Origin of the sequence: Aquimonas sp. (assembly GCF_044377145.1) — a bacterium.
GTDB lineage: Bacteria > Pseudomonadota > Gammaproteobacteria > Xanthomonadales > Xanthomonadaceae > Aquimonas.
This window is the reverse complement of record NZ_JBILJQ010000012.1, coordinates 1-57671: the sequence shown is the minus strand read 5'-3', so window position 1 is coordinate 57671 and position 57671 is coordinate 1. Positions and strand designations below refer to the sequence as shown.

General features: G+C 66.9%; 46 protein-coding genes and 1 pseudogene (1 of these 47 running past the window's edge). 33 read left to right on the top strand and 14 right to left on the bottom strand.

Annotated elements, in window-relative coordinates; genetic code table 11:
• A protein-coding gene (locus tag ACIQ7H_RS05905; RefSeq protein WP_395789366.1) for a DUF294 nucleotidyltransferase-like domain-containing protein crosses the window boundary here: on the bottom strand, positions 1-1293 show its 5' portion. Its footprint begins 555 nt before the window's first position; only the first 1293 of its 1848 coding nucleotides appear in the window; the start codon lies at positions 1291-1293; its stop codon lies beyond the left edge, outside the window.
• A 127-nt stretch (positions 1294-1420) separates the two neighbouring features.
• On the opposite strand from ACIQ7H_RS05905, the gene leuS reads away from it, so the two are divergent.
• From leuS to holA, 3 genes are read left to right on the top strand one after another with little or no spacing between them, the layout of a single operon-like run.
• A complete protein-coding gene (leuS, locus tag ACIQ7H_RS05900) occupies positions 1421-4138 on the top strand; it encodes a leucine--tRNA ligase (RefSeq protein WP_395789364.1) in 2718 nt (905 codons plus the stop codon).
• A gap of 24 nt (positions 4139-4162) precedes the next feature.
• Positions 4163-4663 (top strand): LPS assembly lipoprotein LptE, encoded by a 501-nt coding sequence (lptE, locus tag ACIQ7H_RS05895; RefSeq protein WP_395789362.1) that lies wholly within the window; start codon positions 4163-4165, stop codon positions 4661-4663.
• The gene (holA, locus tag ACIQ7H_RS05890) at positions 4663-5694 is read left to right on the top strand and encodes a DNA polymerase III subunit delta (protein ID WP_395789360.1); all 1032 of its coding nucleotides are present in this window, start codon (positions 4663-4665) and stop codon (positions 5692-5694) included. The genes lptE and holA overlap by 1 nt, the downstream gene beginning before the upstream one ends.
• Positions 5695-5966: 272 nt before the next feature.
• Here holA and ACIQ7H_RS05885 read toward each other — a convergent pair whose 3' ends face one another.
• Positions 5967-7457 (bottom strand): IS4 family transposase, encoded by a 1491-nt coding sequence (locus ACIQ7H_RS05885; protein WP_395789358.1) that lies wholly within the window; start codon positions 7455-7457, stop codon positions 5967-5969.
• On the opposite strand from ACIQ7H_RS05885, the gene ACIQ7H_RS05880 reads away from it, so the two are divergent.
• Positions 7398-8909 (top strand): hypothetical protein, encoded by a 1512-nt coding sequence (locus tag ACIQ7H_RS05880; RefSeq protein WP_395789356.1) that lies wholly within the window; start codon positions 7398-7400, stop codon positions 8907-8909. The two genes, ACIQ7H_RS05885 and ACIQ7H_RS05880, sit on opposite strands and share 60 nt — an antisense overlap.
• Positions 8910-9056: 147 nt before the next feature.
• The gene (locus ACIQ7H_RS05875) at positions 9057-9620 is read left to right on the top strand and encodes a DUF924 family protein (protein ID WP_395789354.1); all 564 of its coding nucleotides are present in this window, start codon (positions 9057-9059) and stop codon (positions 9618-9620) included.
• Between the two features lie 39 nt (positions 9621-9659).
• Here the strand turns inward: ACIQ7H_RS05875 and ACIQ7H_RS05870 are convergent, their stop codons facing one another.
• The 7 genes and pseudogenes from ACIQ7H_RS05870 to ACIQ7H_RS05840 all read right to left on the bottom strand — a co-directional run bounded on the left by ACIQ7H_RS05870 (position 9660) and on the right by ACIQ7H_RS05840 (position 17273).
• Positions 9660-11636 (bottom strand): methyl-accepting chemotaxis protein, encoded by a 1977-nt coding sequence (locus ACIQ7H_RS05870; RefSeq protein WP_395789352.1) that lies wholly within the window; start codon positions 11634-11636, stop codon positions 9660-9662.
• 67 nt (positions 11637-11703) lie between these two features.
• Positions 11704-11937: a hypothetical protein gene (locus ACIQ7H_RS05865; RefSeq protein ID WP_395789350.1), complete on the bottom strand. Its 234-nt coding sequence runs from the start codon at positions 11935-11937 to the stop codon at positions 11704-11706.
• A gap of 42 nt (positions 11938-11979) precedes the next feature.
• The gene (locus ACIQ7H_RS05860; protein WP_395789348.1) at positions 11980-12285 is read right to left on the bottom strand and encodes a hypothetical protein; all 306 of its coding nucleotides are present in this window, start codon (positions 12283-12285) and stop codon (positions 11980-11982) included.
• A 274-nt stretch (positions 12286-12559) separates the two neighbouring features.
• Positions 12560-14278, bottom strand: a complete 1719-nt coding sequence (gene rluB, locus ACIQ7H_RS05855; protein ID WP_395789346.1) for a 23S rRNA pseudouridine(2605) synthase RluB — start codon at positions 14276-14278, stop codon at positions 12560-12562.
• Entirely contained in the window at positions 14275-15297 is a 1023-nt protein-coding gene (gene scpB, locus ACIQ7H_RS05850) for an SMC-Scp complex subunit ScpB (protein ID WP_395789344.1), read from the bottom strand. The genes rluB and scpB overlap by 4 nt, the downstream gene beginning before the upstream one ends.
• 126 nt (positions 15298-15423) lie before the next feature.
• Positions 15424-16323, bottom strand: a pseudogene (locus tag ACIQ7H_RS05845) (segregation and condensation protein A); the annotation flags it as partial.
• Positions 16324-16658: 335 nt separating this feature from the next.
• Entirely contained in the window at positions 16659-17273 is a 615-nt protein-coding gene (locus ACIQ7H_RS05840) for an L-threonylcarbamoyladenylate synthase (RefSeq protein ID WP_395789342.1), read from the bottom strand.
• Between the two features lie 182 nt (positions 17274-17455).
• On the opposite strand from ACIQ7H_RS05840, the gene ACIQ7H_RS05835 reads away from it, so the two are divergent.
• The 9 genes from ACIQ7H_RS05835 (at position 17456) to recO (ending at position 27723) form a co-directional block, all read left to right on the top strand.
• Complete coding sequence (locus ACIQ7H_RS05835; protein WP_395789340.1) at positions 17456-17755, top strand: YciI family protein; 300 nt, start codon at positions 17456-17458, stop codon at positions 17753-17755.
• Positions 17756-17763: 8 nt separating this feature from the next.
• A complete protein-coding gene (locus ACIQ7H_RS05830; RefSeq protein ID WP_395789338.1) occupies positions 17764-18024 on the top strand; it encodes a BolA family protein in 261 nt (86 codons plus the stop codon).
• Entirely contained in the window at positions 18021-18941 is a 921-nt protein-coding gene (locus tag ACIQ7H_RS05825; RefSeq protein ID WP_395789336.1) for a peptidyl-prolyl cis-trans isomerase, read from the top strand. The genes ACIQ7H_RS05830 and ACIQ7H_RS05825 overlap by 4 nt, the downstream gene beginning before the upstream one ends.
• A 24-nt stretch (positions 18942-18965) precedes the next feature.
• The gene (smc, locus tag ACIQ7H_RS05820; protein ID WP_395789334.1) at positions 18966-22469 is read left to right on the top strand and encodes a chromosome segregation protein SMC; all 3504 of its coding nucleotides are present in this window, start codon (positions 18966-18968) and stop codon (positions 22467-22469) included.
• A 10-nt stretch (positions 22470-22479) separates the two neighbouring features.
• Entirely contained in the window at positions 22480-24867 is a 2388-nt protein-coding gene (gene ligA / locus ACIQ7H_RS05815) for an NAD-dependent DNA ligase LigA (RefSeq protein WP_395789332.1), read from the top strand.
• Positions 24868-24987: 120 nt separating this feature from the next.
• A complete protein-coding gene (locus ACIQ7H_RS05810) occupies positions 24988-25377 on the top strand; it encodes a DUF4845 domain-containing protein (protein WP_395789330.1) in 390 nt (129 codons plus the stop codon).
• A 19-nt stretch (positions 25378-25396) separates the two neighbouring features.
• Positions 25397-26074 (top strand): ribonuclease III, encoded by a 678-nt coding sequence (rnc, locus tag ACIQ7H_RS05805; RefSeq protein WP_395789328.1) that lies wholly within the window; start codon positions 25397-25399, stop codon positions 26072-26074.
• On the top strand, positions 26071-26985 hold the full coding sequence (era, locus tag ACIQ7H_RS05800) for a GTPase Era (protein ID WP_395789326.1): 915 nt from the start codon (positions 26071-26073) through the stop codon (positions 26983-26985). The genes rnc and era overlap by 4 nt, the downstream gene beginning before the upstream one ends.
• Before the next feature lie 3 nt (positions 26986-26988).
• On the top strand, positions 26989-27723 hold the full coding sequence (gene recO / locus ACIQ7H_RS05795; RefSeq protein ID WP_395789324.1) for a DNA repair protein RecO: 735 nt from the start codon (positions 26989-26991) through the stop codon (positions 27721-27723).
• 185 nt (positions 27724-27908) lie between these two features.
• Here recO and ACIQ7H_RS05790 read toward each other — a convergent pair whose 3' ends face one another.
• Complete coding sequence (locus ACIQ7H_RS05790) at positions 27909-28637, bottom strand: response regulator (RefSeq protein WP_395789322.1); 729 nt, start codon at positions 28635-28637, stop codon at positions 27909-27911.
• A 26-nt stretch (positions 28638-28663) separates the two neighbouring features.
• Here ACIQ7H_RS05790 and ACIQ7H_RS05785 point away from each other — a divergent pair, with 26 nt between their 5' ends.
• The 13 genes from ACIQ7H_RS05785 to recJ all read left to right on the top strand — a co-directional run bounded on the left by ACIQ7H_RS05785 (position 28664) and on the right by recJ (position 45322).
• Entirely contained in the window at positions 28664-30727 is a 2064-nt protein-coding gene (locus ACIQ7H_RS05785) for a hypothetical protein (protein WP_395789320.1), read from the top strand.
• Between the two features lie 50 nt (positions 30728-30777).
• On the top strand, positions 30778-31530 hold the full coding sequence (locus tag ACIQ7H_RS05780; protein ID WP_395789318.1) for an SDR family NAD(P)-dependent oxidoreductase: 753 nt from the start codon (positions 30778-30780) through the stop codon (positions 31528-31530).
• Positions 31531-31695: 165 nt separating this feature from the next.
• Complete coding sequence (rlmD, locus tag ACIQ7H_RS05775; protein ID WP_395789316.1) at positions 31696-33018, top strand: 23S rRNA (uracil(1939)-C(5))-methyltransferase RlmD; 1323 nt, start codon at positions 31696-31698, stop codon at positions 33016-33018.
• A gap of 3 nt (positions 33019-33021) precedes the next feature.
• Entirely contained in the window at positions 33022-34011 is a 990-nt protein-coding gene (gene nagZ / locus ACIQ7H_RS05770) for a beta-N-acetylhexosaminidase (protein WP_395789314.1), read from the top strand.
• A 14-nt stretch (positions 34012-34025) separates the two neighbouring features.
• Positions 34026-34574 carry a hypoxanthine-guanine phosphoribosyltransferase gene (locus ACIQ7H_RS05765; RefSeq protein ID WP_395789312.1) on the top strand — a complete coding sequence of 183 codons (549 nt, stop codon included), beginning with the start codon at positions 34026-34028 and terminating at the stop codon, positions 34572-34574.
• Positions 34575-34593: 19 nt separating this feature from the next.
• Positions 34594-35343, top strand: coding sequence for an S-methyl-5'-thioinosine phosphorylase (locus tag ACIQ7H_RS05760; protein ID WP_395789310.1), 750 nt, complete (start codon positions 34594-34596; stop codon positions 35341-35343).
• A 5-nt stretch (positions 35344-35348) separates the two neighbouring features.
• Positions 35349-36134: a 4-hydroxy-tetrahydrodipicolinate reductase gene (gene dapB / locus ACIQ7H_RS05755; protein WP_395789308.1), complete on the top strand. Its 786-nt coding sequence runs from the start codon at positions 35349-35351 to the stop codon at positions 36132-36134.
• A 237-nt stretch (positions 36135-36371) separates the two neighbouring features.
• A complete protein-coding gene (gene carA / locus ACIQ7H_RS05750) occupies positions 36372-37499 on the top strand; it encodes a glutamine-hydrolyzing carbamoyl-phosphate synthase small subunit (RefSeq protein ID WP_395789307.1) in 1128 nt (375 codons plus the stop codon).
• Positions 37500-37517: 18 nt separating this feature from the next.
• Positions 37518-38957, top strand: coding sequence for a hypothetical protein (locus ACIQ7H_RS05745; RefSeq protein ID WP_395789305.1), 1440 nt, complete (start codon positions 37518-37520; stop codon positions 38955-38957).
• The gene (gene carB, locus ACIQ7H_RS05740; protein WP_395789303.1) at positions 38941-42183 is read left to right on the top strand and encodes a carbamoyl-phosphate synthase large subunit; all 3243 of its coding nucleotides are present in this window, start codon (positions 38941-38943) and stop codon (positions 42181-42183) included. Before ACIQ7H_RS05745 ends, carB begins: the two co-directional genes overlap by 17 nt.
• Complete coding sequence (gene greA, locus ACIQ7H_RS05735) at positions 42180-42656, top strand: transcription elongation factor GreA (RefSeq protein ID WP_395789300.1); 477 nt, start codon at positions 42180-42182, stop codon at positions 42654-42656. The genes carB and greA overlap by 4 nt, the downstream gene beginning before the upstream one ends.
• The gene (locus ACIQ7H_RS05730) at positions 42653-43600 is read left to right on the top strand and encodes a phosphoglycerate mutase (protein WP_395789298.1); all 948 of its coding nucleotides are present in this window, start codon (positions 42653-42655) and stop codon (positions 43598-43600) included. Before greA ends, ACIQ7H_RS05730 begins: the two co-directional genes overlap by 4 nt.
• Positions 43601-43630: 30 nt before the next feature.
• The gene (gene recJ / locus ACIQ7H_RS05725; protein ID WP_395789296.1) at positions 43631-45322 is read left to right on the top strand and encodes a single-stranded-DNA-specific exonuclease RecJ; all 1692 of its coding nucleotides are present in this window, start codon (positions 43631-43633) and stop codon (positions 45320-45322) included.
• Between the two features lie 6 nt (positions 45323-45328).
• Here the strand turns inward: recJ and ACIQ7H_RS05720 are convergent, their stop codons facing one another.
• On the bottom strand, positions 45329-45544 hold the full coding sequence (locus tag ACIQ7H_RS05720; protein ID WP_395789294.1) for a hypothetical protein: 216 nt from the start codon (positions 45542-45544) through the stop codon (positions 45329-45331).
• 305 nt (positions 45545-45849) lie between these two features.
• On the opposite strand from ACIQ7H_RS05720, the gene katG reads away from it, so the two are divergent.
• A complete protein-coding gene (katG, locus tag ACIQ7H_RS05715; RefSeq protein WP_395789292.1) occupies positions 45850-48045 on the top strand; it encodes a catalase/peroxidase HPI in 2196 nt (731 codons plus the stop codon).
• 260 nt (positions 48046-48305) lie between these two features.
• Here the strand turns inward: katG and ACIQ7H_RS05710 are convergent, their stop codons facing one another.
• A complete protein-coding gene (locus ACIQ7H_RS05710; protein WP_395789290.1) occupies positions 48306-49379 on the bottom strand; it encodes a DUF11 domain-containing protein in 1074 nt (357 codons plus the stop codon).
• A 903-nt stretch (positions 49380-50282) separates the two neighbouring features.
• Between ACIQ7H_RS05710 and ACIQ7H_RS05705 the strand changes: the two genes are divergently transcribed.
• Complete coding sequence (locus tag ACIQ7H_RS05705) at positions 50283-52382, top strand: sulfatase-like hydrolase/transferase (protein ID WP_395789288.1); 2100 nt, start codon at positions 50283-50285, stop codon at positions 52380-52382.
• A 140-nt stretch (positions 52383-52522) separates the two neighbouring features.
• On the opposite strand, the gene ACIQ7H_RS05700 is transcribed toward ACIQ7H_RS05705, so the two are convergent.
• Both ACIQ7H_RS05700 and ACIQ7H_RS05695 read right to left on the bottom strand, forming a co-directional pair.
• Positions 52523-53593 (bottom strand): lipase secretion chaperone, encoded by a 1071-nt coding sequence (locus ACIQ7H_RS05700; RefSeq protein WP_395789286.1) that lies wholly within the window; start codon positions 53591-53593, stop codon positions 52523-52525.
• A 4-nt stretch (positions 53594-53597) separates the two neighbouring features.
• Positions 53598-54530 (bottom strand): lipase family alpha/beta hydrolase, encoded by a 933-nt coding sequence (locus ACIQ7H_RS05695; protein ID WP_395789284.1) that lies wholly within the window; start codon positions 54528-54530, stop codon positions 53598-53600.
• A 254-nt stretch (positions 54531-54784) separates the two neighbouring features.
• Between ACIQ7H_RS05695 and ACIQ7H_RS05690 the strand changes: the two genes are divergently transcribed.
• From ACIQ7H_RS05690 to ACIQ7H_RS05675, 4 genes are all read left to right on the top strand, one after another.
• A complete protein-coding gene (locus tag ACIQ7H_RS05690) occupies positions 54785-55516 on the top strand; it encodes a L,D-transpeptidase family protein (RefSeq protein ID WP_395789282.1) in 732 nt (243 codons plus the stop codon).
• Between the two features lie 272 nt (positions 55517-55788).
• Entirely contained in the window at positions 55789-56145 is a 357-nt protein-coding gene (locus tag ACIQ7H_RS05685; protein ID WP_395789281.1) for a hypothetical protein, read from the top strand.
• A 34-nt stretch (positions 56146-56179) separates the two neighbouring features.
• Positions 56180-57046 (top strand): DMT family transporter, encoded by an 867-nt coding sequence (locus tag ACIQ7H_RS05680; protein ID WP_395789279.1) that lies wholly within the window; start codon positions 56180-56182, stop codon positions 57044-57046.
• A complete protein-coding gene (locus ACIQ7H_RS05675) occupies positions 57039-57602 on the top strand; it encodes a hypothetical protein (protein WP_395789277.1) in 564 nt (187 codons plus the stop codon). Before ACIQ7H_RS05680 ends, ACIQ7H_RS05675 begins: the two co-directional genes overlap by 8 nt.
• Positions 57603-57671 lie beyond the last annotated feature (69 nt).

Genomic DNA, 57671 nt, shown 5'->3' with positions numbered 1-57671 from the left:
GGGATCGGGCTCATGCATCCAGCTGCGGAAATAGCCCTGCCACACATCCAGCGGCTGCCGCCAGCGCGGGTTCTGCGCCATCACGTCGCCGTTGCAGTAGACGTAGCCGCAGGCATCGAGCCCCGCGCACACGAACTTCGCCAGCGCCTCGAAGTAGTCGGCACCGGCTTCGTCGGGCGTGTGCGCGAGCAGCAGGCCGTTGTCCTGATCGGTGTGCGGACCTTGCTCGCTGCGGGCCTGCGAGCCGAACGCGAGCCAGGCATAAGGCATCGGCGGCGGGCCAAGCTTTTGTTCAGCCATGCGCAGCAGGTGGCGCGTCACTGCATCGGTGAGCGCGGTCAGCATCCGCATCACGTCCTCGGGGCGGGCGCCGTTGCCGAGCAGCAGGGCGAACATCTTCGGCATGCGCCGGCAGACATCGACCAGGCCTTCGATACTGTCCTGCTTCTGCACCTGTCGCACCAGGTACAGCGGGTGCTGGGTCTGCAGGCTGACCAGATCGCGGGTGGTGATCATGCCGGCCGGGCGGCCGTCGCGCGTCAGCGGCAGGTGATGGATACCGCGGTTGACCATCACCAGGAAGGCTTCGAACACCGGGCGGTCGGCATCAAGGCTGGTCGGCTGCGGGGTCATGATCCGGGTGACCGGTTCGGCGGGGTCGAGCCCGGCGGCGAGCACCCGATTGCGCAGGTCGCGGTCGGTGATGATGCCCGCCATGTGCTCGGCATCGCCGACCAGGATCGACGATACCCCCCGGCTCGACATCAGCTGTGCGGCCTCGCGGATGCTGGCTCCGGTGCCGATCATCACCGGCTCGCGGCTGCCCAGCCGGCTGACCGGCGTGGTCATCAGCTCGTTGGCACCGCCAGCCTCGTTGGCGGCGCGCATGCGCTCTTCAAGGGTGCAGACGAAGTGCTGCTCGAAGGCCGAGTTGGCCGCGCGCAGAGCGTTGAACTGCGCCACCGGCAACAGGTAGATCAGGCCGTCCTCGATCAGGCTGACCGTGTTGCGCACCGGTTTGCCGGTCAGCAGCGAGGGCAGGCCATAGCTTTCACCCTCGGCCAGGCGATTGATCAGTCGGCCGGTGGCGTCGTGCACCTCCACTGCACCCCGCCGCAAGACGGCCAGCGCGGTGTTGTCCTGGCCGATCTCGAGCAGGACCTCTCCACTGCGGCGGTAGATGATCTCGATGTGGCGCGCGGCCGTGGCGAGCTGCTCGGGTTCCAGCCGGTCGAAGGGCGCATGGCCGCGCAGGAACTCGATGATCTCGGACAGCTCGGGGCTGATGCTCATGGCGAAATCCGGCGGGGGAGTTCACTCACGATAGCGCTGGCGCTTGCTTGCGGCGATGCGCCTTTCGGCTAAGTGGCTGTGGGCTTTGGGGTAAACTGCACGATCGCTTTCAGCCTGCTTGAGCCCCATGCAAGAGTTTTTCGATCCGCAGTCCGTCGAGGCCGCCGCCCAGACCTTCTGGGACCGCACCCGCGCTTTCGAAGTGGTCGAAGACGCCAGCCGCCCGAAGTTCTACTGCCTTTCGATGCTTCCGTATCCCTCGGGCGCGCTGCACATGGGGCATGTGCGCAATTACACCATCGGCGACGTGATCAGCCGCTTCAAGCGCATGCAGGGCTTCAACGTGCTGCAGCCGATGGGCTGGGACGCGTTCGGCCTGCCGGCTGAGAACGCTGCGATCAAGCACCAGACCGCGCCGGCCAAGTGGACCTACGCCAACATCGGCCACATGCGTGGGCAGCTGAAGCGATTGGGCTTCGCCTATGACTGGTCGCGCGAGCTGACCACCTGCACACCCGAGTACTACCGCTGGGAGCAGCAGTTCTTCACCCGCCTGTTCAAGAAGGGGCTGGTGTACCGCAGGAACAGCGTCGTCAACTGGGATCCGATCGATCAGACCGTGCTGGCCAATGAGCAGGTCATCGACGGCCGCGGCTGGCGCTCCGGCGCGATCGTCGAGAAGCGCGAAATCCCGCAGTGGTTCCTGAAGATCACCGCCTACGCCGAAGAACTGCTGGCTGGGCTGGACACGCTTGAAGGCTGGCCGGATGCGGTCAAGACCATGCAGCGCAACTGGATCGGCCGCTCCGAAGGCATGGAGATCCAGTTCGCTGTCGAGGGTTCGGACACGCCGCTGACCGTGTTCACCACCCGCTCCGACACCCTGATGGGCGTGACCTTCGTCACCGTCGCTGCCGAGCATCCGCTGGCGACCGAAGCAGCCCAGAACGATCCGGCCCTGGCTGAGTTCATCGAGCGCTGCAAGCAGGGCGCGGTCAATGAGGCCGAGCTTGAGACCCTGGAAAAACTGGGCGCGCCGACCGGGCGCTATGTGCTGCATCCGATCAGCGGCGAGCGCCTGCCGATCTGGATCGGCAACTTCGTTCTGATGGGCTACGGCACCGGTGCGGTGATGGCGGTGCCCGGCCACGACGAGCGCGACGGCGAGTTCGCGCGCAAGTACGGCCTGCCGATCCGCATGGTCATCATCAATGCCGATGTGCGCGAGGCGCTGGCCGAGCTGGGCCGCGATGCGCAGACCGGTGGCGATGCGCTGACCACCGCACTCGGCGGCGGCGCCATCCGCGATGTGTTCGAGCCCTCGGCCGCGGTCACCATGATCGAGCAGTTCGAGGCCGCGATTCACGAACAGGCGGCGTGGACCGAGCGCGGCTGGCTGGTCAACTCGGGTGAGTTCGATGGCCTCGACTTCCAGCAGGCGTTCGATGCGATCGCGGCCAAGCTCGAAGCGATCGGCAAGGGAAAGCGCACGATCAATCACCGCCTGCGTGACTGGGGCGTTTCGCGCCAGCGCTACTGGGGCTGCCCGATTCCGATGCTGTACGACGCCGATGGCAACGCACGGCCGGTGCCGGAAGACCAGCTGCCGGTGCTGCTGCCGGAGGATGTGAGCTTCTTGGGCGTGGCTTCACCGATCAAATCCGACCCACAGTGGCGCAAGTTCACCGACCCGGTGAGCGGCGAGCAGCTGGAGCGCGAGACCGACACCTTCGACACCTTCATGGAATCGAGCTGGTACTACGCGCGCTATTGCTGCCCGGGCACGCAGGATCTGCTCGACGGCCGCGCCAGGTACTGGCTGCCGGTCGACCAGTACATCGGTGGTATCGAGCACGCGGTGATGCACCTGATGTACTTCCGCTTCTTCCACAAGCTGCTGCGCGATGCAGGCTATGTGGACAGCGATGAACCGGCGACCAATCTCCTGTGCCAGGGCATGGTGATCGCTGACACGTTCTATCGCTCGAATGCCGATGGCGGCAAGCACTGGATCAATCCGTCCGAAGTCGATCCGCAGAAGGACGAACGCGGTCGCGTCACCGGCGCGACCCTGCGCGCCGACGGGCTGCCGGTCGAGATCGGCGGCAGCGAGAAGATGTCGAAGTCGAAGAACAATGGCGTCGACCCGCAGTCGATGGTCGACAAGTTCGGCGCCGATACGGTGCGCCTGTTCTCGATGTTCGCCGCGCCGCCGGACCAGAGCCTGGAGTGGAACGAGGCCGGCGTCGAAGGCATGGCGCGCTTCCTGCGGCGTCTGTGGAACGCGGTGCACCGGCATGTGGCCAGCGGCCCGGCGCCTGCGCTGGAGGCGGCTGCGCTTAGCGCCGAGCAGAAAGCGGTGCGGCGCAAGCTGCACGAGACGATCGAAAAGGTCGGCGACGACATCGGCCGCCGCCACGCCTTCAACACCGCGATCGCCGCGGTGATGGAGCTGCTCAACACCCTGACCAAATTTGATGACGCCAGCGAACAGGGCAGGGCGGTGCTGCAGGAAGCCTACAGCGCCGTCACCCTGATGCTGAACCCGATCACCCCGCACACCGCACACGTGCTGTGGCAGGCGCTGGGCCATGCGGAGACGCTGATCGAAGACCAGCCCTTCCCGCAGGCCGACAAGGCTGCCCTGGTGCGCGATGCGCTGACGCTCGCTCTGCAGATGAACGGCAAGCTGCGCGGCACGCTTGAGGTCGCAGTGGATGCCAGCCGCGAGGCGACAGAGCAACTGGCCTTGGCCGATGCCGGCGTGCAGCGTGCGCTGGAGGGCTTGAGCGTGCGCAAGGTAATCGTGGTGCCGGGCAAGATCGTCAACATCGTCGCCGGCTGAGTGCGGGCACAGGGAGTGGCTTCAATGCAGTTCAAGCAAGTGACGCGCGTACTGATGATGCTGGCCTGCCTGGGTCTGGCCGCCTGTGGTTTCCGCCTGCGCGAAGACGTCAAGCTGCCGGAGCGGCTGAGCACGATCCGGCTCGGTCAGGTCGACCCGCTCAGCTCGCTCGGCCGCGAGCTTGAAGTCGCACTGACTCGCGGCGGCGCCACCGTGATCACCGACCCGGCGTTGCCGGCGGCGATTCTGCGTGTCGACAAGCTGGAAGAGCGGCGCTCGCCGCTGACGGTCGATGCTGCCGGCCGGGCGCAGGAGTACGAGATCGTGCTGTCGTCCGAGGTGTCCCTGCTCGACCCCGACGGCCAGATCGTGATGCCGCCGCAGCGCATCGAGCTGCGCCGCGATTATCTGTTCGACACCGCGCAGGCGCAGGGTACCTCGAACGAGGAAGACCTGATGCGCGAGGAACTGCAGCGCGAGATGGTGCTGGCGATTCTGCGCCGGATCGACTCTGCCCTGCGCTGATGCCGGCAAATCCCGCCCAGTTCGAGCGCGCGCTCGCCAGTGGGCAGATTCCGCCGCTGGTGCTGATCGCCAGCAGCGAGCCGTTGCTGCGGATTGAAGCCGCCGATCGGGTCCGTGCCGCCGCCCGCGCGGCCGGCTACAGCGAGCGCGAGGTGTTCGATGTCGATGCGCGCTTCGACTGGTCGCAGGTCGGCGCCAGCTGCGGTGCGCTGTCACTGTTCGCCAGTAGACGCATCGTCGAGCTGCGCCTGCCCGCCGGCAAACCCGGCAAGGAAGGCGGCGACTATCTGCAGAAGTACAGCAAGAATTCGCCACCCGACTTGCTGCTTCTGATCGTCTGCGAGGACTGGAGCAAGAAGCACGAGGGCGCCTGGGTGAATGCGGTCGACGCTGCCGGGCTGTTCCTGCCGATCTGGCCGCTCAAGCCCGCCGACATGCCGGCCTGGCTGGCCCAGCGCCTGCGCGCGCAGGGGCTTGAGGCCAGCCGCGACGCGCTGGAGCTGCTGGTCGAGCGGGTTGAAGGCAACTTGCTGGCGGCGGCGCAGGAGGTCGACAAGTTGGCCCTGCTCAAACCCGCCGGGCGGATCGACGCCGACTACATGGCGAACGTGGTCGCTGACAGCGCGCGCTACGACATCTTCGGCCTGACCGACGCGGCGATTGCCGGTGAATCCGGCCGCGCCCTGCAAATGCTGGCCGGCCTGCGCGCCGAGGGCGAGGCGGTGCCGCCGTTGCTCAGTTGGCTGGCGACCCAGGTCCAACAGCTGCTTCGCGCTGCGGAGACCAAGGCCAAGGGCGGCAATGTGGACGGCGCCCTGCAGGCCGCCGGGGTGTGGTCGAGCCGGGTCTGGCCGTTCAAGAAAGCGCTGGCGCGTGGCGGTGTCGAGCACTTCGAGGCGCTGCTGGCACAGTGCGCCAAGGTCGAGCGGATGGCCAAGGGCCGCGAGCAGGGCGATGCCTGGCGCGAGCTGGAGCGCCTGCTGGTGTCGATTGCCGATGGCCGCGCGCGGCCGGTGCTGCTGAAGGGCTGAGTTCCCTGCGGATCCGGCGGGATGAGGGTTCAACGTCCTTGGCTGTGTATGGGCGCTACCAAGCACGCCGGGTTGGAGCTGGCATTTCAAGCGCCAGCGGCCCGATCAACCATAGGGTGGGTCTTGACCCACCTGAGCTGAACCTCCAACGCAGTCATCGGGCCCGAACCGGTGTGGCCGCGCGAAGCCGCCCACCACGCGTGGGCACGGGTTACGTCGGTCGCGGTGCACGGCGCGTATCGGTGGGTCAAGACCTGAGCTCTCCCCACTTTTCATAGCATCGCGACGGGCAGATTGCGTTCCAGCAGGGCATCCAGGGCGGCCTCGATGCCGTCGCGTATGTCTTGCGGCAAGCGCTTGATCCGTAACCATTCCAAGCCTCTTCGCCACGCTGAGTAGCGTTTCATGTGCGACTTCTGGCGGGCAAGTGGATCCACGCTGCGGGTGCTTCGCGCGGCGATGGTCATCAGCCAGGCGGCGAAGCTGGCCAGGCGGTTCAGCAGCAGCAAGACACCGGCGCGCTCCGGCTTGCGGGTCAGGCTGTCCGTGAAGCCCACGCCATAGCGGTGGCTCTTGAGGTCGCGGAAGGCTTCTTCGATCTGCATGCGCGTGCGATACGCCGCGACGATCCGCTCGGAGCAGTGCGTGTCCGCACTCAGCGAGGTCACCAACAGCCACGGCTCGCGCGCGGCGCTGCGAGCCTTCTTCGAGAGATGACTCTGTTCGGGCTGACCCGTGCGGGTGAGCTTGTCGCGCCCCGCACGCGGCCCACGAAAGAGAATCATCCGGCAGATCCAGGGCTGACCTTTGACGATCCGACGGCGGCCGAGATCGGTGGGCTGCGCCGTCGCCTTGGCGTGCAGGGTGCCACAAGGTGTCCAGTCATCGACCTCAAGCGCGCTGACGTGGGTGTTGTTACGCAGTCGTCCGACGTAGTCCCAGCCCTGCGCCTGCACTGCACGAAACCAGTCACTGCGAAAACCCGCATCCGTGACGAGAATCGGGCGGCCGTCGGAAGGCAGCAACTCAGCCAATTGCTGCAGGAACCGCTGCTGCGCTTCGGGCTGGTTCGTATGCTCGATCGGGAACACCTGCTCGTGCACCGGCATGGCGCGGCCGCCCATCGCCACCGAGGCGCGCAACAGCGCCCAGCGCCCGTCCCGCTTGAGCGAAGACCAATCCACCTGCAGCGTGGGTTGCCGCATGCCTTGCAGCAGCCGCGCCACCATCGCGCGCTGCAGATCCGCGGACTCGGCGTGCAGGTGCTTGTTGCTGAGCAGGCGGTCGAGGGCCTTGAGCGGCGCGTGCACTCGGTCGGCACCCGGCCACTGGCGAGCCAACTCCGTCAGGCTCAGCCGACGCCCTGCCACCAGCGCCTCGACCGCACCCAGCAAGCGGCGGCAACGGGACGCGTGCAGGCCGTCCAGCGCCTCCCCGATACAGCAACGTAAAATCGTCGAAGCGTGCATGGCGCGGTCCTCAGGCTTAGGTACCCCGAGGATAAAACCGCGTCCTGCACGCACTGCTTTGGCCGAACGATCACCGCATTCGCCGAAGAACCGAGGGAATTCGTGGGGAGAGCTCAGGTCAAGACCCACCCTATGGATCGGGCACTGGCCGACGTTTCGCGGCCCGCGTCTTGCTTGCCCCAATCCAGGCAGCGGGAGTCTGCGATGGCGGATCGGGCGGGGCGAAGCGTTGTCGTGACCTTGGCGCATGCGCTGCTGTTCGCGCTGTGCAGCGCTACAACGGCGCTCGCGCAACAGCTGCCCAGCTTCCCCGGCGCCGACGGCTTTGGTGCGGTCGCCAGCGGCGGCCGCGGCGGTGCGGTTTTCGAAGTCACCCGGCTCGATCCCGACCCCGCCGGGCTGATCCCCGGTTCACTCAACCATGCGCTGCGCCAGCCGGGGCCACGCACCGTGGTGTTTCGCGTCAGCGGGGTGATCCACGGGGTGGCGCGCATCGTCCACGGTAATCTGACTCTCGCTGGACACACCTCGCCGGGCGGCATCACCGTGCGCGGCATCGTCTGCGATGGCCACTACGAGCGCGACGACTGCAGCAACCTGATCATCCGCCATCTGCGCTCGCGCCCGGCCTGGCAGCTGCCGCTGCCCGCGGGCGGAGAGCGGCTGGATGACGGCCTACGCCTCGATGGCACGTCAAGAGTGATGCTCGACCATCTGTCGATCGCGCATGCGCTGGACGAGGCCGTGCAGATCAGCTGGGTCAATCAGCTCAGCCTGCAGGATTCGGTCATTGCAGAAACGGTGGGTGAGCACGCCTCGCTCGGCGGCATGCTGATCAACTACAGCCATCCGGATTTTCCGCAGGACGCGCTCAGCATCCAGCGCAATCTTTGGTACCGGATCGGCGGGCGTCTGCCTGAGATCAGCTGCGAATCCAGTGGCTACCCGGACCAGCCTGCGACCCGCACCCAGTGTCAGCAGACGCCGCTGCGAATCGAGCTGGCCAACAATCTGTACGCCGACCCGGGCTTTCCGCTGTGGTACACGCGTTTCGTTGACGATGAACCCGCGCACGGCCCTTACCGACTGCAGATCAACATGATCGGCAACCGCTACCTGCTGCGGCCCGCGCATCCCTACGGCATCGCGGTCAGCGCGCTGTTGGCTGAGCCCGCGAATGCACTGCATCTGGCCGACAACCGCGCCAGCCTGTATTCCGACTGGCTGGACGCGCAGTTGTTCTGGTGCTGCAACGATTTTCCGGACTCAGCCCCGAATGCCGATCCCGGGCTGGCCCAGCAGCTGACGCAGCGGCATCCGTTTCCGGCGCTGTCGCAGTACCGGCCATCGAGTGTGCTGCAGGCCGAGTTGCCCGGTCGGGTCGGCGCCTTGCCGTCCGACCCGATGGACCGACGAATCGCCGCCAGCGCGCGCAGCGGCGTGTTCCCGTCGCTCGACTACGGCACACCAGTCGCCGATGACGCTTTCGCCCTCGATTTCGATCCCGCTCGGCCACCGCCGCCACCGATCGACAGCGATGCCGACGGCATGCCCGACAGCTTCGAGAGCCAGCACGCCGGGCTGGGTTTGAATCCGCTGCAGCAGGACCACACCGGCTCGCAGCTCTCGCTGCCCCTCCTCGGCACCGGTGGCTACGACAACCTGGAGGTCTACCTGCATCTGCTGGCGATGGCGCGGGTTGATGCTGCCCAGTCACGCGTATTCGGCGATGGCTTCGAGGGTTGATCCGCGTGGCGATTCGGCAGCGACCACGGAGTGAGCGCTCGGGATTCTCCACCGACGACTTGAACAGCACGGGCGTCAGCGGGCTCGGGCCGGTAACCTGCACGGCCTGACGCCTCGCGCGTCGATCGCTATCGAGAGTCCCGTTACATGAGCAAACGCAGCAGCGAACCTGCAGGCCCCACACCCGCCGCCGTCGTCAGCTTCTGGCGCGATGCCGGACCGCAGCGCTGGTTCACCAAGGATCTGAACTTCGACCGCGCGCTAGGCGCGCGTTTTCATGCAGCGCATCTGCTCGCCGCCGAGCGCAAGCTCGATGCCTGGAACCTCAGCGCCGAAGGCGCACTGGCGCTGCAGATCCTGCTCGATCAGGTGCCGCGCAATCTGTTCCGCGGCAGCGCGCACAGCTGGGCCACGGATCCACTGGCGCGACGCTTCGCTGTGGCGGCGATTGAGGCCGGCCTCGATGCCTCGATCGAGCCTGGCCTGCGACCGTTCTGCTACATGGCGCTGATGCACGCTGAAGACCTGGCCCTGCAGGAGCGCTGCGTGGCGCTGTTCGAGGCGCTGGGCGGGCCCTCGCTGCCGCACGCGATCGAGCACCGCGACATCATCCGCCGCTTTGGCCGGTTTCCGCACCGCAATGCGGCGCTGGGCCGCGACAGCACCGAGGTCGAGGTCGCTTTCCTGAAAGCCGGCGGTTTCGCCGGCTGATCGGAGACACCGCGGCAGCCGGACAGTGGTCGCCTAGACTCAGAATCTGAACTTGGCCACCGCCTCAGCCAGCGTGTTGGCCTGCGCTTCCATGGTGCGCGCAGCGGCGGTGGCTTCTTCGACCAGGGCGGCGTTCTGCTGGGTGGCCTCGTCCATATGGGTGACGGTTGCGCTGACCTGTTCAATGCCTGAACTCTGCTCGGCCGAGGCCGCGCTGATCTCGCTCATGATGTCGGTGACGCGCTTCACCGAGGCCAGAATTTCCGCCATGGTGGTGCCGGCGGAGTCGACCAGTTTGCTGCCGCTGTCGACGCGTTCGACGGTGTCGGAGATCAGGCTCTTGATTTCCTTGGCCGCGCCGGCTGAACGTTGCGCCAGTGAACGGACCTCGCTGGCGACCACCGCGAAGCCGCGGCCCTGTTCGCCAGCGCGCGCGGCCTCCACCGCGGCGTTCAGGGCGAGGATATTGGTCTGGAAGGCGATGCCGTCGATCACGCTGATGATGTCTTCGATCTTGCGCGACTGCGCGTGGATCTGGCCCATCGTGGTGACCACCTGGCTGACCACCGCGCCGCCGCGCTCTGCGACATCGGCGGCGCCGATCGCCAGCTGATTGGCCGAGCGCGCGTTCTCGGCATTGCCGCGCACGGTCGAGGTGAGTTCTTCCATGCTGGCCGCAGTCTCTTCCAGCGCCGCCGCCTGCTGCTCGGTGCGCTCGGACAAGTCCGCATTGCCGGACGCGATCTCGGCGGCGGCCGCGCGGATGGTGCGGCTGGCCCCATCAATGCCACCGATCGCCTCAGAGATCGCTTTCGCCGCGGCGTTTGCATTGCTGGCGAGCTGAGCATAGCTGCCGTCGTAGTCGGTCTTCATGCGCTGCCGCAGATCGCCCTGCGCCAGCGAACCGAGCATGCGACCGGCGTCTTCGAGCACCGCACCGAACAAGCTGACCAGACCGTTGACGCCCTCGGCGAGCAGGCGCTGGAAGCCCTGCATCTGATCGACCTCGATCCGGTAGGCGGTGTCGCCTGCACGCGCGGCGGCGAGTGCCCCTTGCTGCATCTGGATGAAATTGCCGAGGCTGTGCCGCAGCACGTTGATGCTGTCGCGCAGCACCTCGAAGCGGCCTTCGGCCGGCAACTCCAGGCGCGCGCCCAGGTCACCGGCCGCCAGCTTCTGTGCCGCCAGAGTAGTGGCACCTAGCACATCATCGAGCTGCTGGCAGGAGCGATTCACCGAGTGGGCGATCTGCTTGAATCGACCTGGTTTGTCCGCTTCTTCGACGCGCCGGCTGAAATCGCCCTGGGCGATACTGGCGAGCACGCCGTCCACTTCGGTCAGGGTGCTTTCGACTGCGGTCGCAGTACGCAGCACGGCCGCCGCGATGCTGTCGCCAGGCACTTGGCCGAGCGCTCGCACATCAGCCTGTTCACCGTTGGCGACGCGGCTGGCGACTTCGATCAAACGCCGTGGGCTGGCGCCGACAATTGCGACCTCGCGTTCCAGACTACGCGCCATGATGACCAGCACCACGGTTTCCGCCACCACGAACAGTGCGTGGATGATTACGATGATGAAACCGGTATCGGCGGCGAACACCCAGACCGGAAGGCCCTGTCGTTGCATGTAGTCGAGCGCCAGGTGATGCACCGCGATCACGGCTGCGGCGAACACCACCGGAATCCAGTCGCGGTAGTACAGCAGGATCGCCAGCAGAACAAAGATGCTGAAGTGCATTTCAAGCATGCCGCGGGCCTGATGGATGGTCAGCCCGGACAGCACCATGAAGGCGGCTGCGATCGTGAGGCGGGTGGCCAGCGCGCCTCGATTCAAAGTGACTTGGATTACGCAGGCGGCCAGGGTGGGCAGGCCAATCAGCAAAAAGCTGCCCCAGCTGTCCGTGCCGAGTGCCAGTCCGAGTGCGAGAAGACTCATCACCCCCACGATCGCCAGCATCAGCAGGTCGGCCTGCTGTCTGAGTTCGTCGATGTAGTTCAACGCGGCACGGTTGCTCATGGGCTGATTTCTGAAGGTGATCGACGATTTGTCGGGGACGCGTCGGTTCGCTGGAGCGGGCGAGCGCTCATGCGATAGAGACACAAGGGCAGGGTTCGTCCAGCACCGCGGCCCACAGCGGTGGCTGCTCGCCTTCGGCCTGGGTCAGCACCAGCTCGGCCAAGCTGGAGCCGGCGATGCAGTGCAGTGGTGAGTCAGCCGGGCCGGCGAACAGCAGGCGGCCTGAGCGACTGAACAGGGCGAGATCGATATGCGCCGGCAGCAGGTTCTGCACCTGGCCGGGCTGTTGGCCCAGATCCACGCTCGCCACCTGCAGGCCCGCGGCTTGCGCTTGGCTGTGCAGCTAGTTCAGCTGCTCGGTCGAGGCCGAGCAGGCGCAGAACGAGATAGTGGTCGACGGAATCAGAACCAGCAGCGGTCGCCCGGAAGATCCGGCGCCGAGGTCGCGGCCCCAGGCCTCGATGGCCTGAACGCGAATCGGGTCTGATGCGGACTGCGCGCGTGCAAAAGCCGGTTTGCCTTCGATCAACCAGAAGCCCCAGCCGGCGGTGGCCAGCCACATCGCGAGTACGCCGAACGACAGACCTTGGCGCAGCCGAGGGCGACGCAGTGCTGCTGGTGCGTTTGGCGTTGAGTGTGTCGGAGACATGTGCGCTCACCTGAAATCTGCGAGCTGGCTTGCAAGCAGCATGCCCGGCCGATCGGCGCCTTCAGTCATTGGTTTGGCGCCGGCACGCGAGCTACGCGATGCGCGCTGTTCGTTCCTCAGAGCCAGATGGGAAGGCGCGTGCGCGCCGAGCGGCTTTGGCCTCGGCTCGAGTGGTGAGTAGAAACGAGCACGGCAAGCGCTTGGAGGCGCTTGCCGTGCTGTATGTGCCGCTGATGCTGTGTCGACGCGCCGCTTGGGCGCAGCCGCCGGAGGCTTAGCGCGGTGGCCGCGGGCCGCGGGGTTTGCCCTGCGGTCCGCGACCACCGGCCGGGCGACCCGGTGCGCCGCCTGGGCCTGCCGGGCGCGGACCGGCTGGACGGCCACCTTCGGGACGCGGACCGCCGGGGCGTGCCCCAGCCGGACGCGGGCCGGCGGGACGTCCGCCTTCGGGACGCGGGCCGCCGGGACGCGCGCCTTCCGGACGTGGGCCGGTCGGTCGGCCGCCCTCGGGGCGTGGACCTGCGCCACCTGGACCGGCGGGACGACCACACGGCTTGCCGCCAGGGCGCGCATTGCCATACGGCCCGGCTGCTGCACCCGGCTTGGCCCCACCGGGTTTCGCATTGCCATAGGCACCGCCGCCACCGGGCTTGCCGCCCGGGCGCGGGCCACCGGGCCGGCCCTGCGGACGAGCCGAAGGGCTGGTGGTGGTGACGCCTTCAGGCACATACCAGCTGCGGAACTCGCCGCTGCGCTCAGCGCCGCCGGCCGGCTGACCACCGCCGCTGCGATTACCGCCCGGGCCGCCGGGGCGGTTGCCGCCGCGGCCGCGCACTTCGCCGCCGGGGGCGGTCAGGGTATTGCCGTAGTTGTCGGGGCGGGTGCCGCCGGCACCGCGGCTTGGGCCACCTGCTCCGGCGCCTGCGCCTGGACCGCGCTTGCCCATCGGGCCAGCGCCGCCCGGGCGCGCGCCCGGCTTGCTACCAGGACGCTTGCCGCCGGGGCCAGGCCGCATACCGGGGCCCTTGCGGCCACGCGGAGCGTCTTCGCGGATCACGTCATAGGCGCGCAGTTCGCGGCCTTCGTCGCCATAGGCGCCCTGGGTCCAGGCTTTCTGTTCGCGCGCGCCGGGGCGGTACTCGCTGGTCTTGGCACGGCGTTGGCCGATCACCGGCTGCAGGGTGAGGCTGGCTTCCAGTGGCGCCAGCGCCAGCTTTTCGCGCAGTGCCTGCACGGCCTCGGCGGCCATCGGCTGGCTCATGCCGCGCTTGAGCAGGCGCGGCAGCTCGATCCCGCCGTAGCGGACCCGCTTCAGCCGGCTGACGGTGAAGCCGACGGCTTCCCACATGCGCCGCACTTCGCGGTTGCGGCCCTCGCTCAGCACCACCCGGAACCAGGCATGCGCGTCGCTGGAGCCGATCGGCTCGATCTCGTCGAACTTGGCTTCGCCGTCTTCGAGCTGCACGCCGCGCTGCAGCTGCTTGATCACATCCTCGCTGACTTCGCCGTGGATTCGGCAGACGTACTCGCGTTCGATCTCCGTGCTGGGGTGCATCAGCGCATTGGCGAGCTCGCCATCGGTGGTGAGCAGCAGCAGGCCGGTGGTGTTGATGTCGAGGCGGCCGACCGCGATCCAGCGGGCGCCTTTCAGCCGCGGCAGGTTCTCGAACACGGTGGCGCGGCCTTCGGGATCGTCGCGCGTGGTCAACTCGCCCTCGGGCTTGTTGTACAGCAGGATCTGCGCCGGCTCGCTCTGGTTGGTGGCGACGAAGGCGCGGCCATCCAGCTCGACGCGGTCGCCGGAGGCGACGCTGCTGCCGGTGCCGGCGACTTCGCCATTGACCTTCACTTCGCCGCGGGCGATGCGCTCTTCCAGCGCACGTCGCGAGCCGAGGCCGGCGGTCGCCAGCACCTTGTGCAGGCGCTCCTCAACTCGGACGGCGGCGGCGCCTTCGCGCTTCAAGGACAGGACGCGGCGGGGTGTCTCACTCATGGGATCTGCTCCGGCGAGGTTTCGGGCTCGCCCGTGTGGGAATCAGCAGCGGCTGCTGCGTTGTCATCAGTGCGGCCCGGAGTTGCCTCCGTGCCGGCAGTGTCGGGGGTGTCGTCGGTGTCTTGATCGGCGCTGACCGGCACCACCGCGGCCGGGTCTGCATGCAGCTGCGCAGTTGGCGAAGACTGCGCCTCGGCGGCGGCCAAGACGGAGTCGGAATGGCCGGGATCAGCGGCAGGCGTTGCGTGCGCAATCGCCTGTGCAGAATCCGTACCTGCGGTCGCGTCTGGATGTTCCGACAGGCTGTCGGATGCGGCTGCAGCGACTGCCGAGGTGTTCTCGGGGATATCGTCACGCGCTACGCTCGACTTCGGCGCTGCGACTGCTTCCGGAACTGTCACGGACTGATTGTGGCCGTCGACTGCAAGCGCCGGCGGCAGCGCAGCCTTGGCGACCCGCGCAGCGTCGAAATCCAGCTGCGGCTCAAGCTCGGGCAAGTCCTGCAGGGCTGCCAGCGTCGGCAGTTGATCGAGGCTCTTCAGGTTGAAGTAGTCCAGAAATGCGCGGGTGGTGCCGAACAGCGCCGGCTTGCCGGGCACGTCGCGGTGGCCGACCACGCGGATCCACTCGCGCTCTTCCAAGGTGCGGATGATCTGGGTATTGACCGCCACGCCGCGGATGGCTTCGATCTCGCCGCGGGTGATCGGCTGCCGATAGGCGATCAGCGCCAGCGTTTCCAGCAGAGCGCGCGAGTAGCGCGGCGGCTTTTCTGCCCACAGCCGGGCGATGTGCGGATAGACATCGCTGCGCACCTGATAGCGGAAGCCCGAGGCAACTTCGATCAGTTCGACGCCGCGTGCGGAGCAGTCCTCCTGCAGGGTGTGCAGGGCGCGACGGATGTCGTCGGCGGGCGGCGCTTCGCCCTCGCCGAACAGGTCGCCCAGCTGGGCCACGGTCAAGGGCTGCGGAGCCGCCAGCAGGGCGGCTTCAACGATGCGCTTCAACAGCTCGAAATCCATGCGTTTGCGGGGTCCTCAGCGCGTTTCGGAGGCGGGCAGGGCGAGCGAGTCGTCGTCGCCGGTAGCGTGTGCGCCGATCTCGGTCACGCCGGCATCCCGCTCAAACGGGCCCTCTTCGAAGCTGGTGTTGTCCACGTCCGCGTCGTCAGCGCTGGTGTCGAACGGACGATCGGCCGGCTCAGTGCTGACGCCCAGGCTGCGCACGAAGATCGGCGCCAGCGGGTTCTCCTGCACGATCTCGATCAGCATTTCCTTGGCCAGCTCCAGCATTGCCAAGAAGCTCACCACCACACCGAGGCGTCCTTCCTGCGGGTTGAACAGGTCGGTGAAGGGATGGAAGCGGCCGCCCTCCAGCCGCGACAGGGTCTCGCCCATGCGCTGGCGGACCGACAGCGCCTCTCGGCGGATGTTGTGGTGGCTGAACAGCTCGGCGCGTTTGAACACATCGCGCAGGGCAAGCAGCATTTCGCGCAGGTCCACTGGCGGCGGCAGGCTGACTCGGGTGCGCTCGCCGCTGTGCGCGTGTACCACTTGGGTGTCGCGCTCGATCCGGGGCAGGGCGTCGATGTCCTGCGCGGCCTGGCGGAAGCGCTCATACTCTTGGAGCCGGCGCACCAGCTCGGCACGCGGATCCTCTTCTTCGCCGGCTTCGGTCGGCGGGCGTGGCAGCAGCAGGCGCGATTTGATCTCGGCCAGGATCGCGGCCATCACCAGATACTCGGCCGCCAGTTCGAGCTTGATGTCCTGCATCAGGCCGATGTAGTCGATGTACTGACGGGTGATCTCGGCCACCGGGATGTCGAGGATGTCCAGGTTCTGCCGGCGGATCAGGTACAGCAGCAGGTCGAGCGGGCCTTCGAACGCGTCGAGAATCACCTCCAGCGCATCCGGCGGAATGTACAGATCCTGCGGGATCTGCAGCATCGGCTGCCCACGCACCAGCGCCAGCGGCATCTCCTGCTGCTGCGGAGGGCTGGGTCGCTCTACGGTGCTGGTGTCGGCGCTGGGCGCCGATTCGACGGTCATCGTCTCGATGAATCCTTGAGGTGTTCCGTGGCCATCACCGCGGTTGCGGGACTGGCCTGCCCGGGCGCACTCGGCGACGGAGAACTTGGGTTGCGCGGGGCCAGCCCTGGGCGGGCGGCGCATTCGCTTACAAAAAAGTGAGTACCGGACGGGCCGGTGGTCAGTTGCTGCGCGCGACCGCTCCCCCGGTCGCGCCGATCACCGCAGGCGCGGGCTGCGGGTCGGCCAGGATAGCCAGCACTGCGCCCGTACTACCGCAGCGCGAGCTTCAACACTGCGGCTGGCCGCGTGTGCGTGAGTCTCGCTGTCCACCCGGCGGTCCGGCCGCTGGGCATTCAAAGATCGATAGGGCCGACGCCTTCGCGTACTACGACGGGCTCGTCGCCGGACAGATCGATCACGCTGGTCGGCCCGGGTGGACAATCCCCGGAATCCAGCATCACGTCGACATGGCGCAAGGTGAGTTCAGCGACCTCGAATGCATCCTGCCGATCGGGCGATTCCTCGGGCAGTTCCAGACTGGTCGACAGCAGGGGCGAACCCCAGAGCTCGATCAGCGCCAGCAACACCGGGTGGTCCGGGATGCGGCAACCAATGACCTTGCGTTTGGCCTGTTTGAACCGCCGGGGCAGTTCCGAAGACACTGGAAGAATGAAGGTGTAGGGCCCCGGCACCAGGGGCTTGACGATGCGGAAGGAGCGATCGTCCAGTCTGGCCAGGCGGCCGACTTCGTTCAGGCGGGCGCAGAGTAAGGTGAAAGGGTGCTTGGTGTCCAGCCCACGAAGCTTCTGCACGCGCTCCTCGGCCTTGATCGCATCGATGCCCCAGGCGAACAGATAGCCGGCGTCCGAGGGCGCTACCACCAGACCGCCACGCTCAAGCGTGTCCACCGCGCGCTGGATCAGCCGCGCCTGCGGGTTGACGGGGTGGACTTCGAGGCGATCGCCCATTCTTGGCTCCGGCAGCAATTTGAGGGGGGCTTGCGTGAACGCATATGATGCGCGGCCGGGTTACGCATGGATACCCGCGTCGGCGCAGGTCTGGATTCCCGATCAAGCCGCAATCGCCGCGCATCCGCGCAGTTGCGACGCGGTGGCGCTCTTCCACTACTCATCAGGCAAGGACAGACGCCATGTGGTACCTGATCATCGGCTGTGATGTCTCCGACAGCCTGGCGCAGCGGCTGGCCGTACGCCCGGCCCATCTGCAGCGGCTGCACGCGCTGCGTGATGCCGGCCGACTCAAGCTGGCAGGGCCTCTTCCGGCGATCGACTGCGAAGATCCGGGTGAGGCCGGCTTCGTCGGCAGCGCCATCGTTGCCGAGTTCGAGGACTTCGCCGCCGCACGCGCCTGGGCCCAGGACGACCCGTATTTCGAGGCAGGCGTGTACGAATCCGTGCAGGTGCTGCCGTTCAAGCCGGTGCTGCCGTGAGTGCACGCATGGACGCCATCCGCGCGGCGCTTGCGGTGCTTGAGCCGAGCACGCTGGAGCTCACCGACGACAGCCACAAACACGCAGGCCACGAGGGCGCGCGCGATGGTCGCGGGCACTTCTCGCTCTTGATCGTCAGCCCGGCGTTTCGCGGCCTGAACCCGATCGCTCGCCACCGCGCCGTGTATGCGGCCGTGGGCGAACTGATGAATACCGATATCCACGCTTTGTCGATGCGCGCTTTTGCGCCTGAGGAATTCGCCCCATGAGATTTGCTGCCATGCTGAACTGTTCGCGCCAGGCCTTGATTGCGCTGCTTCTGCTTGGCCTGCTTGCGGGTTGCGGCCAGCGGGAGCCCGCCGCCCCGGCACTTGACCTCAAGGCTGCACTGATTGGCGCGCCGGAAGGGCCGGTGGTCGCTGTGGTCAATGGCGAAACCATCACCCAGCCATTGTTCGACCTGTACGCGCGCAGTCGAGGGCTTGATCCAGGCGTTGCCGAACAGCGGCAACAGGCCCTGGACAGCCTGATCGAGAACGTCCTGCTCGCGCAGGCGCTGCTGAAGAGCGAGGCTGCGGACAGCCCGGATGTCCAGGCAGAGGCTGCGCTGGTCCGCATGCAGCAGCTGTCGGGCCGCCAACTCAACAGCTTGCGCACCTCGATCGAAATCAAGGAACAGGACATCCAGAGCTACTACCAGCGCGAAGTCGAGCGTACTGGCGGGGTCGAGTACAACGCGCAGCACATCCTGTTCACGGATGCTGCACAGGCCGCGCAGGTGTTGACGGAGGCAATCGCACCGGGCGCCGATTTCGAGGCCCTGATGGCGAAGTACAAGGATTCGGCCCAGCAGTCGCGTGACCTCGGCTGGGGCCATCTTGCGCAGCTGCCCTCCGAGTTTGTTCAAGTGCTTTCGCAGTTGAGCGATGGCGAAGTGTCGCCCGTGCTGGTGCAGACCAGCTACGGATTCCACATTCTGCGTCGCGTGGCGAAACGCGACTTCGTTCCGCCGGCCATCGAGACCGTGCGCGACGGTGCTCGCCAGCAACTGGTGAGCCAGGGCCTTGCGGACCGGATGCGTGCGCTGCGCACCAATGCGCAGATCGTTGCGCCTGGCAGCACGGCCGTGACTGCGGAGGCGTCGAGCGCACCCGCCGACGTTCCAGCCACCGCCCCGGCCGAATAAGCCTCACCACGGAGTACGGTCAGGATGCGTCTGTCCACCATCAAGCTGGCGGGCTTCAAGAGCTTCGTCGACCCCACCACGCTTCACCTGCCGACCAATATGACCGGCGTGGTGGGGCCGAACGGCTGCGGCAAGTCGAACATCATCGACGCCGTGCGCTGGGTGATGGGCGAGAGCTCGGCCAGCCGACTGCGTGGCGATAATCTGACCGACGTGATCTTCTCGGGTTCGTCCGGCCGCAAGCCCGTGGGCACGGCCACCGTCGAGCTGATCTTCGACAATTCTGATCACGCCATCGTCGGTGAGTACGGCCAATACAACGAAATCTCGGTCAAGCGCATGGTCAGCCGCGATGGCGCGTCGGCCTATTACTTGAACGGCACCCGCTGCCGTCGGCGCGACATCACCGATCTGTTCCTCGGTACCGGGCTTGGACCGCGCAGCTACTCGATCATCGAGCAGGGCATGATCAGCCAGATCATCGAGGCCCGGCCGGAGGATCTGCGCGTGTACCTGGAGGAGGCCGCCGGCATCTCCAAGTACAAGGAACGCCGCAAGGAAACCGAGACCCGCATGCGCCACACGCGGGAAAACATGGATCGCTTGAACGACTTGCGCGAAGAGGTCGACAAGCAGCTGGAGCACCTGCGACGCCAGGCACGCCAGGCCGAGCTGTATCAGCAATTGCGCGCCGATCAGCGCGAGCGCGATGCGCAGCTCAAGGCGATGCAGTTCCGCGTGGTCGATGGCGAGCTGACGATTCTGCGTTCAAGCCTGACCGACGAAGACCTGCAGCTGGAGGCGACGATCGCCGAGCAGCGCCACGTCGAAGCCCAGATCGAGCTGACCCGCGTGCAACAGGGCGAGGCCAGCGAAGCGCTGACAAAGGTTCAGGCCGAGAGCTATCGCATCAGCAGCGATATCGCCCGCGTCGAGCAGCAGATCCGCCATCAGGGTGAGCTTGGCCAGCGCCTCCGCCAGAGCAAGGCCGAGGCTGATGCCTCGCATGCCGAAGTGCTGGCCCATATCGAAGAAGACGCCACCAAGCTGGCGGATCTCGAAGCCGTAGTGCAGGAGCTCGAACCCGCCGCCGCGCAGATCAGCGAAGACAGCGCCGAACGTGGCGATGCTCTGCAGCACGCCGAGCGCGCCCTGACCAGCTGGCAGCAGACCTCCGACCAGCAGCGACAGGCGCAGGCCGAGGCCGCTCGCGCGGCCGAGGTCGAGCGCACCCGTATCGACTACCTCGACCGCCAGTCGCTGGAGCTGGGGCGTCGTCGCGAAGCGCTGCAGGCCGAGCTGCAAGGGCTCGACGTCAGCGCGATCGAAGCCAGCTTGGCCGATGCCACCGAGCAGGCCGAGGCCCGCCGAGCGCAGGTCGATGAACTCACCCAGACGCTGGAAGCGCGCAAGCAGGCCGTGCTTGCGGTGCAGGAGCGCCAGCGCATGGCGCAGTCGGCGCAGGCCGAGGTGCGCAAGGAAGTGCAGAGCCAGCGCGGTCGGCTGGGTTCGCTGGAAGCCCTGCAGGCCGCCGCGCTGGGGCAGGAAAAAGGCGCGGTGCTCGACTGGTTGCGCGCGCAGGGGCTGGAGCAGCAGCCGCGCGCCGGCAGCGTGCTCAAGGTTCAACCGGGTTGGGAGACCGCGGTCGAAACCGTGCTGGGCAGCTTGATCGAAGGCGTGCTGGTGGAGGTGCCGAGCGAGCATGCCGAGGCACTGGCGGCCTTGCGTGCCGGCCGAATCGCCCTGCTCGCCGGCGACAGCGGCATGCTGCTGGCCGAGGCTGACTCACTCGCCTCCCGGGTCGAGGGGCCGGCCGCGCTGCGGCGTCTGCTGCTGGATGTGCATGTGGCCGACGACCTGGCCAGCGCACGCGCGCGGTTGCCGGCTTTGTCGGATAGCCAGAGCATCATCACCGCCAGCGGCGAATGGCTGGGCGCCGGGTTCGCGCGCGTGCTGCGCTCTGGCGAGGCCCAGCAGGGTGCGCTGACCCGCGAGCGCGAGCTGCAGAATCTGCGCGCCGAGATCCAGGCCCAGACCCAGCGCGAAACGGCCTTAACTGAACAATTGGCCGAGCTGCGTGACAGCCTGCAGCAGGCCGAGCTGGAGCGCGAGGACGCGCAGCGCAGCCTGTATCTCGCCCACCGCGGCGTGGCCGAACTGTCGGGCCAGCTGCAGAGCCTGAGCGGCAAGCTCGATCAGGCGCAGACGCGGCGCGCACGCATTGAGGCCGAGCTTGAACAATTGGCGGGCGCAATCGAAGAGGCGCAGGAGCAGTCCGGCGAATCACGCGCCCGGCTTGAACACGCCATGGAGCGCATGGGCGAGCAGGAGGACGCGCGGATCCGGCTGGAAGGCGAGCGCGAGCGTCTGCACGCCCAGCGTGAAGCAGCGCAGGCGGCCGTGCGCGAGCTGCGCGAGCGCAGCCATCATCTGGCCCTGCAGCTGGAATCCAAACGCAGCCAGCGCGCCGGGCTGGAGCAAGGCCTGGGGCGTATGCGCAACCAGCTGCAGCAGCTGGCCCAGCGTCGCACCGAGCTGGCCGAGCAGTTGGCGGTGGGCGATGCGCCGATCGAAGCGCTGAAAGCCGAGCTGCAGGTGTTTCTGGCCAGCCGGATCGATGTCGAGAAGGCGCTGTCTGCAGCGCGTTCAGCCGTGGACGGCATCGAAGGCGAGTTGCGCAGCTACGAGCAGAAACGTCAGCAGCTGGATCAGCGCGCCCTGCTGCTGCGCGAGCGGCTGGGCAATCGGCGCCTGCAGGAACAGGCGCTGGCGCTCAAAGCGCAGGGTCTGCTGGAGTCGATCACCGCTGCAGAGGCCGAACCCGAGGCCCTGCTGGCCAGTCTGCCGGAGGGCGCCAGTATCGAGGCCTGGAAGAAATCACTGGACGATCTGGAAACCCGCATCAAGCGGCTGGAACCGGTCAACCTGGCGGCGATCCAGGAGTTCGGCGAACAGTCGCAGCGCAAGGACTATCTGGACAGCCAGCACGCCGACTTGACCCAGGCGCTGGAAACGTTGGAGAGCGCGATCCGCAAGATCGACAAGGAAACCCGCGGGCGTTTCAAAGACACCTTCGACCGCGTCAACGCCGGCATGCAGGCCCTGTATCCGCGTTTGTTCGGCGGTGGACACGCCTATCTGGAGCTGACCGGCGAAGACCTGCTCGACACCGGAGTGGCGATCATGGCGCGCCCGCCGGGCAAGCGGGTGTCGAACATCAGCCTGCTGTCGGGCGGCGAGAAGGCGATGACGGCGGTGTCGCTGGTGTTCGCGATCTTCCAGCTCAACCCGGCGCCGTTCTGTCTGCTCGACGAGGTCGATGCGCCACTGGACGAGGCCAATGTCGGCCGCTTCTCGGCGATGGTCACCGAGATGAGCGAGAAGGTGCAGTTCCTGTTCGTGACCCACAACAAATCCACCATGGAGGCGGCCCGCCAGCTGGCCGGCGTGACCATGCGCGAGCCCGGCGTATCGCGGCTGGTGTCGGTGGACCTTGACGAGGCCTCGCGCCTGATCGGCGCCGCCTGAGAGCCACGCCATGGAAAACGAAAGCCTTAGCCAACGTGCAGCAGAGCTGCGGGCACGCATCCACGTAGCTAACCACTACTACGAAGTTGTTAACGACCCTGTCATTCCTGATGCGGAGTACGACAGGTTGATGCGTGAGCTTGAACGGATGGAGCGCGAGCATCCCGAGCTTCTTGTTTCGGACTCGCCAACGCAACGAGTTGGAGCGCCGGTAAGCAAACTTGAGACGATCAGTCACGATGTCCCGATGCTCTCTCTTGCGAATGCGTTCGCAGATGAGGAAGTTGTCGAGTTCGACAGAAGAATCCGCGAACTCTTGGGGGTCGAAGAAGTTCGCTACTCGACCGAGCTGAAGTTCGATGGCCTAGCCATAAGTCTCTTGTATCGTGATGGAAAGCTGGTTCGTGCGCTTACCAGAGGGGATGGGGAGCGCGGAGAGGACGTGACCCACACGGTACGAACGATCAAGTCCGTTCCTCTTCTCTTGATGAAAATGTCCCGTGATCGACATGGCCGTTCCTTCTCTTTGGTCCCTGAGAATCTTGAAGTGCGCGGTGAGGTTTGCATGCCTCATGCAAGCTTCTACGAGTTCAACCAGCGGGCGCTGGCTGAAGGAAGGAAGACGCTGGCAAACCCGAGGAACGCTGCGGCGGGGGCAATTCGGCAGCTTGATCCGGCTGAGGCCAAGAAGCGAAAGCTTGCGTTCTTCGCCTACGGTGTTGGGCAAGGGCTTGAGAACTTCACGTTGCTTCCGAGCCAGTCAGACGTGCTGGTCTCGCTGCAAGAACTGGGTTTTCAGGTCGCTGCCGAGACAGGCATTGCGATCGGGGCCGACGGCTGCCTGGATTTCTACCGAAAGGTCGGAAATGGACGAGATCAGCTCCCCTTCGATATCGATGGAGTGGTCTACAAGGTAGATCGCTTCGATCAGCAGCGTGCGCTCGGCTTCGTCTCGCGCGCACCGCGCTGGGCGATCGCGCACAAGTTCCCTGCGCAGGAAGAGATGACGGTCGTGGAAGCGATCGATGTGCAGGTCGGCCGCACCGGCGCGATCACCCCGGTGGCCCGGCTCAAGCCGGTGCAGGTTGCCGGCGTGGTGGTGACCAATGCGACCCTGCACAACGCCGACCAGATCGCGCGGCTCGATGTGCGCGTCGGCGACAGCGTGATCGTGCGTCGCGCGGGTGACGTGATCCCCGAAGTGCTGAGCGTGCTGATCGAGCGTCGGCCTGCCGACACCGCACCCTATGCTCTGCCCTCGGTCTGTCCCGCCTGCGGCTCGGCAGTGGTGCGCTCGGAAGGTGAGGTTGTCGCGCGCTGCAGCGGCGGTCTCTTCTGCCCGGCCCAGCGCAAGCAGGCGCTGATCCATTTCGCGTCGCGCCGGGCGATGGACATCGAGGGCCTGGGCGAGCGCATGGTCGAGGATCTGGTCGACTTCGGCTTCGCGCACTCGGTGGCTGATCTGTATCGGCTGAGCCTCGCGCAGCTGCTGGATCTGAAGCAGCAGGCCGATGCGCGTGCGGGCGCGACGCCTGAAACCGTCAAGGCCGGCAAGATCGCCAGCAAATGGGCCGAGAACCTGATCGAAGCGATCGAGCGCAGCCGCCGCCAGTCGTTGGAGCGCCTGCTGTTCGCGCTCGGCATCCTGCAGATGGGCGAGGAAACCGCCAAATCACTGGCGCGCGCGTTCGGCAGCCTGGACGCGATCCGTCACGCCGATCCGATGCTGCTGCTGGCGCTGCCGGATATCGGGCCGAAGGTGGCGAGCTCGATCACCAGCTTCTTCGCGCAGCCGCACAACCAGGAGGTCATCGATGCGCTGTTGGCTAATGGGGTCGAACCGCAGGCCAGCGGGGTGCCTTCGGCAGCGCTGGCAGCGCGGCTGGACCTTGGGCATCTGCTCGGCGCAGCCAAGGCGCTGGGTGCACCGCTCGGTCGGCTGGGCGACACCTCGATCGGGCGCATTGCGCAGGCTCGCCCAAGCCTCGAAGCGGTGCAAGCAGCCGGCGAGCACGGACTGACCGCACTCGGCGTGCCCGCCGAAGCGGCCGCGGCGCTGTTCGTGCTGCTGGCGCATCCGCACTGGGGCCCGCGTCTGCGCGCGGTGGATTCGGCCATGGCCGCGCTGCGTGAGGCTGCACCACAGCAGGCCGCGGGCGGGCCACTCGCGGGCAAGACGGTGGTGCTGACCGGGGCGATGACGGCAATGACCCGCGATGAGGCGGGTGCCCGGCTGGAGGCGCTAGGCGCCAAGGTTGCGGGGAGTGTTTCGAAGAAGACCAGTTTTGTGGTCGCAGGTGAAGCTGCCGGAAGCAAGCTGGTCAAGGCGCAGGAGCTGGGCGTGCCGGTCTGGGATGAGGCGCAGCTGCTGACCTTCCTGGCCGAGCAGGGCGGGTGACTGTCGTCGCAGATCCACCGCTCACACTGGCCGCGTGAAGCCTGTGCTCTTGCGCCCCGGCGCGCGCTTCGCGACCATGAGCGGCGATTTCCGCCTTCCACCCACCCTCTGAGGTTCGACATGAATTCTGGCAAGCAACAGCGCGGCATCACCCTGCTGGGCTTCATCGTGGTGCTGATGGTGGTGGGCTTCTTCGCCTTCCTGGCGATGCGCCTGTTCCCGGTCTATCAGGAGTATCACTTCGGCGTGGTCGGCGCGATGAAGGGCGTGCAGCAGGAGCCGGGTGTCGCCAACATGACGCCGGAGAAGATCAAGGACCTGCTGAATCGGCGTTTCTACATCAGCTACGTCGAGTCGGTGAAGCCGCAGCATATCAAGATCACCCGCTCGGGCACCGGTTACAACCTCAACATCAAGTACGAAGTGCGCCGTCCGCTGGCCTACAACCTCGAGTTTGTGGCGACCTTCGACAAAACGGTCGAGCTGTCGCGCCAGGGCAGCACCGATTGATTTCCGCACCGGTGCACGCTTGAGTTCCGCCCTCGGCCATGTGTTCGCCGATCAGGCCCTGCTGCAGCAGGCTCTGACCCACCGCAGCGCCGCCGGCCGCAACAACGAGCGACTGGAGTTTCTGGGCGATGCGCTGCTCAATCTGATCGTCGCCGAGGCGCTGTTTCTGCGCTTTCCGAAGGCTGACGAGGGCGCCTTGACGCGGGCGCGCTCGCAGCTGGTGCGCGAAGCGCGGCTGGCGGAACTGGGCCGCGCGATGAAGCTTGGCGATCGCCTGATCCTCGGCCAGGGCGAACTCAAGAGCGGCGGATTTCGCCGCGATTCGATTCTGGCTGATGCGGTGGAAGCGCTGATCGGTGCGATCCATCTCGATGCCGGCTTCGATGCCTGCCGTGCCGCGGTGCTGAGCGCGCTGGAGCCGCATATCGAGCAGCTGCCGCCCGGGCTCAAAGCCGACAAGGATGCGAAGACCCGCCTGCAGGAATGGCTGCAGGGCCGCCAGCTTGGCTTGCCGGACTACGTGCTGGTGGAAGCCCGCGGCGATGACCATGACAAACAGTTCGAGGTGCGCTGTCGAGTCGACAGCTTCGCCCTGGAAACCACGGGCATCGCCGGCTCACGCCGCGAAGCCGAACAGCAGGCGGCGGCGCAGATCGTGGCCGTACTGCTTGAATCCGCAGACAAGGACACCCGATGAACACCCCTGAAAGCACCACGCCGGCCGGTTACCGCGCCGGCCATGTGGCCGTGGTCGGCCGCCCCAATGTGGGTAAGTCGACCCTGATCAATGCCCTGGTCGGCTTCCGCGTGAGCATCGTCTCGCGTCGACCGCAGACCACCCGCCATCGCATTCTCGGGATCAGCACGCTGGAAGGCGGGCAGATCGCCTACGTGGACACCCCCGGCCTGCACGGCAAACAGCCGCGCGCGATCAACCGCTACATGAATCGCGCCGCCCGCGGCGCCCTGGCCGATGTGCAGATCGGCGTGCTGGTGATCGAGGCCGGGCAGTGGCGCGAGGACGACCAGCGCGCCTTCGATGTGCTGGTCGAAGCCGGCGTGCCGCGCGTGCTGGTGATCAACAAGGTCGACAAGCTGAAGGAGAAGGGCGCCCTGTTGCCCTTCATCCAGAAGGTGGTCGAGGGCCGCGACTTCATCGAGGTGGTGCCGCTGTCGGCGCAGAAGCGTAGCGGGCTGGACACCCTGCAGAAGGTGCTGCTGAAGCATCTGCCGGAGTCCGAGCCCCTGTTCGAGGAAGACCAGGTCACCGACCGCAGCGAACGCTTCATGTGCGCGGAGTTGATCCGCGAGCAGCTGATGCGCAGGCTGGGTGACGAGCTGCCCTACGCCAGCAGCGTCGAGATCGAGCAATGGGAAGAAGACGGCAAGATGGCGCGCATCCACGCGGTGGTGTGGGTGGAGCGCGATGGCCAGAAGGCGATCGTGATCGGTGCCGGCGGTGAACAGCTGCGCCAGATCGGCATGGACGCGCGTCTGGGCATGGAGCGTCTGCTCCAGCGCAAGGTGTTTCTGCAGGTCTGGTGCAAGGTGCGCGAGGGCTGGAGCGACGACGAGAAGAGCCTGAAGAGCTTCGGCTACACGGACTGATCGATGGCCGGCAGAGGCGCAGGGCCCGGTCCGCGCATCGAAGGTGAGCCCGCCTACGTGCTGCACGCGCGTGCGTTCCGCGAGAGCAGCCAACTGCTTGAGGTGTTCACCCCCGCGCACGGGCGCATGGGCCTGATGGCGCGCGGCGCCAAGGGCGGCAAAGGCGGTGGCCGTGCCGCCGTACTGCAGCCGTTTTCGCCGCTGCTGATCAGCTGGCAGGGCAGCGGCGAGCTGCCGCAGTTGACCGATGTCGAGCCGGCGGGCGTGGCGCCGCGTCTGCTCGGTGATGCGCTGATGGGCGGTTTCTACCTCAACGAGCTGCTGGTGCAGCTGCTGGCGCGCGGCGAGCCGCAGCCGGCCTTGTTCGGTCGTTACGCGCTATGCCTGTCGCAGCTGGCCAGCGGCGAGGCCATGGCCTGGCCGCTGCGCTGCTTTGAACGTGATCTGCTGCAGGCGCTGGGCGTGGCGCTGCAGATCGAGACTGACCGGCACGAGCGGCCGATCGAGGCCGAAGCGCGCTACCGCTACCTGGGTGAGGCCGGCGCACAACGTCTCGGGGTGGGCGAGGCAGACGGCGTTGCGGGTGCGGCCCTGCTGGCCCTGCAGTCGGACGCCGCACCTGCGCCGGCGCTGCTGCCGCCCCTGCGCCGGCTGCTGCGCGAGGAGCTCAAGCGCCATCTGCACGGCCGCAGCCTGCGCTCCTGGGGGCTGATGGCGGAGATCGAACAGCTGCGCTGAGCGCTTGGAATGGCGGCAGGCTCGCCTACCTTCGCAGTAGGTGCGACCGCGGCCGTGCGCGGCGATTCCTTTGGTGTGACCGCCTGTGTCGCATTGGCCCGGGTTTGAGGCGACCCTTCGCAGTAGAGACCCTTCCTGGAATCCGCTGCGCGGATGGTGCATGGCGGCCTCCGGCCGGATCACCGTTACGCTGATGCACAGTCCGCCAGGGTCGCAGCGATTGCGTGCTCGACCCGCGCGTGGCCGCTGCGCACCGACTCGGCAACCAGCGGCGAATGGCCCAGCAGATCGCGCAGGGCTTCGATCGCCGCGGTCAGCGCGGCGGCGCCGGTCAAACGGCTGGCGCCCAGCATCCGGTGCAGCACCGCGTCGGCGCCGCTGCTGGCAATAGGCTGGGCGTCCAGGGCGAGTGCCAGGGCGCGTCGCTGTTCGGGCAGATCGGCCGCCAGCAGGGCGCGCAAGGAGGCCAGCACCGCGGGCTTGCCGGCTGCGGTCGCCATGGCCCGCACCTCGTCCCAGCTCGGCGGCCGCACTCCCACAGAGTCGAGGGTCGCGAGCAGGGCCGCGGCATCGAAAGGCTTGCTCAGGCAGGCACTGAAACCCGCCTGCAGCAGACGTACGCAGTGGGCGGGGCCGAGGTCCGCGCTGAGTGCGGCGGCAGGCGCGTGGATGCCCGCTGCACGCAGCTGAGCGAGTAGGTCGACGCCGTTGCCATCGGCCAGGCACTGATCCAGCAGCAGCGCATCGAACGCCTGCGACGAATGCGCCCGTGCCTCGGTGCAGCTGCGTGCATGCGTGACGATCAAGCCCCAGTCGGCACACAGGCGCAGCAGCCAGTCGGCGCTGACCGGATCGTCTTCGACCAGCAGCAGACGAGGCGCGTGATGAGCTGGGGAGGCTGTGGGCAAGGGCATGGATCGCTTCCGGTATCCTCGCGAGCATGCTCAGCCGAGTTCGATCGATCAAGCCCCCCGTCCTCGGCCTGCTGGTGTGCAGCCTGCTGAGCGCACCGGTGCAGGCGCTGTCGCTGCGGGTCAGCGCTGACCGGGTCAACCAGGGTCCTGTGGACGCCAGCGGCTTGCGCCTGTCGCTGATTGCGCCGGATCAGCCGGGCGCCGGTTTGGGCCTGCAGCTGCAAGTGGACAGCCTCGATATCGCCGGCTCGGGCTACGCGTTCCGCGGGTTGGACTGGCGGTGTGAACTGCGGCCGAGCGATGTCGCCACCTGGCACTGCGCCGGGCCTCTGCGCAGTGACGCGGGTGCGGCCGGTGAGCTGGCGCTGGACTGGCGCGATGGCGACAGCGAGCTGATCCTGGTTCGCGGCCGGGCGCGGCTGGTGGCGGGCATTCCGGGCAGCGCTGCATCAATGACCCTGCAGGCCGAGCGGCTGCCGGCTGGATGGCTGCAGCCCCTGCTGGGCGCGCTGTGGACTTCGGCGCGATTCACCGGCGGGACTTTGGCGGCCGATCTGGAAATGGACTTCGGGCTGTCGCCGCCGCGGGTTGAAGGCAGCCTCCGCGCGGACGGGCTCGGCTTGGACACTACCGACGGCCTGATCGCAGCGGCAGATTTGAATCTGCAGGGGCGCCTGGGCCTGGAGCTCGGCGAGCAAACCCGGATTACCACGGAACTCGCGCTCACCGGCGGCGAGATCCTGTTCGGGCCGGTTTATGCATCGCTGCCGGCGCAGCCGGTGCAGTTCAAGCTGGGCGCGCTTGGCGCGGGTTCGCGCTGGGCACTGGATCGACTGCTCTGGAACGATCCCGGCGTGCTCAGCCTGGAGGCCTCGGCGAGCATCGACACGCAGGCCGAGGAACCCTTGCCGGATCTTCGGCTGGATCTGCGCAGCACCCGCGCCGATGTGCTGACCAGCCGTTACCTCGAAAGCCTGTTGGCCAGCGCCGGCCTGCCGGGCTTGCAGGTTGGAGGCGCGCTGCAGCTGCGGGTCGATCGAAGCCAGAGCGCACTGCGCAGCCTGGAGGTCGAACCCGAAGCCCTGCGCATCGAGGACCCGGGTGGGCGCTTCGCGCTGGGCGGTGCGGGCGGGCGATTGCACTGGACGCGCAGCGACGCCGTTCAGGACAGCAGCATCGGCTGGCAGTCGGCGGCGCTGTACGGGATCGAACTCGGCGCCGCCCAAGCGCAGCTGCGCAGCGTGCAGGGCGCGATCGAACTGCGTGAGCCGCTGCAGGTGGCGATGCTGGATGGGCAGCTGGGCATCGACGCCCTGCGCTGGCGGCCTGCGGATGCGAATCCGGCCGCCGATGCAGCGCCTGTTGCGGCCAGTGACAATCTGGCCCTGTCGCTGCGCCTGCAGGATCTGGATCTGGCGGCCCTGTCGGCGCGCTTCGGTTGGCCGGCCTTCAGCGGCCGCATGTCGGGTGTGATTCCCGGCGTGCAGTATCGCGATGGGGTGTTCAGCCTTGACGGCGAGATCGCGGTGCAGGTGTTCGATGGCGAGGTCAAGGTCAGCGCGCTGCGCTTGGAGCGTCCCTTCGGCGTCGCGCCAACGCTCGGCGCAGATGTCGAAGTGAGCAGGCTCGATCTGAAGCCGTTGACCAGCGTGTTCGGATTTGGCGAAATCACCGGGCGCTTGCAGGGCTATATCCGTGCCCTGCGCCTGGTCGACTGGGAGCCGGTGGCTTTCGATGCCCGCTTCGAGACCGACCAGCGCGCACCGGACAAGCGCCGGATCAGCCAGCGCGCGGTGCGCGATTTGTCCTCGGTCGGGGGCATGGGTGCTACGGCTGCGCTGCAGGCCGGGGTGATGCGGGCGTTCGAGAACTTTCCCTATGCCCGGATCGGCATTGCCTGCCGACTGGAGAACCACACCTGCCACATGGGAGGCGTCAGCGTCAGCGGCAGCGGCCGCGGCTACACCATCGTCGAAGGCTCGGGCCTGCCCCGGATCACCGTCAACGGCATCCAGCGCGAGGTCGATTGGCCGGTGTTGGTGTCGCGCTTGCGCGCGGTCACCGAAGGCCAGACTCTGCGTTTCGATTGAGCCAAAATCTGCACCACTCACTTTGAGGAAATCGCGATGAGAAGCCGGGCGTGAGCACGCTGTACATCACCACTGGCGCCAGCCGCGGCCTTGGCGCGGCCATGGTTCGCGTGCTGCTGGATGAGCCCGCCGAACTGCTGTGCCTGTCGCGCGGACACGACGAAGCGCTGGACGCGCTGGCGGCGGCGCGTGGCCGTCGACTCGCGCAGTGGCAGGTGGATCTGGCCCGCCCTGAGCCGATCGCAGAGCGTCTGGAGCAATGGCTGCGCGCACGCGGGCCGGAGGGCCTGCTGGGCGTCGTGCTGATCAATAACGCCGCGATGCTGGAAACGCCGGGGCCGTTCGAAGCGCAGGCGTCAAGCGACATCAGTCGCGCCCTGGCGGTGGGGCTGGCGGCGCCCCTGCTGTTGACCCGCGCCCTGCTGCGCGGCACCGCCGCTTGGCCACTGCCGCGTCGGCTGTTGAACATTTCTTCGGGCCTGGGTCGGCGTCCTATGGCTGGCGTCAGCACCTACTGCGCGCTCAAGGCCGGGCTGGATCACTTCTCGCGCAGCCTGGCCGAGGAGCAGGCCACGGCTGCGAATCCGCTGCGGGTGGTATCGCTGGCGCCGGGCATCATCGATACCGGCATGCAGGTGCAGCTGCGCGGTGCCGACGATGTGGCGTTCGCGGCGCAGCCGGTGTTCGATGAATTGAAGCGCAGCGGCGCTCTGGATACGCCCGAACAGGCCGCGCAGCGGGTGCTCGCGTTTCTGCGTCGCCCTGACTTCGGCGCCGAGCCGGTGGCGGACGTGCGCGGCTGAGCGCGGTGCTTTGAACAGACGCGAGTCGGATTGCGCACCGCTGACAGCAGCAACGGGCCAGATGGCGCGCTGCCGACAGCAGCGCGTCCGCATCGCGGTTGGAACTGATCTGCGACAATCCGCGCCCTCTTCGGGGCCGGCAGGGCCCTGTCACAGTGAGTTCCGATGGCCCGCAGCAACCGCCCCAAACTGATCGACGTCGAAGTCGACATCGTTGACCTGAGCCACGACGGCCGCGGCGTGGCCCGTATCGACGGCAAAACCGTGTTCATCAGCGGCGCGCTGACCGGTGAGCGCGTGCTGGCCCAGCTCGACGTCACCAAGCGCAAGTTCAACGAAGGCCGCACGCTCAAGGTGCTGCAGGCCTCACCGTTGCGGGTCGATCCGGCCTGCGCCCACTACGAGATCTGCGGCGGCTGCGCGCTGCAGCATCTGGACGCCGCCGCACAGATCGAGGCGAAGCAGCGCGTGCTGCTGGAAAACTTCGAACGCATCGGCCACGTCAGCCCGGGCGAGATTCTGCCGCCGCTGATCGACCAGCCTTGGGGCTATCGGCGCAAGGCGCGTCTGGGCGTGAAGTGGGTCAAGGCCAAAGATCGCGCCATCGTCGGCTTTCGCGAGGCCGACAAGCCGCAGTTCATTGCCGACATCAGCCGCTGTCTGGTGCTGGTGCCGCAGATCGGTGAGCGGATCAGCGAACTGAGCGAGTTGATCACGGCTATGGACGCACGCGAGAGCATCGCCCAGATCGAAGTGGCGGCCGGCGATGAGGCCGTCGGCCTGGTGTTCCGGCATCTGCAGCCGCTGGGCGAGGCCGATCGCGCCCGCCTGATCGAGTTTGCGCAGCGCAGCGGCCTGCTGATCTTCCTGCAGCCCGGCGCCAACGATTCGGTGCACCCGCTGTGGCCGGCCGACGCGGAGCTGTCGTTCCGCATTCCGGCGGCCGATGTGCGCCTGCATTTCCGTCCGCTCGATTTCGTGCAGGTCAATGCCGGCATGAACCAGAAGATGATTGCCCGCACTCTGGAGATGCTGGACCCACAGCCGCAGGACCGGGTGCTCGATCTGTTCTGCGGCCTGGGCAATTTCACCTTGCCGATCGCCCGCCGCGCTGGCAGCGTGGTCGGCGTTGAAGGCGAGGCCGGGCTGGTGGCGCGAGCACGCGACAACGCTGCTCAAAATGGCATCAGCAATGCCGAGTTCTACGCCGCCGATCTGGCGCAGGATCTGCGTGGCGAGCCCTGGGTCAAGCAAGGTTTCGACAAGTTGCTGCTGGACCCGCCGCGCACCGGCGCGGACGCCGCGATTCCGCAGCTGCCGCTGAAAGGCGTGAAGCGGATCGTGTACGTGTCCTGCCATCCGGGCTCGCTGGCGCGCGATGCCGGCATCCTGGTGCGTGACTATGGCTACCGTTTGGTGTCGGCCGGAGTGATGGACATGTTCCCGCACACCGCCCACGTCGAATCGATCGCCCTGTTCGAGCGCTGAACGATGCTGCTGATCGGCATCGAGGGCACCGCGCTGCGCACTGCGGAGGCGCAGTGGCTGCGCCATCCCGGCGTGGTGGGTGTGGTGCTGTTCCGTCGTAACTATGCCGAGCCTGAACAGCTGCGCGAGTTGGTGAGCGAACTGCGTGGCGCTGCCGGCGCACCGCTGTTGGTCGCGGTGGATCAGGAAGGCGGGCGCGTGCAGCGCTTCATCGAGGGCTTTGCCCGGCTGCCGGCGCTGGCACGGATCGGTGAGGTGTATCGGCTGCAGCCGCAGCAGGGCCTGCAGCTGGCCGCCGCGCACGCCCAGTTGATGGCCGCTGAGCTGCGTGCGCTCGATATCGACCTCAGCTTTGCGCCAGTCGTCGACCTGGGCCGCGGTAACCGTGCAATCGGCGATCGCGCTTTCGCTGCGGAAGTCGAGCAGGTCTGTGCGCTCACGGCCGCGTACGTGCAGGCAATGGCAGCAGCCGGCATGGCCGCCACGCTCAAGCACTTTCCCGGCCACGGCTCGGTGCTGGAAGACACCCACGTCGACCTCGCGGTCGATCCTCGCCCCGCGGCTCAGATCGAAGCGGAAGACCTCGCACCGTTTCGTGCCGGCATCGCGGCGGGCGCAGCGGCGGTGATGATGGCGCACGTCGTGTATCCCGCGGTATGCGAGCAGCCGGCCGGCTACTCGAAGGTCTGGATCGATGACTGGCTGCGCGTACGCATGGGCTTTCGTGGCGCCGTGCTCAGCGACGATATCGGCATGGCCGCGGCACGCACTGCCGGCGGTGTGGCGGCGCGCGTGCACGCGCACTTGCAGGCGGGCTGCGATGCTGTGCTGGCCTGTCATCCGGAGCTGGTGGACGCTGCCTTGGCAGCGCTCGATATCTCCAACGCAACCGCGGTGTGGCAACGCCTCGCCGTGCTGCAGGGCCGGGTAGGGCAGGGCCTTGCGCCGGCGCTGCTGGCACAGGCGCGTGCTAACCTCGCCGCCCTCGTTTGAGCCGGGCTTCATCGATGACCACACCCGCACTGGCGGCCGCGCTGCCGATCTCCGACCTGCTGTTTGCGCGCCCTCAGCTTGAAGCCGAAATCCGGCGCATGGCCGCTGAGATTCGACGCGACTATGCCGGCGATGCCCGCGCGCCCCTGTTTCTGACGGTGATGAACGGCGGCATGCTGTTCGCGTCCCTGCTGGCGCTGGAGCTTGGCTTCGATGTCGAATTCGACTACCTGCACGCGACCCGTTATCGCGGTGACACTACCGGCCGCGGCGTCGAGTGGCTGCGCAAGCCGGCGGTGCCCTTGCTCAAGCGTCGAGTGCTGCTGATCGACGACATCCTCGATGAAGGCCACACCCTCGCTGCAGTGATCCGCGCCTGCGAGGCCGAAGGCGCCGCTGATGTGCGGGTCGCCGTGCTGGCGCGCAAGATCCACGACCGCTGCGTGCCGGGCATCGTCGGCGACTATGTCGGCGTCGAAGTGCCGGACCGCTATGTGTTCGGTTTTGGCATGGACTATTACGAACAGGGCCGCAACCTGCCCGCCATCTATGCGCTGCGCTGACGGCGTACACGGAACCGCAATGGACATTCGACTTGGCGTAATCGGCGGCACCGGCGTGTACCAGCTGGCGCAGCTGCAGCAGGTGCAGGGCATCGAGCTGGAGACGCCCTACGGCAAGCCCTCCGGCCCGGTGCGGGTCGGGTTGCTGGATGGGCAGCAGGTGGCGTTTCTCGCCCGCCACGGCGAAGCCCACAGCGTGGCGCCGCACCGCATCAACTACCGCGCCAATGTGCATGCGCTGCATCAGCTTGGCGTGCAGCGGCTGCTTGGTATCAACGCGGTCGGCGGCATCGGCGAGCGCATGGGCCCGCGCGTGTTGGCCGTGCCGGACCAGATCATCGACTACACCCACGGCCGCCTGGCGAGCTTCTGCGATGTCGAAGGTGCCAAAGTCGAACATGTCGACTTTACCCATCCGTACACGCCCGCCCTGCGCACTGCGCTGCTGCGCGCCGGCGCCGATATCGAGGTGCGTCTGGTCGACCGCGGCTGCTATGGCGCGACTCAGGGGCCGCGTCTGGAGACCATCGCCGAGATCGCGCGGATGCGCCGCGATGGCTGCGATCTGGTCGGCATGACCGGCATGCCGGAAGCCGTGCTCGCGCGCGAGCTCGGCATCGAGTACGCCAGCCTGTGCCTGGTCGCCAACTGGGCGGCCGGCTGCGGCGATGCCGAGGAGATCACCATGGACGAAGTGATGGAGAACATGGCGGCCGCGATCGGCGTGGTGCCGGCCCTGTTGTCGGCGCTGCTGCGCCGGCTGGCATGAGCGCCATGAGCACCCCGCGTCCGCGACTGCTGATCCATGGCGCCTCCGGTCGGATGGGACGCAGCCTGCTGTCCCTGCTGGCGGAATCGACGCAACTGCAGCTGGTCGCTGCGGTCGCCAACGCCCCGCGCGCGGACCTAGGCGCGCTGGCGGTGCTTCGGCCGGCGCAGATCGGACAGGCGCCGGCTTTCGACGTGGCGATCGACTTCAGCGCGCCGCAGGCGCTGCCGGGCCTGGCCGAAGCCTGCGTTGCGCGCGGTGCGGCACTGGTGTCAGGTACCACCGGTCTGGATGCGGACGCGCTCGCCGCCCTGAGCACCGCTGCGCTGAAAGTGCCGGTGCTGTGGGCGGCGAACTTCAGCCTGGGCGTTGCCCTGTTGGCCGCGCTGTCGCGAATGGCGGCAAGCGCGGTGCCGGACTGGGATTGCGAGATCATCGAGACGCATCATCGGCGCAAGCAGGACGCCCCGTCCGGCACAGCCTTGCGATTGGGCGAGGCGGTGGCCGCAGGCCGCGGGCAAGTACTTGCGGATGTTGCTCGACACGGACGCGCCGGTTCCGAGGCGCCGCGAATCGAAGGCGAGATCGGCTTCCATGCGATGCGCGGCGGCGACGTAGTCGGCGACCACAGCCTGCTGTTTGCCGGCGAGGCTGAATGCATCGAGCTCAGCCATCGCGCTCTCAGCCGCGAGGTGTTCGCACGCGGCGCGCTGCGTGCGGCGGTATGGCTGAGCGGGCGAACCCCCGGCCGTTACCACATCGAAGACGTGCTCGGCTTGCCCCACAGCTGAGCGGCAGAGGCCGCTGCGAAAGGCCCGGAGCGTGACGCAGCTTCGATCTGGCGCCGGCTCGGCGGTGGACAGCCTGCGGGGTGAACCGTAAACTTCCGCGTCGCCTGCTCCCCTTTTCGCCCCCCTTCCACGATGGCTTCCGGACCTGCTTGATGCAAGCCCGGCGGTTTTGCACAAGCTGCGTCAAGCCGCAGCGTGGTTGGGGCGCCTCAAACGCTCCCACAAGGCGAATCGCTCGTGACCCAACCTGCACTACTGGCCCTGGCCGACGGCACCGTGTATCGCGGTGTGTCGGTGGGCGTTTCCGGCTGCACCGTCGGCGAGGTGGTGTTCAACACCGCCATGACCGGCTACCAGGAGATCCTGACCGATCCCTCGTACGCTCAGCAGATCGTGACCCTGACCTACCCGCACATCGGCAACACCGGTTGCACCGACGTCGACGACGAGTCAACCCAGGTGCTGGCCACCGGCCTGATCATCCGCGAGCAGCCGACGCCGGCCAGCAACTGGCGCAGCCAGGCCGAACTGCCGGAGTGGCTGGCCGCGCGCGGCGTGGTCGCCATTGCTGAAATCGATACCCGCGCGCTGACCCGTCGGCTGCGCGACAGCGGCGCGCAGAACGGCTGCATCCTGGCGGGCGAGGGCGCCTCGGTTGAGGAAGCGCTGCGCCGCGCGCGCGAGTTCCCCGGCTTGAAGGGCATGGATCTCGCCAAGGTGGTCAGCGTCAGCGCGCCCTACGAGTGGACGCAGGGCCGCTACGTACTGGACCAGCAGCAGTTCGAGCAGCCGCAGGCCGTGCGCCACGTGGTCGCCTACGATTTCGGCGTCAAGCGCAACATCCTCCGCATGCTGGCTGAGCGCGGCTGCCGCTTGACCGTGGTGCCGGCGCAAACCACCGCCGAGCAGGTGTTGGCGCTGAAGCCCGACGGTGTGTTCCTGTCCAACGGCCCCGGCGATCCAGAGCCCTGCGACTACGCGATCACAGCGATCCGCCAGTTCATCGACGCGAAGATCCCGACCTTCGGAATCTGCCTCGGCCACCAACTGCTTGGACTTGCAGCCGGCGCACGTACGCTGAAAATGAAGTTCGGCCACCACGGTGCCAACCACCCGGTGCAGGATCTCGACAGCGGCAAGGTGATGATTTCCAGCCAGAACCATGGCTTTGCCGTCGACGAGGCCAGCCTGCCGGCAAATGTGCGCGCCACTCATCGCTCGCTGTTCGACGGTTCGCTGCAGGGCATTGCCCTCACCGACGCGCCGGCCTTCAGTTTCCAGGGTCATCCGGAAGCCGCGCCGGGTCCGCACGATGTGGCTGGGCTGTTTGACCGCTTCATCGAGATGATGCCGCAACCGCGCTGATCCCAACGGGAGCCCGCCATGGCACGCACTAGCAATCGAGGTCCCACCCGCCCCGCGCGCGCGGGCTGGATGCGTCTGTTGTTCACCCGCGTGCTGCTGCCGCTCGGCGTGCTGGCGGGCTTGCTGTGGTGGCGCATCGATGTTGCGGTCGACGATCAGCTCAAGCCGCTGCAGCAGGTTGCCGATGTTCGCCGTGGCCGGACCTTCTTCAATCTGCAGGGCGAAGTTGGCGTGGCCAGCCTTCGCGTCGCGCCGTTTGACGCGGCGGGCGGTGATGCGGTGAGCGTGCGCACCGGTCGTGTTGCCCTTCAGACCCCGGGCTTGTGGTGGCTGATCCGAGCCAGCGTGCTGGGCGTACCCGACGAGCTGCCCAGGCGGCTCGGTTTCAGTGTTGCAAATCTTGAGATCGAAGGCCGCGCGCAGGGGCCGGAAGCGGGATTCATCGGCGCCTTCAGTTCAATGCCGATGGAGGCCGCCGGCTGCAAGGCGGACCTGTGGACGCGTGCCGACATCCAGTCGATGGGCTTACCTGCCAGCGACACTGTACTCGCGGCCGTGTTTGAACACTCCGACGCGGGCATTGCGTCGATATCGACTTCGCTATCGACCGCGGGCGTCGGCCGGATGGAGGGCAGGCTCGCGCTCAGCGTGCCCGGTTCGGGCGCGCCGCAAGTGGAGTCGTTCGCGCAGGCGCAATTGGTGGAGCTGTCGCTCGCCTTCATCGACGAAGGGTTCATGGACGCGCGCAATCGGTTCTGCACCGAACGCGTCACCACCAGTCTCGCCGACTTCAGCGGTGTGCATACCGAGGCCGTGACCGGCTTGCTGCGCACGGTCGGTCTGCGCCCGGATGCCGACCTGTTGCGCGCCTACACCCGGTTCGCCAGCGAAGGTGGCGAGCTGCGAATCGAGACCCGTCCTTCCGCCAACGCCAGCCTGCTGGCAATGGCGACGATGGATCGCGAAACCCTGTGGCAGACGCTGTCGCCCTACGTGAGGGTGACCGGCATCGACCCCGTGAGATTCGCCTTCGCCTTTGTGCGCCCAATGAGCCTGCGTGCCCAACAGCGCGCCGCCGAGATCGCCCAGGCACGCATGCTCGACGGGGTGCCGCTGGACCCCGACATGCAGGAGGTCGTTTCCGAGCTGCCGCGCATTCCGACCCCCGAGCCACCGGTGGTGCCGGTGCCGATGCCCGAGCGTGACGGCCGCATCGCCTACGCCGACCTTGCGCCCTACGTCGGTCGCGAGCTGCGCGTCGCGACCATCTACGGCAGCGCCCGCCGCGGCACCCTGCTGGACTATGCCAAGGCGCGGCTGGTGCTGCGCCTGCCGGACTCCCAGGGCGGCTTCGACCTGACCGTTCCGGCCGAGACCGTGCGCGAAGTCCGCGTGCTCGACGCCGCCGCCATCCAACCCGATTCCTCTACCGACATCACCAATGCCCAAGCGAACTGATCTAAAGACCATCCTCATCATCGGCGCCGGCCCGATCGTTATCGGCCAGGCCTGTGAGTTCGACTACTCCGGCGCGCAGGCCTGCAAGGCGCTGAAGGCTGAGGGTTTCCGCGTGGTGCTGGTGAACTCGAACCCTGCCACGATCATGACCGACCCGGACACCGCCGATGCGGTCTACATCGAGCCGATCAACCCGGCCACAGTCGAGAAGATCATCGTCAAGGAGAAGCCCTGCGCCCTGCTGCCGACCATGGGCGGACAGACCGCGCTGAATTGCGCGCTCGACATGGCCGATGCCGGCACGCTGGAGAAATATGGCGTCGAGCTGATCGGTGCCTCGCGCGAAGCCATCCGCATGGCCGAGGACCGCGAGCTGTTCCGCATCGCCATGGGCGAGATCGGTCTGGATTGCCCGAAGGCCGCTGTCGCGCGCAGCTTCGAGCAGGCGATCGAGATCCAGGCCAAGGTCGGCTATCCGACCATCATCCGGCCGAGCTTCACCCTGGGTGGATCTGGCGGCGGCATTGCTTACAACCGCGAGGAGTTCGAGGACATCATCAAGCGCGGTCTGGAGCTCTCGCCGGTGCACGAAGTGCTGGTGGAAGAGTCCGTTCTGGGCTGGAAGGAATTCGAGATGGAGGTTGTCCGCGACCGCGCGGACAACTGCATCATCGTCTGCTCGATCGAGAACCTCGACGCGATGGGCGTGCACACCGGTGACTCGATCACCGTGGCGCCCGCGCAGACCCTGACCGACAAGGAATACCAGCGCCTGCGCGATGCCTCGATCGCGGTGTTGCGCAAGATCGGGGTCGACACCGGCGGCTCGAACGTGCAGTTCGGCATCAACCCGAAGAACGGCCGCGTCGTCGTGATCGAGATGAACCCGCGGGTGTCGCGCTCATCGGCGCTGGCCTCGAAAGCCACCGGTTTCCCGATCGCCAAGGTCGCGGCCAAATTGGCGGTCGGCTACACGCTGGACGAGCTGCGCAACGAGATCACCGGCGGCGCCACGCCGGCCAGCTTCGAGCCGGCCATCGATTACGTGGTCACCAAGATTCCGCGCTTCGCGTTTGAGAAGTTCCCCGCTGCCGACTCGCGTCTGACCACCCAGATGAAGTCGGTGGGCGAGGTGATGGCGATGGGCCGCAGCTTCTCGGAGTCGCTGCAGAAGGCCCTGCGCGGGCTGGAGACCGGGCGCACCGGGCTCGACCCGATGCTGCCGACCCAGCTCGATGCCGACGGTCAGCTGGAGCTGCGTCGCCAGCTGCGTGAGCCAGGCCCCGATCGTCTGTTCTACGTCGGCGATGCCTTCCGGCATGGTCTGTCGGTGAACGATGTGCACACCCTGTCGGGGATCGATCCCTGGTTCCTGCGCCAGATCCAGCATCTGATCCGCACCGAGGCCGAAGTCGCGGCGCAGGGTCTGGTCGCCTTCGATGCCGAGCGTGTGCGTGCGCTGAAGCGCCTGGGTTTCTCCGACATGCGCCTGGCCAAGCTGCTGGGCACCGACGAGAAGGCCGTGCGCGCGCTGCGCCATGCCTTCGGCGTGCGCCCGGTGTTCAAGCGTGTCGACAGCTGCGCCGCCGAGTTCTCGACCGACACCGCCTACCTGTACTCGACCTATGAGCAGGAATGCGAGGCGGAGCCGACCAACCGCAACAAGATCATGGTGCTCGGCGGCGGCCCGAACCGGATCGGCCAGGGCATCGAGTTCGACTACTGTTGCGTGCATGCCGCGCTCGCCCTGCGCGAGGATGGCTACGAAACCATCATGGTCAACTGCAACCCGGAAACGGTTTCGACCGATTACGACACGTCCGACCGCCTGTACTTCGAGCCGCTGACGCTGGAAGACGTGCTGGAAATCGTCGACAAGGAAAAGCCCAAAGGCGTGATCGTGCAGTACGGCGGCCAGACCCCGCTGAAGCTGTCGCGCGCGCTCGAAGAGGCCGGCGTGCCGATCATCGGCACCAGCCCGGACTCGATAGATCTCGCCGAGGATCGCGAGCGCTTCCAGCAGATGATCGTCAAGCTCGGCCTGAACCAGCCGCCGAACCGCACCGCGCGAACGCCGGAGCAGGCGCTGCTGATCGCGCACGAGATCGGCTACCCGCTGGTGGTGCGCCCAAGCTACGTGCTCGGCGGCCGCGCAATGGAAGTGGTGTACTCCGACGCCGACCTGTCGCGCTACATCCGCGACGCGGTCAATGTGTCGAACGAGTCGCCGGTGCTGCTCGATCGCTTCCTCGACAACGCGGTCGAGATCGATGTCGACGTGGTCGCTGATGCCGAAGGCGGCGTGCTGATCGGCGGCATCATGGAGCACATCGAGGAAGCCGGCGTGCACTCGGGCGATTCCTCCTGCTCGCTGCCGCCGTACTCGCTGTCGCAGGAGCTGCAGGACCAGCTGCGGGTGCAGGTCGCGGCGATGGCGCGCGAGCTCAAGGTGATCGGCCTGATGAACACCCAGTTCGCGATCCTGCCGGACGGCGCGGGCAGCGGCACGGTCTACATCCTCGAGGTGAACCCCCGCGCCTCGCGCACGGTGCCCTTTGTCAGCAAGGCGACCGGCCGACCGCTGGCCAAGATCGCGGCGCGCTGCATGGTCGGGCAGAGCCTGGCCGAGCAGGGTGCCACCGAAGAGATCGTGCCCGACTACTGGTCGGTGAAAGAGGCGATCTTCCCGTTTGCCAAGTTCCAGAACGTCGATCCGATCCTCGGCCCCGAGATGCGCTCGACCGGCGAGGTGATGGGCGTCGGCCGCAGCTTCGGCGCGGCCTTTGCGCGTGCACAGGAGGCCGCCAGCATCCGCGTGCCGCCACGCGGCAAGGCGTTTGTGTCGGTGCGCGACCCGGACAAGCTGCGCCTGTTGCCGGTGGCCGAGCTGCTGGTGAAACAGGGCTACAGCCTGATCGCCACTGCCGGCACCGCGGCCTTCCTGGGCGAGAAGGGCTATACCTGCGAGATCGTCAACAAGGTGGCCGAGGGCCGGCCGCATGTGGTCGACCTGATCAAGAACGGCGAAATCGTGTATATCGTCAACACCACCGAGGGCCGCCAGGCGATCGCGGATTCGTTCTCGATCCGTCGCGAGGCGCTGCAGCATCGGGTCACCTATTCCACCACCATCTCCGGCGCGCGTGCATTGCTGCACTCGCTGGAGTACCGCGGTTCCGGCGGCGTGTTGTCGCTGCAGGAGCTGCACGAGGAGTTGAACGCATGAGAGCCCCCCTCACGTTGAAAGGCTCGCAGCGTCTGCGCGAAGAACTTGAGCACCTGAAGTCGGTGAAGCGTCCTGAGGTGATCACTGCGATCGCCGATGCACGCGCCCACGGCGACCTGAAGGAAAACGCCGAGTACCACGCGGCCCGCGAGCAGCAGGGTTTCATCGAGGGCCGCATCAAGGAGCTGGAGTCAGTGCTGTCGCACGCACAGGTGATCGACGTGTCCAAACTGGCCGCCGGCAGCAAGGTGGTGTTCGGCGCGATCGTCGAACTGGCCGATGCCGAGACCGACGAAGAGGTCACCTATCAGATCGTTGGCGACCTCGAATCCGACATCAAGAGCGGGCTGATCTCGGTGTCCGCGCCGATCGCGCGCGCGCTGATCGGCAAGAACGAAGGTGACACGGTCAGCATCGTCGCGCCCAGCGGCGAACGCCGCTACGACATCATCAGCGTGCGCTACGACGGATGAGCGGAGCCGGCTGTCTGCTGTTGTTGCCGCCACGCGCCAAGCTGCGCGGTGAGCTCTCCGAAGCACCGTCCCTGCAGCGGCTGATCGGCCGCGGTGATGCGCTGGAAGATGGCGAAGCCGGCGAGCTGGGCCAACTCGGCCGGATGTTCGACATCGTGCCGCTGGGTCTGCCGGCAGCCGCGTTGTCGCGGCAGTTCGACTGTGGCGATGCCGGCGGCGCACAGTGGCTGCGAGCCGATCCGGCGTTCCTGCAGCCCGAGATGAACGGGGTCAGGCTGATGGCGGTGGGCGAGCTCGGGCTGCGGCCCGAAGAAGCCTCCGCACTCGCTGAAGCGCTGATGCCCTTGTTCGGCGATGCCGGCCTGCCGCTGAGCGCGCCGACCACCCAGCGCTGGTATCTGCAGGTCGAGAGCGGAGCGCGCATTCCGACCTTTTCCTCGCCCGAGGACGCCCTCGGCGATGACTACGGCAGCCACATGCCGCATGGCGACGAAGGCCGCCGCTGGCGCGCGCTGTTGAACGAGGCCCAGGTGATCCTGCACAACCACCCGGTCAACCAGGCGCGTGTCGCTGCGGGTCGCAACCCTGCCAACGCGCTGTGGGTGTGGGGCGGTGGTGCGCTGCCGCAGCAGGTGCTGTCGGGCGTCGGAGCACTGTATTCCTCCGAAGTGCTGGCTTGCGGGCTGGCCAAGCTGGCCGGCATCAGCATCGAACGGATCGAAAGCGACGAGCTACCCGAGCAGTTGGAGGATTCCTCGATCGACCTGCGCGGTGCACGCAGCCTGGAGGCGCTGGAGTCGGCGGTGTTTGCGCCACTGATGGAACGCGTCGGCAAGGGCAAGCTGTCGGGCCTGACGGTGGATTTCGGCGATGGCAGCGGCTGGAACTACCGCCGCAACCACGGGCTGCGCTTCTGGAAGCGTCCTGCCACCAGTTTCCAGTAGGGCAGGGCCTTGCTGATCCAGCGTCGACTGGTGCCTGAAGTTCCGCTGCTGCAGGACACCCGCCTGCATCCGGTGCTGCGGCGCGTGTATGCCGCGCGCGGCGCGCAGTGCCTGCATGACCTGGATCTCAGCCTGTCGGGCCTGCTGCGCCCTGAGCTTGGTGGCATCGAGATCGCACTCGATTTGCTGCTGGCCGCGCGCAAGGCGCAGTCAAGCGTGCTGGTGGTCGGTGACTTCGATGCCGATGGCGCCACCGGAACCGCAGCCGCCATCCGCGGCCTGCGTCTGCTGGGTTTTCAGCGGCTCGCCTATCGGGTGCCGAATCGCTTCCTGCATGGCTATGGTCTGTCGCCGGCACTGGTGGAGGAACTGCAGCCGGCGCCCGACATCATCCTGACCGTCGACAACGGGGTGGCCGCGCACGCGGGCATTCAGGCCGCCCATGCGCGTGGTATCCGCGTGCTGGTCACCGACCATCATCTGCCCGGCGATTCACTGCCGGCAGCCGACGCGCTGGTCAACCCGAACGCGCCCGGCTGCAGTTTCCCGAGCAAGGCGTTGGCTGGTGTTGGGGTGGTGTTCTATCTCCTGCTGGCGCTGCGAGCGCGCCTGCGCGACTCAGGTGAGTTCGCGGGCGCGCCGCCCGATCTGGGCAGCCTGCTGGATCTGGTCGCGCTGGGCACCGTGGCGGATCTGGTACCGCTGGATCGCAACAACCGGCTGCTGGTGCAGGCGGGATTGAAGCGCATTCGCGCCGGTCGAGGCTGTGCTGGCATCCGGGCCCTGTACCGCGTGGCCGGTCGCGATCCCAGCCGAGCCAGCGCCACCGATTTCGGCTTCGTGCTCGGCCCGCGCATCAATGCGGCCGGACGGCTGGAAGACATGGCGCTCGGGATCGAATGCCTGCTCGCCGACACCGACAGCCTCGCGTTCGAGTTGGCCCAGCGCCTGCAGGCGCTGAACGTCGAACGCCGCGATCTGCAGCAGCAGATGGTCGAACAGGCGGAGGCCGCGGTGCTGCGCGCAGATCTGTCAGCGCAGTCGCACGTCGCCGCTGGTGTGGCCTTGGCCGATGCCGGCTGGCATGCGGGGGTGATCGGGCTGGTCGCCTCCAAGCTGAAGGAACGTCTGCATCGACCGGTGTTCGCGCTGGCGCCCGGCGATGACGACGGTCGTGAGTGGAAGGGCTCGGGGCGCTCGATCCCCGGCTTCCACCTGCGCGACTGTCTTGCCGAAATCGACTCCCGAAATCCGGGGTTGTTGATCCGCTTTGGTGGCCACGCGATGGCGGCCGGGCTGTCGATTGCCGGAAGCCGCGTGGAGGACTTTCTGCGCGCATTTGCGGACACTGTCGAACGCCGCATCGACCCGGTCCTGCTGGCGCCGGTTATGCACACCGATGGCGCGCTGGAAGCCGCTGACTTTCAGCTCGATCTGGCCGAGATCCTGCGCGAGGCCGGGCCCTGGGGGCAGGCATTTCCCGAACCCCTGTTCGACAACGAATTCGAGGTGGTCGACTGGAAGGTGCTGGGCGAGCGTCACTTGCGGCTTTCCCTGCGTCACCCGGGGAGCCGACTGCCGCTGCCGGCAATCCATTTCGGCGGCTGGACCGGGCAGCCGCCCGCGGCGCGCGTGCAGGTGGCGTATCAGCTCGGCAGCGATGAATACCGCGGCTCGCGCGACCTGCGCCTGTTTGTGCGGCATCTGAGCTCGATCGAGTAGCTGCGCTCACGCGATTTCCGGTGCAGTCGAACAGGCCGCTGACACCTCTGAGAGCCCGCGTAGCGGCTGCACCGGCAGCCGATCCGAGCGCATGCAGGTCGGATCGGCGCCGGTCTCAGCAATCCCTGCGGATGATTGGAGCCGCCGCTTCCAGGTGGTCTGATGCAGACCGTGTCGGCGATCGCGCAGGTTGCGCACGATGCCGGGTGCGCGTGCGCGCATCAGATCATCCAGACGAGGGTCGGCGAAGGCCACCTGCAGCGCCGTAGCTGATCGCCGAGGGCAGGCACGCGCACTGCATGGACACCCCCGCAAGCTCCTTGATCGCTCCAGCGAGGGAAGCAGCCACTCGGAGGCTTGACGCGGGGCAAAACGGCGCAGTTACCTTCGATCGGCGCGATCGATCGTTTCCAGCCGAAACTGATACCCGAAGCCTATCCTTGTCATCGACACAAACGATTTCAACTCGCAGCGGTCGCGAGCCAAGCTGCCGAACGATTCACCAACCCACACCAAAGGAGAGAACCATGTCTTCCGAATCCAAATGCCCGTTCGCGGGTGGCACAGGCAGCCATGCGGTCGCGACCGGCCAGAGCAACGCCAGCTGGTGGCCGAATCAGCTCAACCTGAAGATGCTGAGCACCCAGTCCTCGAAGTCCGATCCGATGGGTGCGGGGTTCAACTACGCCGAGGCATTCAAGACGCTGGACCTTGACGCTGTCATCAAGGACCTGACCGCTCTGATGACCGACTCGCAGGACTGGTGGCCGGCGGACTATGGTCACTACGGCCCGTTCTTCGTTCGCATGACTTGGCATGCTGCCGGCACCTATCGCATTCACGACGGCCGCGGTGGCGGCGGCACCGGTGCGCAGCGCTTCGCGCCGTTGAACAGCTGGCCCGACAACGGCAACCTCGACAAGGCGCGGCGCCTGCTGTGGCCGATCAAGCAGAAGTACGGCAGCAAGCTGTCGTGGGCCGACCTGTTGATCCTGGCCGGCAATGTCGCGCTGGATTCGATGGGTCTGAAGACCTTCGGTTTCGGTGGTGGCCGCGCCGACATCTGGGAGCCGGAGGATGAAATCTACTGGGGTCCTGAGACCACTTGGCTGGGCGACCAGCGCTACAGCGGTGATCGCGAGCTCGCGAATCCGCTCGGAGCGGTCCAGATGGGTCTCATCTACGTCAATCCTGAGGGCCCGAACGGCAACCCTGACCCGCTGCTGTCGGCACGCGATATCCGCGACACCTTCGCCCGCATGGCGATGAACGACTACGAAACCGTAGCCTTGGTTGCCGGCGGACACACCTTCGGCAAGAGCCATGGCGCAGGTGATGTCAAACACGTCGGTCGTGAACCTGAAGGTGCGGAAATCGAACAATTGGGGCTCGGCTGGGCCAACAGCTTCGGCACCGGCAAGGGCGAGCACACGATCACCAGCGGCATCGAAGGTGCCTGGACCGCGACCCCCATCAGCTGGGACAACAGCTACTTCGAGACTTTGTTCGGCTTCGAGTGGGAACTGAGCAAGAGCCCCGCTGGCGCCCATCAGTGGAAGCCAACCGACCCCGCTGCTGCGACGCTTGTCCCGGATGCGCACAATCCGTCGAAGCGCCACGCGCCGATGATGACGACCGCCGATCTCGCTCTACGCTTCGACCCCGCTTACGAGAAGATCTCCCGCCACTTCATGGCAAATCCGGCCGAGTTCGCGGATGCCTTCGCCCGGGCCTGGTTCAAGTTGCTGCACCGCGACATGGGGCCGCGAGCGCGCTACCTCGGAAAGCTCGTTCCCGACGAGGTGTTGATCTGGCAGGACCCGGTTCCTGCTGTCGACCACCCGCTCGTCGACGCCCACGATGTCGATGCGCTGAAGTCCAAAGTGCTGGCATCGAATCTGTCGGTCTCCGAGCTGGTCTCCACTGCTTGGGCGTCGGCATCGAGCTTCCGCGGTAGCGACAAGCGCGGCGGCGCCAACGGGGCGCGCATCCGCCTGGCTCCGCAGAAGGATTGGGAGGCGAACCAGCCCGCTCAGCTCGCCAAGGTGTTGGCCGGCCTCGAAGCGATCCAGAACGAGTTCAACGGTGCGGCGCCCGGCGGCAAGAAAATCTCGCTGGCCGACCTTATCGTGTTGGCCGGAGGCGCAGCCGTCGAGTTCGCGGCCAAGCAGGCGGGCGTTGCGGTGACTGTCCCGTTTGTTCCAGGCCGAACGGATGCCACGCTGGAGCAAACCGACGCCGAGTCGTTCGAAGCTCTCGAACCAAATGCCGATGGTTTCCGCAACTACGTGCGAAAAGGGTTCGAGCCGGCAGTCGCAGAGCTGCTGGTCGACAAGTCACAGCTGCTCAAACTGACCGCGCCGGAAATGACCGTGCTGGTGGGCGGCTTGAGGGTGCTGAATGCGAACGTCGGCAAGCTGCAGCACGGCGTGTTCACTCAACGTCCGGAAGTGCTGACCAACGACTTCTTTGTCAACTTGCTCGACATCGGCACGCAATGGAAGCGATCCGATGCCGACAAGCATGTGCTTGAAGGCCGCGACCGCGCCAGCGGTGCGCTGAAGTGGACCGGAACCGTAGCTGATCTTGTGTTCGGTTCGAACTCACAGCTGCGCGCGTTGGCCGAGGTCTATGCGACGCATGAGGCGCACGGCAAATTCGTGCATGACTTCGTTGCCGCGTGGCACAAGGTGATGAGCAACGATCGCTTCGATCTGGCCTAGTCAGCGCGTACAGATTGTGGTCGGCAAGCGTTTGCATTGACCGAACTGCAGCTGCGAAACCGGGGCAACCGCTTCGAACGATGCACGACCACCGAGCCTGCTCAAGGCGATGGCTGCTTCGTGATGAGGGGACAGCCTGAGCTCATCCTCGTCGCTCAAGAAGGCCCGCAACGTTGGTTGTGGGCCTTCTCATTTCGACCGACTGCGAAGTTTCAGTTCAGGCTCAGCGTTTGCGCAGGTCCAGCAGCTTCTGAGAACCCTCAACCGCGGCGACGGAACACCAACACACCGACACTTAGCAGGGCCACTCCGAGCAGGAGCAGGCTGGACAGTCCCAGCGCCGGCACCACGCTGGGCGGCGGGAACGTCGGAAGCGGCGGAGTGCCACTCACGGCGGCGCTGCCACTGTTGTTGGTGGGGGTCGGATCGGTGGTGGCTGAACTGGCGGAGGCAGTGACCGAACCACTGCCGACGGCAAGCGTGGTGGCCAGGTTGGCGCTGATCGCGGCACCCGCGGCAGTCGACCCCGCCCAGATACAAGTGACAGTGGCAGGCGAACCCGCGGCCGTGCAGACGCCGCCAGCACTCGCCGTGCTGCTGAGAAGGTTCAGCGAGGCAGGCAGCGCGATCACGATCTGCGCGTTCTGCGCAGCGCCAGGCCCGGCGTTGGTGGCAGTGGCGGAGACCGCGACTGGCGTGCCGGCAGCGCCCGAAGATGGGGTAACGCCCAGCGTCAAGCTGAGATCAGCCGCCTGGGAGCAGGGCAGGTTCACCACCTGGAACGAGAAGTTGCATGCAGCGGCGCTGGAGGTGTTCGAGACCACCAGCACCAGATTCGTCGACGCGGGAACCTGGAACAAGAACGGCTGCGCGACGCTGGATCCGACATCGCCGATGAAGTTCGCGGCCTGGTTGGCTGGGTTGTAGCTGCCGATGTACGCGCTGGCATGCGCGTTGGTGGCGCAGGGTGTGGGGTTGGCGGCACTGTCGGGGTCAAAATTCACCGTCACGCAAGCCGGTGCGGCACTGGTGTTCGGGTAGGTGAAGGTCTCGTAGAAGTACGCCGTCGTCGCATTGAAGATGCCCGGGTAGGGCTTGCCTGCGCAGGTGCTCGGCATTGCATCGCGGAAGATGCGCCCATTTTGCGAGTTGGTTCCGGAAAAGGCGGAGGTCACCGTGCCGGCCGGCGGGCATACGCCGCCGAGCACCGAGCCGTTGACGGCGGGAAGGGCGAGCCGTGCTGCGGCCGGGGTGCCGACGTCATTCGGCGGCAATTGGGCGTGAGCTGCACTGGCGAGCAACAGCAGTGCAACTGAAGTGAGGCGATTCTTCATGGTGGGTATGTCCTTTTGGAGGTTGATCGACCTTGGTTCGGCGGCTACTCAGCTGCGCCATGGCGCGCAGATGCAGGGGAATGTTCGGCTTGTTGGAATGTCGACCTCGGCGACGGCCATCCCCACTGGCTGCCACTCCGGGTGTTGTGCTTCGCTCACGCGTGGCCCGCAAGACCTGGCGTGCGTCGGGGCGCGCGTGGCGCCCGTCGCAAGTGCGACCCGGAATCGCATCTGGACCCCAGAAAAGTGCCGTCCGGAATGAGGACTGGCATCCGCTTGGCCCGGAACGCATTCAAGAAGCAGAGACACCCCTGTCAGGCCCCTTGGCAGCTCCGACTGCCGCGCGCTGTGTCAAACCCGCTGGGGGAGTATCTCTTGGGATAACTGCGAATTCCATCACTCTTGCATGGTCGAACTGAGATCTCCTCGGAGGTCACGCTGCAGAGTGACGCGACACGCCACGCCACAGCCTGTTCGCGTGTGTTGTTGGAGCACTGCCGCCCACGAACTGCGCGAGTTGCAAGATCCGCGGCGCGTCAGGCGCGCTTGCCCAAGCGGCGGGCTCCCGGCACGCTTGGCCTGTTGCGTCCGCCCGCTTCGGGTGGTCTGGAGTTCGAGCGACGCCTGCGGCTGCGGGGTTCCGGAAGCGAGAGCAAGCCCGACGGAGCCGCGCGCATCAAGCTGTCAGATCTTGCACTCGCGGCCATGCGCACGCGATGTCTTCTGCTCCAGATCCCGTGCCGCTCAAGCCGAGACGCGAGGCCGATCCCCGCCCGTTTGCCGTGCGCGCTATGGCTTCCTGCTGCCCCCGAAGGCTTGACAGGCTTGCCGTCAAAAGTTCTCCATCGGTGTGGCCGATGCTGCTCATCGGCATCCAGCACATTGGCCGGGACAGGAGGTGGCATGAACATCGGCGATAGCAGTCTGCGCACGAGCGCTTCCAGCGGCGACGCCGGCATCGAGGGTCCCGATAGCCAGATGCAGCGCCCCAACATCCTGTTGCTGTTGGTCGACCAATTGGCCTATCCACAGCGGCGCGCCGGCCTGGCCGGCCTCGCCGAGGGAATCAAGCAGGTGCTGTCTTTCCTCGGCAGCCTGGAAGGCAATGCTTACGCGCAGTACTACCCTGGATTCTGCAAGCTGCGCGAGCACGCGGTGGTGTTCACCGACCACAGCATCGCCGAATCCGCCTGCATCCCGAGCCGGGCCAGCATGATGACCGGCCACTACGGGCCGCGGACAGGTGTCACCCAGACCGACGGCCTGTTCAAGAATGGCGATGCGCAGAATTTTCCCTGGCTGCGCGCCGATGGCACGCCGACCGCGGGTGACTATTTTCGTGAGATCGGTTACAGCACGCACTACTTCGGCAAATGGCATGTCAGCGAACCGCCTGAGCACACCCTGCAAGGGTTCGGGTTCGGCGACTGGGAGCTGTCCTGGCCCGAACCGCACGGTGCCTCGATCAACAACCTCGGCACCTATCGCGACTACCAGTTTGCGGATCTTGCCTGCAGTTTCCTGCGCGGGCGTGCGCTCGGTGTGCCCTACAACCGCGCGCTGTCGCAGCGTGCGGTCGACTTCCCTGAACTGCAGCAGCCACCCCAAACCCCGCCGTTTTTCGCGGTCTGCTCATTCACCAACCCGCACGACATCGCGACGTATCCGGGCCTGCCGCGCGGCTTGATGCCGAGCACCGCCGATGGCCAGACCCTGCCGCCGATCGGCCCTGGTGGCTCAGTGCCGATTCCGGCGCAGGGGAGCTACAGCGTGGCGCCCACCGAGGGCAGTTTCCGGGTGCCGCTGAATCCGCTCGGACTGCCGCAGCAGTGTGCCACTGCCTCGCCCACCCAGGACGAAGACCTGCTGCACAACAACAAGCCGAGCGCGCAGTACGACTACTCCTACAAAGTGGCGCTGGGGCTTGCGGCCAAGACCGGTTTGGCGGTCGCACAAGGGCAGGGGGGAGATCCCGCCGACGTGCTCGCGAACGCGGTGAAGGCGACCCTCGCGGTGGCGATTCCGTTTCAGCTGCAGAACGACTCGGCGGGTGCCGCGGTCGGCTTTCTGCAGTACTACGCCTTCATGATTTCGATGGTCGACCGGCACATTCTTCGCGTGCTGGAGACGCTGGATGAGACCGGCCTGCGCGACAGCACAGTGGTGGTGTTCGCCTCCGACCACGGCGAGTTCGGCGCGGCCCACGGCATGATGATCGAGAAGTGGCATTGCGCCTATCAGGAGGCACTGCAGGTGCCGCTGGTGATCAGCGCCAAGCGCTTCAACCCGGCCCACGACAAGCCGCGCGCGGTGGCCGCGCAGACCAGCCATATCGATCTGCTGCCGACCTTGCTGGGTATCGCCGGCGCGACGCCGGAGCAGATCGAAGCCGCGCGCCGGAACCTGTTAAAAACCCATTCCGCCGCGCCACTGCCGGGCTCGAATCTGGTGCCGGTGATCAGGACCGGCGGTGGCCCGGTGATGAGCCCCGATGGCCAGCCGCGACGTGGCGTGCTGTTCGTCACCGACGACCTGATCACTGAACCTTTGCCGCGTGACGACGATCCGCACAATGTCCAATCGTGGCAGCAGTACGCGGTCTACTTGGCCACGCTCGACTACCTGCGCACGCCGCCATCGGACCCGGCCCAGGCCCATCTGTATCGGCCGCAGCTGGCGCCGGGCTCTGTGCGTCAACCGGCCCACGTGCGCGCGCTGCGCTCGGGGCCGTGGAAGCTGGTGCGCTACTGCGACCCGTGGAGCGCGCTGCCGGCGCCGGACCAGTGGGAACTGTACAACCTCGACTCCGATCCGATCGAGTACCTCAATCTGCTGGTCCATGATGCCGAGTTCCCCACCGCGATCGCGCAGCCCGCCCTGCCCAAGGGGCTCAGCCGTAGCGATGTGGAAGCGGTGGCGCACGAGCTCCGCACCGAGCTGGCGCGGCAGGAGGCCGAGCTGCTTTCGGCATACCCCAGCGCGCATCCCTCAGCGGGCGTTTGAAACCAGCCCGCCGTTTGCGCTTGTGCCGACCCGGCGGTCGCGGGAACTGCGCAAGTACGAAGCGACCGGCGCTCGCACGTTTCGAAACTGTGTCGGCGGTCGAATCAACTCAGGTCGTGCCCGCGGTGGTGGCTTGCGCACTATCCGGGCGATGGCAGCAGCCCCGCGACCTGCAGGGATTCCACGCGATGGCGCTCCGGCCCGTCGAAGCTGCGCCTGAGCAGCTCGGCCAGCGCAGTCGCGCGCTCGGCGGCACTCAGCTGGCCGTGCTGCAGCAGCGCGGTGCGCTCGGCGGCGTAACGCTCCAGGCGCCGTTGCCACAGCGCACGCTCTGCATCCAGCGTTTGCAGTCGCGCGGCGGCTTCGGCACCCCAGAGGGCTTCACGCTCGGCTGCGCGGGTGGCCGCATCGAGACCAAGCGCGTCGAACTGACGGGTCTGTTCCTCGGCCAGCTGAGCCGCGCCGGCCTCGTACTGCGCCTGCCGCTCCGCTGGAGGACGTGCTGCCGCGAGCTCGGTCAACGCAGTGTCGCGAAACGTGGCATCGAGATTCTGCAGCGCCATGCGCTGCAGGGTGTAGGCGTCGTAGTCGGCTTCTTCGCCGAACAGCTGTTCGGCGGCATCTCCAAACCAGGCTCGACGCAGGGCCTGCAGCTGGATCCATCGATCCTCCAGGCTGAGCCGGGTCGCCAATGAGGCGCTAGCGTGGCGTAGGCCCAAGTAGCGCTTCCAGGCATCCATCAACTGCGCCGTGGCAGCCTCACCATGCTCGCGCAGGCTGGCCTCGCGCAGCAGTTGGCCGAGTTCATCCAGGCTGAACTCGCCGATGAGGGTGAGGTAGTGCTCGAAGCGACGCAGCAGGTCGCGATCGAGGTGCAAGCGGCCCTGTGCATCGAATCCGATCTCGCCATCGGCCGTTGCGCCGCGCAGCGAGCTGCGCTGCCAGCGCGAGTGCAGGGCGGTGAGTTCCAGGCTTGATGTCCGCGCTGCCGCTTCTGCGGGCGCAGCCGCAGCGACGGTTGATTCCACGTCGCTCGTTGCGGACACGCGGGTGGCAGCGGATGGCCTGGGTTGAATGGGCGGTAGCGCCGAAACCCCTGGCGCCGGCAGCCACCACATCGCCGACAACACCCACGCCACCATCGCCAGCAGCACCGCGATGATCGATAGCGCGCGGCCCTGCACTTTGGTCTGAGCCGCCGCGGTCGGCATGGCTCTACAGCCCGGCGTTCTGCAGCCGGTTCGCGTGCGCGCGCAGCACCGCTTTGGGGCTGGAGGCGAACCAGCTGGTCAGGCCGAGCACCTGATTGACCTGATCCAGATGATTCCAGCCGTAGTCATCGCGCAGCACCACGCCCAGGTGCGAGCTGCAGCGCCCGACCAGGCCATCGTTCTGTTCAAAACCAAAGAACAGGCTGCCGGCGCCGAGCAGTGGATCACTGGCGTCAAGCACATGGGTCAGCACGGCGGTGCCGCCCCAGCTGTAATAGCGGATGCCGTTGACTACCGCGGCGCCTTGCCCGCAGGCAGTGCTCGGCATGCCCTGCGGATGACGCGCGTTGAAGGTGGCGGCGCCGCTGGCGCTGAGCGAGGCCAGCGCGCCAAGCGCGTTCTGCGGGTCGCTGTTGCCCGACAGCACGGCGATGAAGGTGGACAGCGCATTGACGAAGCCGGCCACGATCGGCCGCAGCGCCGAGCCCGGTGGCAGGGTCGCATTCAAACCATCAGCGACCTTGCTGCCGGTGTGCGGCGAGCCGATCGAGGTAACTGACGCCACCAGGTCCGGACGCACCGAGGCGACATAGCGGATGGTCGGCCCGCCGTGGCTGTGGCCGATCAGGTTGAAGCGGCTGTGGCCGTGGATGGCGCGCAGCGTGTCGAGCTCGCGAATCAGCTGTTCGCCGCGGACCTCGCTGAAGTTGCTGGCCGAGACCGTCGGCACGTACACCCGGGCGCCCCCGGAGCGCAGCTCGGCCGGGATGCCGTACCAGTAGTCGTATACGCCGAGAAGCGAGTCGAAGCCGAGCAGGCCGTGCACCAGCACGATCGGATGACGGGTTTTGGTATAGGTCGACTGCGCCAGCGCAGTCACGGAAACACAGCACAACACGACCGCTGCGAGCGCGCAGCGAGCAAGGTTTGCGAACATGACTTCCCTCCCCGAAAGTCTGATTCCTGATGAGACGGTTGAGCCGGCCCGGTGATCTTTGTGGGTGCCAGCGCTGCCGTTCGAGTCCGTTCGCGTTCGTCCTGGGCGCCGACCCTACGGTGGCGTAGGGTGGCCGTCACGCTGCATCGCAGCGAAACCCGTAGTGCAGTAGTTGGCGCGCGCAACTCGCTCATGGGAACTCGTAGCCTTCGCTTGAGGCCAAGCCCGTTCATCCGCGACCAGAGCACCCGTCCATGCATCGATACCTGACCGCGCTCTGCCTGATGTCCGTGCTCTTGCTGATGACTGCACTAGCCATCGGGTTCGTGCAGAACCCGGCATCCGCCAGCGAGCGCGCCGAAGCCGCCGCCACGCGCGTCCTGCCGGCGCTGACCCGCGATCTCGATGCACTGGATGCAGGCCCGGGCCAGCCGGTGTTCCTGCGCATCTTCAAGCGCGAATCCGAGCTTGAACTGTGGGTGCAGCCGCGCGCGCAGGGCGAGCTGAAGTTGTTCAGAACCTATCCAATCTGCGCGTGGTCGGGACGCCTCGGGCCGAAGACTCGCGAGGGTGACCGGCAGGCACCTGAGGGCATCTACAGCATCCGCCGCGGCCAGCTCAATCCGCGCAGCCAGTTTCATCTGAGCTTCAACCTCGGCTATCCGAATGCCTATGAGCGCGCCCAAGGTTGGACCGGCTCGGCGCTGATGGTCCACGGCGCCTGCGTATCGATCGGCTGCTACGCGATGACCGATCCGGCGATCGAAGAGATCTACACCCTGGTCGACGCCGCGCTGCGCGCGGGCCAATCCGCGGTTCCCGTGCACGCGCTGCCGTTCCGGATGGATCACTCGTCGAACAACGAGGACGGCGGGGCACATACCGAGCTGTGGACTTCGCTTGCGGAGATCGATGCCGACTTTGACCAGCGCCGACAGATGCCGCGAGTCGCGGTGTCTGCGGCGGGCTATCGGCTGCTGGACTGAAGGACGGAGCGCCGGCAGCGCGCTGCCATCGCCTGAATCGCGCGCACGGACTGATTCCGCTTGGAGCGCGTGTCGCCCTTGCCTGATACTGCGCGGCCTTCCGCGCGCTGCGCCTCGACGACGTTCGACCTCAACCAGCCCCTTGATGGCGATCACGTGCGCCCGGGCGAACCAACGCCGCAACGCGGTCGCATGGGTCATCCGGCAAGTCCTGAGAACGGATTCGTCTGTGCTCGACCAACACCCATAAGCCCCTGCAAAGACACGCACGCATGAACGCCGACGCAGACACGGTTGTGCTGTATCGACCGACCGGCCCCAGCGAGCTCGCGCTCGTCAGGGCCAGCGGCAATCTGCGCTGGCCACCGCGCCTGCCGGATCAGCCGATTTTCTATCCGGTGACCAACGAGGCCTATGCCGCCCAGATCGCGCGGGAGTGGAACGTGCCTGCCAGCGGCAGCGGTTATGTCACGCGCTTCCATGTGCGTCGCGAGTTCATGCAGCGCTATCCGGTACAGACCGTGGGCGGCCGTGAGCACAGCGAGTGGTGGGTGCCGGCGGAAGAGCTTGAGGCGCTCAACGACAACATCGTTGGCGAGATCGAAGTCATCGCCGAGTTTCATCGCTGATGCTGTCGGCTAGGCGGCATGAGGTACGTTCCGCGTGAGCACCGCGCGCCTCACCCTGCTGACCGCGCTTGCGTTGCTGGCCTTCGCCGGCAACTCGCTGCTGTGCCGGATCGCGCTGCGCGATACCGCGATCGACCCCGCCAGCTTCACCCTGATCCGGATCGTCGCAGGCGCGCTGGTGCTGGCGCTGCTGGTCGGCCTGCGCGCGCCGGCAGCCCTGCGTGCGGGCAGTTGGGCGTCGGCGCTGGCGCTGTTCGGCTACGCCATCGCGTTCTCCTACGCCTATCTCGGCCTGAGCGCAGGCACCGGCGCGCTGATCCTGTTCGGCGCGGTGCAGGCCAGCATGATCGGCTGGGGAATGTTCCGCGGCGAACGCTTTCGCGGCCTGCAGCTGTTCGGTTTCGCGCTGGCGATCAGCGGTCTGATCGGCCTGCTGCTGCCGGGTCTGTCGGCGCCACCGCTGGGCCCCGCCGCACTGATGCTGCTGGCCGGTGTCGCCTGGGGCGTGTACAGCCTGCGCGGGCGCGGTGCGGGCGATCCCACTGCCGTGACCGCAGGCAACTTCATCCGCGCGGTGCCGCTGGCGGTGCTGGCGGCAGCGCTTGCATGGGTCCTTGCGCCGGGTTCCATGCGGGTCGATGCCGCCGGCACCGTGTACGCCTTGAGCTCGGGCGCCCTGACCTCGGGCCTGGGCTATGCGATCTGGTACACCGTGCTGCCGGCGCTGCGGGCCACCACTGCGGCGACCCTGCAGCTGAGCGTGCCCGTGATCACCGCGCTGGGCGGCGTGCTGCTGCTGGCCGAGCCGCTGAGCCTGCGGCTGGTGCTGGCGTCGGTGGCGGTGTTGGGCGGTGTCGCCTTGGTGGTGCTGTGGCCGAAGAGGGAGCTGCGAAATGGATGAGATCGAACTTGAAGGCCGGCATGCGGCCCTACTGGAAGCGCTGAGCGCTTTCGATAGGGCCAGCGAGAAAGACGCGTCGCGCGCGCTGGATGAGCGGGAATACGATGCCACGCACTACCGGTTTCAGGCGGCGATCTTGCGTGAGCCTCTGCCGCGGTCCCGACTGACAGGGGTGCGCGTTGAACATCGCGGACGCTTGGAAGGCTGGGGACTCGCGGACGAATTCATCGTCCACTGTTCCCGGCGTGATGCCTGGAACCTCGGGCTGTGGCTGGTCGCCAGTGTGCTGCATGCGCCGGACCTTGAGCCGGTGCTCGATTTGGCTGACGGTGCCGAGCGGGTTCGCCGGATCCGACTGGAGCGCGAGCAGCCTTCGTTCCGGCCATTCGCGGTGAAGATCGAAAGTTATGACTGGCGCCCGGCCGAGCCCGAGGAATGGCTGCGCAGGGACCCGACTCAGCGCTTTCTCGGTCAGCGCGCACAGCTGCAGCTGCTAAACACCCTACGCGCCTACACTCCACGAGACAGTGACGCAGCACGTTATCTCTCATTCTAGGGCGGCTTTGTTCGGAGACTCCCATGCCAAAGCCGTTGCGGGTTCGCCCGCCAGAAACATCTTCCGCCG

What these genes read in the sequence shown, in the direction of transcription:
- leuS (WP_395789364.1), top strand. Translation starts at nt 1,421, where the DNA reads ATGCAAGAGTTTTTCGATCCGCAGTCCGTCGAGGCCGCCGCCCAGACC.
- lptE (WP_395789362.1), top strand. Translation starts at nt 4,163, where the DNA reads ATGCAGTTCAAGCAAGTGACGCGCGTACTGATGATGCTGGCCTGCCTG.
- holA (WP_395789360.1), top strand. Translation starts at nt 4,663, where the DNA reads ATGCCGGCAAATCCCGCCCAGTTCGAGCGCGCGCTCGCCAGTGGGCAG.
- ACIQ7H_RS05875 (WP_395789354.1), top strand. Translation starts at nt 9,057, where the DNA reads ATGAGCAAACGCAGCAGCGAACCTGCAGGCCCCACACCCGCCGCCGTC.
- ACIQ7H_RS05870 (WP_395789352.1), bottom strand. Translation starts at nt 11,636, where the DNA reads ATGAGCAACCGTGCCGCGTTGAACTACATCGACGAACTCAGACAGCAG.
- ACIQ7H_RS05860 (WP_395789348.1), bottom strand. Translation starts at nt 12,285, where the DNA reads ATGTCTCCGACACACTCAACGCCAAACGCACCAGCAGCACTGCGTCGC.
- rluB (WP_395789346.1), bottom strand. Translation starts at nt 14,278, where the DNA reads ATGAGTGAGACACCCCGCCGCGTCCTGTCCTTGAAGCGCGAAGGCGCC.
- scpB (WP_395789344.1), bottom strand. Translation starts at nt 15,297, where the DNA reads ATGGATTTCGAGCTGTTGAAGCGCATCGTTGAAGCCGCCCTGCTGGCG.
- ACIQ7H_RS05840 (WP_395789342.1), bottom strand. Translation starts at nt 17,273, where the DNA reads ATGGGCGATCGCCTCGAAGTCCACCCCGTCAACCCGCAGGCGCGGCTG.
- ACIQ7H_RS05835 (WP_395789340.1), top strand. Translation starts at nt 17,456, where the DNA reads ATGTGGTACCTGATCATCGGCTGTGATGTCTCCGACAGCCTGGCGCAG.
- ACIQ7H_RS05830 (WP_395789338.1), top strand. Translation starts at nt 17,764, where the DNA reads ATGGACGCCATCCGCGCGGCGCTTGCGGTGCTTGAGCCGAGCACGCTG.
- ACIQ7H_RS05825 (WP_395789336.1), top strand. Translation starts at nt 18,021, where the DNA reads ATGAGATTTGCTGCCATGCTGAACTGTTCGCGCCAGGCCTTGATTGCG.
- smc (WP_395789334.1), top strand. Translation starts at nt 18,966, where the DNA reads ATGCGTCTGTCCACCATCAAGCTGGCGGGCTTCAAGAGCTTCGTCGAC.
- ligA (WP_395789332.1), top strand. Translation starts at nt 22,480, where the DNA reads ATGGAAAACGAAAGCCTTAGCCAACGTGCAGCAGAGCTGCGGGCACGC.
- ACIQ7H_RS05810 (WP_395789330.1), top strand. Translation starts at nt 24,988, where the DNA reads ATGAATTCTGGCAAGCAACAGCGCGGCATCACCCTGCTGGGCTTCATC.
- era (WP_395789326.1), top strand. Translation starts at nt 26,071, where the DNA reads ATGAACACCCCTGAAAGCACCACGCCGGCCGGTTACCGCGCCGGCCAT.
- recO (WP_395789324.1), top strand. Translation starts at nt 26,989, where the DNA reads ATGGCCGGCAGAGGCGCAGGGCCCGGTCCGCGCATCGAAGGTGAGCCC.
- ACIQ7H_RS05790 (WP_395789322.1), bottom strand. Translation starts at nt 28,637, where the DNA reads ATGCCCTTGCCCACAGCCTCCCCAGCTCATCACGCGCCTCGTCTGCTG.
- ACIQ7H_RS05785 (WP_395789320.1), top strand. Translation starts at nt 28,664, where the DNA reads ATGCTCAGCCGAGTTCGATCGATCAAGCCCCCCGTCCTCGGCCTGCTG.
- rlmD (WP_395789316.1), top strand. Translation starts at nt 31,696, where the DNA reads ATGGCCCGCAGCAACCGCCCCAAACTGATCGACGTCGAAGTCGACATC.
- nagZ (WP_395789314.1), top strand. Translation starts at nt 33,022, where the DNA reads ATGCTGCTGATCGGCATCGAGGGCACCGCGCTGCGCACTGCGGAGGCG.
- ACIQ7H_RS05765 (WP_395789312.1), top strand. Translation starts at nt 34,026, where the DNA reads ATGACCACACCCGCACTGGCGGCCGCGCTGCCGATCTCCGACCTGCTG.
- ACIQ7H_RS05760 (WP_395789310.1), top strand. Translation starts at nt 34,594, where the DNA reads ATGGACATTCGACTTGGCGTAATCGGCGGCACCGGCGTGTACCAGCTG.
- dapB (WP_395789308.1), top strand. Translation starts at nt 35,349, where the DNA reads ATGAGCACCCCGCGTCCGCGACTGCTGATCCATGGCGCCTCCGGTCGG.
- ACIQ7H_RS05745 (WP_395789305.1), top strand. Translation starts at nt 37,518, where the DNA reads ATGGCACGCACTAGCAATCGAGGTCCCACCCGCCCCGCGCGCGCGGGC.
- carB (WP_395789303.1), top strand. Translation starts at nt 38,941, where the DNA reads ATGCCCAAGCGAACTGATCTAAAGACCATCCTCATCATCGGCGCCGGC.
- greA (WP_395789300.1), top strand. Translation starts at nt 42,180, where the DNA reads ATGAGAGCCCCCCTCACGTTGAAAGGCTCGCAGCGTCTGCGCGAAGAA.
- ACIQ7H_RS05730 (WP_395789298.1), top strand. Translation starts at nt 42,653, where the DNA reads ATGAGCGGAGCCGGCTGTCTGCTGTTGTTGCCGCCACGCGCCAAGCTG.
- ACIQ7H_RS05720 (WP_395789294.1), bottom strand. Translation starts at nt 45,544, where the DNA reads ATGCGCGCACGCGCACCCGGCATCGTGCGCAACCTGCGCGATCGCCGA.
- katG (WP_395789292.1), top strand. Translation starts at nt 45,850, where the DNA reads ATGTCTTCCGAATCCAAATGCCCGTTCGCGGGTGGCACAGGCAGCCAT.
- ACIQ7H_RS05710 (WP_395789290.1), bottom strand. Translation starts at nt 49,379, where the DNA reads ATGAAGAATCGCCTCACTTCAGTTGCACTGCTGTTGCTCGCCAGTGCA.
- ACIQ7H_RS05705 (WP_395789288.1), top strand. Translation starts at nt 50,283, where the DNA reads ATGAACATCGGCGATAGCAGTCTGCGCACGAGCGCTTCCAGCGGCGAC.
- ACIQ7H_RS05700 (WP_395789286.1), bottom strand. Translation starts at nt 53,593, where the DNA reads ATGCCGACCGCGGCGGCTCAGACCAAAGTGCAGGGCCGCGCGCTATCG.
- ACIQ7H_RS05695 (WP_395789284.1), bottom strand. Translation starts at nt 54,530, where the DNA reads ATGTTCGCAAACCTTGCTCGCTGCGCGCTCGCAGCGGTCGTGTTGTGC.
- ACIQ7H_RS05690 (WP_395789282.1), top strand. Translation starts at nt 54,785, where the DNA reads ATGCATCGATACCTGACCGCGCTCTGCCTGATGTCCGTGCTCTTGCTG.
- ACIQ7H_RS05685 (WP_395789281.1), top strand. Translation starts at nt 55,789, where the DNA reads ATGAACGCCGACGCAGACACGGTTGTGCTGTATCGACCGACCGGCCCC.
- ACIQ7H_RS05675 (WP_395789277.1), top strand. Translation starts at nt 57,039, where the DNA reads ATGGATGAGATCGAACTTGAAGGCCGGCATGCGGCCCTACTGGAAGCG.